Source organism: Streptomyces sp. NPDC086989, from assembly GCF_044745505.1.
In the GTDB taxonomy this organism is placed as follows: domain Bacteria; phylum Actinomycetota; class Actinomycetes; order Streptomycetales; family Streptomycetaceae; genus Streptomyces.
In genome coordinates, this window is the sequence record NZ_JBIVAL010000014.1 from 118,200 (window position 1) to 175,870 (window position 57,671).

Consider the following 57,671-nt stretch of genomic DNA (forward strand, 5'->3'; position numbering starts at 1 on the left):
CGAGCAGATCGCCGAGCACTACCGCGTCCACTTCAGGGCCGGCCGGGCCGCCGCGCGCAGGCGGGCCGTCGACATGCTCGGCGAGGTCGGCATCCCGGAACCCGCCCGCCGGGCCGGGGAGTACCCGCACCAGTTCTCCGGCGGCATGCGCCAGCGCGCGGTGATCGCCATGGCCCTGGCCTGCGAACCCGACCTGCTGATCGCCGACGAGCCCACCACGGCCCTCGACGTGACCGTGCAGGCGCAGATCCTGGAACTCATCGCCCGGCTCCAGCAGGAACGCGGTCTCGGCGTCGTGATGATCACCCACGACCTGGGCGTGGTCGCCCGCGTCGCCCACGAGGTCCTGGTCATGTACGGCGGCCGGGCCGCCGAACAGGCCGGCGCCGACGAGCTGTTCGCCGACCCCGCACACCCGTACACCAGGGGCCTGCTCGACTCGCTGCCCCGGCTGGACGACTCCGACGACGAGCCCCTGCGGGCCATCCCCGGCTCCCCGCCCTCCCTCCTCGCACCAGCGCCGGGCTGCGCGTTCGCCCCCCGCTGCGGGCTCGCGGCGGCGGCCACCGGCGAGCAGCGCCACCGCTGCGCCACCGAACGGCCCGAGCTGCGGCCCCACGGCGCCGCCCCGCGCACCGCCGCCTGTCATTTCGCGGGGGAGGGCCCCCGGCCCGGCGCCGCGCCCGACCCCGCCCCGGAGGCGATCCGATGACCGTAGAGGCCCGCCCCCCGGACACCACCACCCTGGCGGACCGGACCGGGGCGGACCCTGCCCCGCCCGGACCGCTGCTGTCCGTACGGGACCTGACCATGACGTTCCCCGGCCGGCGTTCCGCGTCCGGGCGCCGGGGGGCGCCCGTGCGCGCCGTCGACGGGATCTCCTTCGACCTCGCGGCGGGCGAAACCCTGGGCCTGGTGGGCGAGTCGGGCTGCGGGAAGTCCACCACCGGCCGGATGCTGGTGCGGCTGCTGGAACCCACTGCGGGCACCGTCACCTTCGACGGCCGGGACATCACACGGCTCCCGCAGGGCAGGCTCCGGCCGCTGCGCCGCCACCTCCAGATGGTCTTCCAGGACCCGCACTCCTCCCTCAACCCCCGCCAGACGGTGGCCCGGATCATCTCCGACCCGCTGCTCGTGCAGGGCTGGCCGGCAGCCGACGCACGCCGCCGGGCGGCCGAGCTGATGGACCTGGTCGGGCTGATCCCGGAGCACATCGACCGCTACCCGCACGAGTTCTCCGGCGGCCAGGCCCAGCGCATCGGGATCGCCCGCTCACTGGCCACCAGCCCCCGGCTGATCGTCGCGGACGAGCCGGTCTCCGCGCTCGACGTCTCCGTCCAGGCGCAGATCGTCAACCTGATGGAACGCCTGCGCCGCGAACTGGGCCTGGCCTACGTGTTCATCGCGCACGACCTGTCGGTGGTGAAGCGCGTCAGCGACCGGGTCGCCGTCATGTACCTCGGCCGGATCGTCGAGATCGGGGAGAAGCACGCCCTGTACGGGAACCCCCAGCACCCGTACACCCGGGCGCTGCTGTCCGCGGTACCGCTGCCGGACCCGGCGGCGGAGCGCCGGCGCGAGCGGATCGTGCTGCTCGGCGACCCGCCGAGCCCGGCCGCCCCGCCCCCGGGCTGTACGTTCCATCCGCGCTGCCCGAAGGCGCAGGAGCTCTGCCGCACGGAGCGCCCGCTGCTGCGGATCGCCGCCTCGCGCGAGGTGGCCTGCCACTTCCCCGGTGACTGACGGGGATCCAGGGGAAGAGGGAGGGCCCCGGAGCCGGCACGACCGGCCCGGGGCCCTCCCGCCGTCCGCGGCACGACGGGCCGATGACATGATCGCGGCGTGATCGACGAGAACGGCGGACCTCCCCGTCCCGCCCCGGTGCCGTACGTCCTCTTCGACGTGGACGGGACACTGATCGACGCGGTCGCCAACCAGCGCCGCGTCTGGGCGGCGTGGGCGGCGCGCCACGGGCTCGACCCCGCCGCCGTCCACCGGGTGGCGCTGCGGACGCGTCCCCTGGAGACCTTCGCGGAGGTGGCTCCCGAGCGGGACCCGCAGGCCTGCCTCGCCGCGTTGCACGAGCTGGAGGACGAGGACGTCCGGTCCGGTGTCTACGCCGCCTTCGACGGCGCGGTGGAGCTGCTGGCCGGCCTGCCCCCGGGCCGCTGGGCGCTGGTGACCTCGAACTACGGGCACCGGGTGCGCGGGCGGTTCGCCCGGACCGGGCTGCCGGTCCCGGACGTCGTCGTGGACGCCGCCTGCGTCGCCGAGGGAAAGCCGTCGCCGGTGCCCTACCTGCTGGCCGCGGAGCGCCTCGGCGCCGCGCCGCAGGACTGCCTGGTCATCGAGGACGCGCCGTCCGGCGTCGAGTCGGGGCTGCGGGCCGGGATGACGGTCTGGGGGGTCAACACGCTGGCCCCGGTGGACGGGGTGCACCGGCATTTCACCAGCCTGCACGAGGCCGTGCCGGCGATCCTCGCCTTCGCGCGGGGCGCGCACCGGGACGCCACCGGCTGAGCGACGTCACCGGCCGCGCCGCCGGTCAGGCCAGTTCGCGGCGGAAGAACTCCAGTTCCATCGCCATGAGCTTCTCCTTCGTGCCGTTCGGGGTCATGTGGGTGACACCGGGCAGGGCCAGGAGCTGGTGCGGGCGCCCCGCGTCCGTCAGGGCCTGCGAGAGCCGCAGGGTGTGGGAGGGGTGGACGTTGTCGTCGGCGAGGCCCGTGATCAGCAGCAGCGGCCGGGTCAGGTTCGGGGCGTCCGGGATCAGCGAGTCGCGTTCGTACACCTCGGGGTGTTCCTGCGGGAGCCCGAGGTAGCGCTCGGTGTAGGCCGTGTCGTAGTGCCGGAAGTCGGTCGGCGCGGCTCCGGCGGCCGCCGCGTGGAAGACGTCCGGGCGGCGCAGCACCGCCATCGCGGACAGGTAGCCGCCGTACGACCAGCCGCGCACCCCGACCCGGCCGAGGTCCAGGTCCGGGTGGCGTTCGGCGAGCGCGTGCAGCGCAGCGACCTGGTCGTCCAGGGTGACCTCGGAGAACCCGCGGTACATGGCGTGGGTGAAGGCGGGCGAGACGTACGGGGTTCCGCGGTTGTCGACGGTCACCACCGCGAAGCCCCGGTCGGCCCACCACTGGCGGTGCTGCCAGCGGCGCGGCTCGGCGGACACGTCCTGGAAGCCGGGGCCGCCGTAGCCGTCCACCAGGACGGGCAGCCGCCGGCCGGGGACGTGGCCGCGGGGGAACACGACCGCGGTGGGGATGCCGTGCTCGGTGACCCGCTCCAGCAGCGGGACCACCCGGTACGGCAGCGGCGCGGACAGGTCGGCGGGCTCGAACTCCCGCCCGTCGGCGGTGCGTACGGTGCGCCGGATCCCGTCGGCGTCGGCGGTGGTGAGCAGCAGCGTCCCGGAGGAGGCCTGGACGCTGTTCACCCCGGGTCCGTCGGCGAGCGGGGTCAGCTCCCCGGTGGCGGGGTCGAGGAGGAGCACCTGCTGTTCGGCGGGGTCGCGCCGCCCGGCCTCGACGAGCAGCCGGCCGCGGTGGGTGCCCGCGACCCGGCGGACCTGGATCCCGTCGCCGGTCAGCGGTTTCCCGTCGACGGCGAGGGCGCGGGCGGCGCCGCCCGCGCCGGCACCCCCGGCGGTGGCCGGGGGAGTGTCGCAGGCGGTGAGCATCCGGCCGTCGGCGAGCCGGGCTGGGGTGCCGGGCACCATCGGGTCGACCCAGTGGGGGTGGGTGGTGCGGGAGAGCTCCCGGGTCTGTCCGGTGGCCGGGTCGGCGGAGAGCAGCAGGACGCACTGCTGGAGCCGGTCCTGGACGGTCAGCAGGATCTCCCCGTCGCTCTCCCAGTCGGCGTCCGAGAGGTACGGGTACGCGGCGGCGTCCCAGTCGAGCCGTACGCGGGCGCCGTCCGGGCCGAACACCCACAGCTGGACCTCGGCGTTGGGCCCGCCCGCCTCCGGGTACGCGAAGTCCTCGGCCGGGAGCTCGGGGTGCGCGGGGTCGGCGAAGTACCGCCGCGGGAGGGCGGACTCGTCGACGCGGGCGGCCAGCAGGCTCTGCCCGTCGGGGGACCACCAGTGGCCGCGGTCGCGGCCCAGCTCCTCGGCGGCGGCGAACTCGGCGACGCCCCAGCGGGCCCCGTCGGCGGGGCTGACCCGGCCGCCGGGGGAGGTGTGGAGGGCGTCGCCGGTGACGTAGGCGGTGCGGGAGCCGTCGGCGTTGGGCCGGGGGTCGAAGACGGGCCCGGCGGCCGGGACCTCCTCGGGCCGCCCGTCCGGTTCGCAGCCGACCCGGAACAGCCGCCCGTACAGCGGGAACACCGCGCTGCGGCCGTCGCCGGAGAGCGCGTACGAGCCGATCCCGGCGGCGACGAGCCGGATGCGCTCCCGCAGCCGGCGCTCGGCGGCGGGGAGGGTGCCCGGCTCGGGGGACAGCTCGCGGGGGTCGGCGAGCCGGGTTTCGGTGCCGGTGGCGGTGTCCAGGACCCAGAGGCTGTCGAAGGCGTCGGTGGGGCCGGTGGAGCGGAGGAACCAGAGCAGCCGGCCGTCGTCCCCGAAGGAGAACGCGCGCGGGGCGCCGTACGTGAAGCGGCCGGTGCTCGCGGAGAGCCTGAGGAAGTCATCCATGATCCGTAGTGTGTCATGTGAAATGGCACACCGTATATGTCACGCAGCCTAGGCCATTCGAGTGGTGTACCCCCCTGACCAGGTTTAGCGTCGAAAGGGTGGACCGGAACACGACGCCGACCAGCAACGGGACCGACGGCAAGGTCCGAGGCAGCGGCAACGGGCTCGCACTGTTCGTCATCGCCTCGTGCCAGCTCATGGTCGTGCTCGACATCACCATCGTGAACATCGCGCTGCCGCACATCCAGACCGCCCTCGGCTTCTCCACCGAGAGCCTGTCCTGGGTCGTCAACGCCTACACCCTCACCTTCGGCGGACTCCTCCTCCTCGGCGGACGCACCGGCGACATCCTCGGCCGCAAACGCGTGTTCATCTCCGGCGTGCTGCTCTTCGGTCTGGCCTCCCTGCTCGGCGGGCTCGCACAGAACGAGGGCCAGCTGCTGGCGGCCCGTGCCCTCCAGGGCGTCGGCGGCGCCATCGCCTCCCCGACCGCACTGGCGCTGATCACCACCACCTTCCGCGAAGGCCCGGCACGCAACCGCGCGTTCGGGGTGTTCGCCGCCGTCTCGGCGGGCGGCGGCGCGATCGGGCTGCTGGCCGGCGGCGTCCTCGTCGAATGGCTCAACTGGCGCTGGGTGTTCTTCGTCAACGTGCCGATCGCCCTGGCCATCGCCGTGATGGCCCGCCGGGTCATCCGCGAGTCCGAACGCCACCCCGGCCACTTCGACCTCGCCGGCGCGCTGCTGTCCACCCTGGGCATGGTCGCGCTGGTCTACGGCTTCATCCGGGCCTCGCAGGACGGCTGGACCGACCCGATCACCCTCGGCTCCTTCGGGGCGGCCGTGGTCCTGCTGCTGCTGTTCTTCCTCAACGAGCGGAGCTCGCCGCAGCCGATCACACCGCTGCACATGTTCGCCGACCGCAACCGGGCCGGGTCCTACGGCATCATGCTCTTCCTCGCCTGCGCGATGTTCGGCATGTTCTTCTTCCTGACCCTGTTCGTGCAGAACGTCCTGGGCTTCAGCCCGCTCCAGGCCGGCCTCGCGTTCCTGCCGGTGAGCGTCGTCATCGCCGTCGGCGCCGGCATCACCTCCCAGCTCCTGCCGAAGCTCGGACCCAAACCCTTCATGGTGACGGGCGCGCTCTGCTCGGCCGCCGGCCTCGCCTGGCTGACGCAGACCGACATCGACTCGACGTACCTCGGCAGCATCCTGGGCCCGATGCTCGTCTTCAGCCTCGGCATGGGCATGCAGTTCGTCTCGCTGACCCTGATGGCCCTGTCCAACGTCGCCGACCGTGAGTCGGGCGCGGCCTCCGGACTGCTCAACACGACGCAGCAGGTGGGCGGATCACTGGGCCTGTCCATCCTGGTCACGGTGTTCGGCACGGCAAGCCGCAACGAGGCCCACACCCAGGTGCCGGCCTTCCTCGGTCAGGCCGACCCCGTCCAGAAGGCCCTGTTCCTGCGCACCGGCCGGCTCCCGGACCCCTGGGGCGATCAGGTGCTCACCTCGGGCGTGAGCGCCGCGTTCATCGTCGCCGCCTGCTTCGCCCTGGTCGCGGCGGGCATCGCGCTCTTCGCGATCCAGGTCCGCCCCTCTGACCTGGAACGCCTCAAGGGCCACCACGCCCCGGCGGCCGTCTAGCCGACGGCCCTCACCTCAGCCGTGCCCACCCATGCGCACCTGTGTCACCCGGGTCACCTGTGTCACCTGTGTCACCCGTGCGGCCGGATGCGGCAGCGGATCGGGCCGTCCGCCCGCAGGGTGATGCCGGCGCTGACCGGGACCTCGGTGTCCACGGCCTCGAACTCGTACGCCCGTAGGACCATCGCCAGCGCGATCACCGACTCCAGCATCGAGAAGTGCTGCCCGATGCAGGCGCGCGGGCCGCCGCCGAACGGGAACCACGCGTAGCGGGGGCGGCCGGCCTCGGCCTCCGGGGTGAAGCGGTCCGGGTCGAAGCGGTCCGGATCCGGCCAGTAGCGGGGGTGGCGGTGCGTCACCCACGGGGCCAGGATCACGTCCGAGCCCGCCGGGACGCGATGCCCCCCGACCTCGGTGGCCGCGACCGAACCGCGGCCGATGACCGGCGCCGCCGGATAGAGCCGCATCGCCTCCTTGAGGACCTGGGTGAGGTACGGGAGCCGGTCCAGGTCGGCGGCCTCCGGCGTACGGTCGCCCAGCACGCGGGAGACCTCCTCGCGGGCCCGCGCCTGCTGCTCGGGGTGGCGGGCCAGCAGGTGCAGGGAGAAGGCGAGCGAGGTGGCGGTCGTCTCGTGCCCGGCGAGCAGGAAGATCAGCACCTGGTCGCGCAGTTCGGCGGCGTCGAACTGCGCGTCGTCCGTGCTCGTCGCGGCGGCGAGCAGGCTCAGCAGGTCCTCGCCCTCGCCCTCTCCCTGGCCCCCGTGCCCGCCCCCGTCCCCGGCCGTGGCCCCGTCCCCGCCTCGCCGCTCGGCGATGATCTTGTCGCAGACCGCGTACAGCTCGTCCATCGCCGCGGCGGCCCGCTTGTTGCCGGGTGTGGGCCAGGTGCGGGGGATGTTGGCGGGGGAGTAGCCGCGGCGCAGCACGTACTCCGTGATGACCGGAAAACACCGGTCGACCACGTCGACGGTGGCCTCCACGTCGGTGCCGAACAGGATGCGGGCGACCGCGCGCAGGGCGAGCCGCATCATCTCCTCGCCGACGTCGATCACGGAGTCCGGGGCCCGCTCCCAGCTCTCGACGACGGCCCGGGTCTCGGCGGCGACGGCGCCCGCGTAGCCGTCCACCCGGCGCTTGGTGAAGAGCGGCTGCACCAGCCGCCGCTGGCGCAGGTAGTCCTCGTCCTGGCTGGTCAGCAGCCCGTTCCCGAAGGAGTCCCGGAGCTCCTGGTAGAAGGCGTTGTCCTTGCGGAAGTTGGCCGACTCCGCGGCCAGTACCTGCTGCGCGCCCTCGGCGGAGAAGACGCAGTAGAGCTCGGCCCGCAGCCCGGGCGGCCCGGCGGTGATCCGTACGACGTCGCCGTGCTGCTGCCGGGCGCGCAGATAGGTCCCGAGCGAGTCCGATTTCAGGTCGAACAGCGAACCGACCAACGGAATCCCCGCGAGTGCGGGAACCTCCGTACCGCCGGCTGCGCCGTCCGCCTTTGCTCCCACTGCCATGGCCGCCCCCTCGACACCGTACGTACGGCCCCGATTCTGCCCGGCGGTCGCCCGGGGCGCCGGGGATCACCCCGCCGACCGGCTGAAACCAGCCGGTCGGCCCGGTCGCCCAGGTCTGCGGGGGCCGCCTACGCCAGAGCCGCCCGCCAGTCGTTGCTCGCGTGCCAGTGGCCCGGCGGGTACTCGAACCGGGTCTCACCGAGCAGTACGAAACCCGCCGCGCGGCAGACCGCGTTGGACGCCCCGTGGTCGACGGACGGGAACGCGTGGAGGTGGCGGCGCGTACCGTGTTCCCGCGCATGGGCGACGAGCGCGCGGGCCGCCCGCGCGGCGAGACCGCGGCCCTGGAACTCGGGCAGGATGCCCCAGCCGGTCTCGTAGACCTCCTCGCCGTTCCAGACGCGCTCCCAGAAGCCGATGCTGCCCACGCTCTCGCCGTCCGCGACGACCCGGAACATCCGCCCGGCCGCCGGTTCGCGGGCGCTGAGCGCGAGGTACCGCGCATGCCGGTCCTGGAGCTTGGCGTCGCTCTCCGGGCCGCCGAGATGCGCGGTCATCACCGGCTCGTTCTTGCGCAGCAGCAGCCAGAAATCGCCTTCGGCCCAAGGCTCGAGGCTCAGGGAGTCATCCATCCCCCCACGGTAACCACGACCCGCCGCCCGCCCGGGCGCCGGGCGGCTGCCGCCGTGCTCCTAGATGTCCCGGGACTGTGCAGTGTGGTGTCTGACCTGCGGAAACGATGGTCTTTCGAGATCATCTTGCACAAACCCTGCACGACCGGGCCGACCTGCACATCAGGCGGTTCTCCCGTACATGCTCCGCACTGCCTGACGGACCTCCGCACCCGCTCCCGCGACTCGGTGGACGTAGTTACGCAAAGTGAATGCCGGATCGGCGTGTCCGAGGCGGTCCGCGAGGGTGTCGACTCCGCCGGCCGACATCATTGACGGGTAGAGATGCCGGAGCGCGTGCATCACCTTGTCGCGGGACTTCTCCCACCGCCGGCCCGGTTTCTTCGGGTCGAGGTACTTGGTGAGCCGGACGGCGGCCAGGGCGACCTTCCACACGTACGAGTTGAACCAATTGGACTGGATCGGCTCCTTCTCGCGGCCGAAGAAGAAGATCTTCTTCGTTACTGGCTCGCCGTCGCGCGTCCGCCAGGGGAGCGTCACCTCGATCGGCGGGTACTTCTCCATATGCTCCAGCAGGGCTTCGGCGACGGCATCGCCCAGCTCCACCCAGCGGTCGCGGGGATCGTCCTCGGTGCCGCCCTTGGGATTGTCGAAGACCAGCACGGGGCCGTCATGGGCAACCTGGTGCTGGATGTGGACCATGGGGCCGGTTGCCCTACAGGCTCACTCTCAGCCTCCGAGGTAGAGGAGCTTGCGGCCAGGGGTGGTGTTGGGGGTGTAAACGATCTGGCCGAAGGGGTCGACCTTCTTGCCGTCCTCGCGGATGCCGTAGAGGTTGGAGGGCAGGTGTCGGCGGGAGGCGGCGGTGTACTCGACCTGGCCGCCGCGCTCACGGACCCACTTCTTGGCGGAGCCGTCGGTCAGGCCCTCGTCGAGTTCTGCGGCCATGGACCGCTGCGGTGCGTGGTCATTTCTTCGGCCCCCTTCCTTCTTGCCCTCTTCGCTGCTGGTGCTGGCGGGTACGGGCATGGTCAGCTCCGATAGGGGTCCGGCTCCGGGGGGTCTTCGGGGCGGCGGGATTCGGCGTCGTTCTTGCCGCGAGCGAAGGTGGCGCCGAACTGTATGCCCGACAGGACGCGGGAGCCGGATCCTGCTGCGCTGCCCGCGGCTTCGCCGGCGGCGGGCGGCGGCGCGGGTGGCGGAGGAAGCGGCACCTCGCGCGAGGGCACTGCCTGCGACACGGCCGATGGCGCCGAGGATGACCGGCAGTATGTCTCAACCCTCCTTGCTCCGAGATGGGGCGATATATGGACTATTCTCCCGGTCGCGATGAATTTCTCGCGAGCAGAAGTAGCCAGCGCAGCCTCTCGCTCCCCACGGGCTCGGCCAGGTCTCGGGCGACGGTGGCCGAGGGCAGCGCTCGCCGATGTTGGGTGGAGGGGAGGTCATCGTGTTCGTAGTGACGCCCTCCCAAATCGGTGTCGGTGGGCGGAGCTAGAGTCCTGAGATGACGACTGCCGGGCATGGCCAGCCCAAGAAGAAGAAGCCCGAAGATGCCGCGTTCTGGTTGGCGTACGAGAAGCGGGTAGCTGCTCTCGTCAAGGCGATCGATGCGGACGCATCGATCACGCACAATGAGATGCACCTTGGCGAACTAAGTGGAGTGCCACGTCAGATCGACGCCCTCGCGGAAGGCCTCATTGCTGGGCAGAAGCTCCGGGTGGTCATCGAGGCCAAGTGCTACGGCCGGCGGGTCTCGATCGGCACCGTTGACGAGTTCATTGGCAAGCTTCTCGACCTGGGTGCAGAACGAGGCATTCTGTACGCAGCGGGAGGGTTTACGCAGGGTGCGGTAGCGCGGGCCGAGCGGGCGCTGAATCCACGTGTCGGACTGGAGCACTTGGCGCATCCCCTGCCGCCCGTTATCGCTACACGGAAGAAGGCGTGGCGCGTTCCGGCTAAGCGAAAAGATCAGGATGACCGATTGGCCCACGAGTACGGGACGCTCGGCAGGGAGCCGCGAACCAAGAACTTTCGGCGTTTCCCAGACATCAGCCTGAGCCTGGATATGCCGTATGAACCGACGGTGCCCACGACGACGAGCTACAGGCAGTTCTTGCGGGGCGAGGCGTTCTTCTACAAGCCGCTCTGAGGGTCGGACGCGCGAACTGGTGCGTCGGGCGTGCGCCGGTGCTCATGTCGGCGGCCTGATCGCCGGCCGATCTACCGCTGGCCGCGCATCCACGCACGCACCAGGCGCTCCAGCCTGCTCAGGGCGAGAGAAACCTCCAGCAAGGCCTGGTCCCGCTCCAGACGCCACGTGTCCCTGCTCGCCCCCCACTTCGCCCGCGCCTCGGGCGTGGCCAGCAGCCGGCGGGCCCATTCCGCCGATTCCACCTGCCAGGCCACCAGTTCTGCGACCAACGGCTCGGGATCCTCTTCAGGCTCGCCCTTCGCGTGAGCCTCGTCCTGGCGGGAGATGAAGCGATTCACGGCACTCAGGGCGTCGCGGTGCATGCTCCCGTAGCCCTGCCCCGCTTCGTCGGCGGCCTGCTCGTCTTCGACCCAGCGCTTGAGCTGCCGCATCTGGATCGAACCCGGGCGTGGACCGGGCGCGGTGGCAGGGCGGGCGTTTCGGGCGTCCTCAAGGCGTTCGACCGCGCCCTCGATCTCGCTCGTGGGGGCGTAGCGGGAGGCGCGGTAGTAGGCGGCTGTGGCGCGCTCGGGCTCGTTGCGGACCGCGTCCAGGTAGTTCCCGAGGGCGTCCAGCTGTTCCTTGGCGTGGGTGGCCTTCGCGGCCGCCTCCGCCGAGCGGACACTGGAGCGACGGGTGGCCGCGCCGTTGATCACGGCGCCGCCCAGGCCGCCCAGCAGCGTCGCCAAGGGCACGGCGATGGCGAGCAGAGTGGAGAGTTCCATGCCCTCAGGCTGGGCTCAACCGGGTTTCGCTGCACAGGATTTGAGGGGCAACTGAGGTGGGATCTGATGCCCGCGTTAGCGAGATCCGTGGTGCCGTCGCTCCCGCTTGCCGTGGGCCTGAAGAAGCCCCTGCCGGAGCGCTGGCAGGGGCTTCTAGTTGCGCGTGGACCTCGTGGCCCCAGGTCCGTCAGCAGCGCGGCAGTCGGCGGCTCGGCGGAGTCGGGTGAGGATTCGGTCTCCTCCGTGGCGGTGCCCAGCTGCTCGCGGCGAAGCGCAGCATCCTGCGGCGGATGCACGGGCTTCACGCCCGGCAGCCGATCAGCGGCGGTCTTCCTGCGTTCCGAGCGGTGTTCCATCAGCCGCGCGATCCCGACGATCCTGTACGCGACCCTCCCACTCCCGGATCCCGGCGATGACGGCCTCGACGCTCTTGTCGCCCTTGCGGGCCGTCAACTCGACGAGCCCCTCCATGATGTCGAGAAAGGCGTAGACCATCGCCTCCCCGTGGGCCCGGTTGCACATTCCCTGCACAAGGCGCCGGAAGATGCTGGAAAGTGTCGACAGCCAGTGGAAGGCATTTCCGCAGGTTAGGGCCTGTTTTCAAGGATTCGAGCTATGCCCTGATTGAACCCTGTTTATCTATTTTCTTAGATGTCGCGGAAGATCTCGATCTGGGCGCCCACCGAGTTGAGGCGTTCGGCCAGTTCCTCGTAGCCGCGGTTGATGACGTAGACGTTGCGCAGCACCGAGGTGCCCTCCGCCGCCATCATCGCCAGGAGGACGACCACCGCCGGGCGCAGGGCCGGCGGGCACATCATCTCCGCCGCGCGCCAGCGGGTGGGGCCCTCGACCAGGACGCGGTGGGGGTCCAGGAGCTGGAGGCGGCCGCCGAGGCGGTTCAGGTCCGTCAGGTAGATGGCCCGGTTGTCGTACACCCAGTCGTGGATCAGGGTCTGGCCCTGGGCGGTGGCCGCGATCGCCGCGAAGAACGGGACGTTGTCGATGTTCAGCCCGGGGAACGGCATCGGGTGGATCTTGTCGATCGGGGCTTCGAGCTTCGAGGGGCGGACCGTCAGGTCGACCAGGCGGGTGCGGCCGTTGTCGGCCGTGTACTCCGCCGAGCGGTCGTGGTCCAGGCCCATCTCCTCCAGCACGGCGAGCTCGATCTCCATGAACTCGATCGGGACCCGGCGGATCGTCAGCTCCGACTCCGTGACCACCGCGGCGGCGAGCAGGCTCATCGCCTCGACCGGGTCCTCGGAGGGGGAGTAGTCCACGTCGACGTCGATGTTCGGGACGCCGTGGACGGTGAGGGTGGTCGTGCCGACGCCCTCGACCTCGACGCCGAGCGCCTCCAGGAAGAAGCACAGGTCCTGGACCATGTAGTTGGAGGAGGCGTTGCGGATGACCGTGACGCCGTCGTGCCGGGCGGCGGCCAGCAGGGCGTTCTCGGTGACGGTGTCCCCGCGCTCGGTCAGCACGATCGGGCGGTCCGGCGAGACTCCCGCCTCGACCTTCGCGTGGTAGATGCCCTCGGTCGCGGTGATGTCCAGGCCGAAGCGGCGCAGGGCGATCATGTGCGGCTCGATGGTGCGGGTGCCGAGGTCGCACCCACCGGCGTACGGCAGGCGGAACTGGTCCATCCGGTGCAGCAGCGGGCCCAGGAACATGATGATGCTGCGGGTGCGGCGGGCCGCGTCCGCGTCCATGGCGTCCATGTCGAGGCGGGCCGGCGGGACGATCTCCAGGTCCACGCCGTCGTTGATCCAGCGGGTGCGGACGCCGATGGAGTTCAGCACTTCGAGGAGGCGGTAGACCTCCTCGATGCGGGCGACCCGGCGCAGTACCGTACGGCCCTTGTTGAGCAGCGTGGCACAGAGCAGGGCCACGCACGCGTTCTTGCTCGTCTTGACGTCGATGGCGCCGGACAGCCGGCGGCCACCGACGACGCGCAGGTGCATCGGGCCCGCGTAGCCCAGAGAGACGATCTCGCTGTCGAGAGCTTCACCGATCCGGGCGATCATCTCAAGGCTGATGTTCTGGTTTCCGCGCTCGATCCGGTTCACGGCGCTCTGGCTGGTGCCGAGCGCATCCGCGAGTTGACTCTGCGTCCAGCCCCGGTGCTGCCGGGCGTCACGGATGAGCTTGCCGATGCGTACGAGGTAGTCGTCTGCCATGGATGCACCGTATCTCAGATATGAGATGACTCCTGCTTCGGGTGTGGCGGACGGGTGTTACGGACCGTCAGCTCCACCCGGAGCTTCTCTGCATCTCGCTGATTACGGACATCTACCCCTTTATCTGCATCACCTAACCGATGTCACCCGTCAGTGGCCGCAGGCGTGGTGGCGGCCGCCGTGGACCGCCGTGTACGACGCCGGGCGCGCGGCCGCGGCGGCGCGGGTGAGGGCGGTCGCCGCCGCCCGGCCGGCCTCCGAGTCCGCGTCGTGCACGACCCGGCCGCCGACCAGGGTCATCCGGACGCCCGTCCCGCTGATGTCGGCCACCGGACAGCGGGTCACATCCCGGTCCAGCAGCACCAGGTCCGCCGCCTTGCCCGGCTCCACCGTCCCCGTCAGCCCCTCCTGCTTCAGCTGCCAGGCCGTCCCGGCCGTGTGCATCCGCAGGGCCGACGTGCGGCTCAGTCCCTCCAGTTCGCGGTACAGCTCGCCCGTGCCGTACGCGCCCTGCCGGTCGACCGCGGTCCGCAGCTGGTTCCACACCTGGAGCGCGTCCACCGGCCAGTCCGAGCCGCCGGTCAGCCGGGCCCCCGCCCGCTCCAGGCTGCGCGCCGGGTACATCCACCGGTGGCGCGCGGGGCCGATGTACGGGAGCAGGGCGTCCATCGTCCAGGTGTCCTGCGCCGCCCACTGGAGCTGCATGCACGCCGCGACGCCCAGCTGAGCGAAGCGCCGCAGGTCCGCCGGGTCCACCAGCTGCAGATGGGCGATGGTGTTGCGCGGGTCCCGCAGACCGGTCACCCGGCGGGCGTACGCGTAGCCGTCCAGGGCCGTGCGCACCGCCCGGTCGCCCAGCCCGTGGGCGTGCAGCTGCCAGCCGGCCCGGTTGAACGCCGCCGTCAGCCGGCCGTAGTCCGCCGCCGAGGTGTACAGCTCGCCGCTGTTCGCGGTCGGCCTGCCGTTCCCGTCCAGGTAGGGCTCCAGCAGCGCGGCGGTCTGCGCCGGGTACTCGATGACCCCGTCCAGGAACACCTTCACCGTCCCGAACCGCAGGCCGCGCACCCCCTCGAACTCCTTTCGCAGCCCGCCCGCGTACGCCAGGGCCCCCGCCGGGTCCTTGGTCTGCTCCGCGTCCAGCCGGATGGCCGGCACGATCCGCTGCGGCAGCCTCCCCGCCGCCGACAGGGCCTGGTAGAGCTCCAGCTCGTGCCGTCCCACCAGGGCGTCCATCATCGTGGTGACCCCGGACGCGGCCGCCAGCCCGAGCACCTTCGCGCAGGCTTCGACCAGTTCGGCCCGGGTTGGTTGCGGCACGTGCCGCTGCACGAGGTCCTGTGCGTCGTCCTTGAGGACGCCCGTCGGCTGCCCGTCCGCACCCCTCACGATCCGGCCGCCGACCGGGTCCGGGGTGGCCGCGGTGATCCCGGCGATCTCCAGGGCCCGCCGGTTCGCCCAGAGGTTGTGGCCGTCCCCGCCGACCAGCGCGACCGGTCTGCGGGTCTCCAGCGCGTCCAGCATCGAGTGGTGCGGCACGCTCCCGGCCGGCAGCAGCCCGACGGGGTTCCAGTCCTCCACCACCAGCCAGCGGTCCGGCTCGGCGCCCGCGCCGCCGGTGTCGGCGAGGAAGCCGGTCAGCAGCTCCCGGAGCTCGGGCAGGGTGGTCTCGGCCCCCTCCAGCGAGGGCCGCAGGGACCGGTCGCCGGCGCCCAGCGGGTGCACGTGCCCGTCGTGGACACCGCTCATCACCGTGTTGCCGCGCGCGTCGACGACCTCGGTGTCCCGCCCGACGTGCCGGCGCACCGCCGAACCGCTCCCGGTGGCCAGGATCTTGCCGTCCCGGCCGACCGCGAGCGCCTCGACGGGCGCCCCGCCGCCCGTGGTCCCGGTGAACACCCGGGCGTTGTGGATCACCAGGGCGGCCGAACCGCGCCCGCCGGAACCGGCCGCGGCCGCCGCCGGGCCCGCGCCCAGCAGGCCGGCAGCACCCGCCGCGCCGGCGGCCGCCAGCAGCCCCCGGCGGGAGAGGGGGGAGGGTGCGGGGGCGGCGGAGGGGGAGGAGGAACGGGAAGAAGAGGTCATGGCCACTCCAAACGTCGGTGTGGCCAGGACACTGTTTGATTAACCCCTTAACCAGAACCCGCCGCGGTCGACGAAATCCGCACCGCCGTCCGTACGATGACCCCGTGCCCGGGCCCGGACCGACCATCGCCGACATCGCGCGCGCCGCGGAGGTCTCCACCGCGACCGTCTCGCACGCCCTGGGCGGCACCGGCCGCGTCGGCGAGTCCACCCGCCGGCGGGTCCGCGAGGTCGCGGCCGCCCTCGGCTACAGCGCCCGCCGCGGCCCCCGGACCCGTACGCTCGGCCTCGCCGTCACCACGTACGTCGGCTCCGCCTGGAACTACGTCGAGATCGCCTACTTCTCCCGGCTGCTGACCGCCGCCACCGCGGCCGCCCACGCCCGCGGCTACGCCCTCACGGTGCTGCCCGCCGACCGGGGCGCCGAACCCCTGTGGCACACCCTCGCCGTCGACGGGATGCTGCTGCTCGACAGCCCGGCCGGCGACCCGGTGCTGCGCGCCCTGCGGGCCCGCGGCCTGCCGGTCGTCTTCGACGGCCGTCCCCCGGACCCCCGGCCGGGGGACGTGTGGGTGGACAACGACCACGAGGCCACCACCCGCGAGGTCCTCGACCACCTCGCCGCCTGCGGGGCCCGCCGGATCGCGCTGCACTCCGCGTACGGCCGGGAGCACTACACCGGGGCCGTCACCGCGGCCCACGCCCGCTGGTGCGCCGAGCGCGGGACGGCCCCGCTGGTGGTCCCCTTCCACCCCGACGACAGCGCCGGGCACGCGTTCGACGCGGTGTTCGCCGCGCCCGGCGGGCGCCCCGACGCCGTGTACTGCGTGTACGACCCCGGCGGCCGCCAGGTGCTGGCGGCCGCCGCCCGGCACGGGCTGCGGATACCCGCGCAGCTGCGGCTCGTCTGCGCGAGCGAGGACCCCTCCTACGCGGCGGGCGACCCGGCGGTGAGCACCGTGACCCTGCGTCCGGAGGTGATCGGGGAGAGCGCCGTCGACGCGCTGGTCGCCCTGCTGGAGTCCCCGCAGGGCGCGCCGCCGGGCCAGCTGACCGTGCCGGCCGCGCTGGCCGTGCGTACGTCTTCGCTGGCCGTGCCCCCGTCCGCACGGCGGGGGCCGGTGTGATGTGGCCCATGCCGTGCATGACCAGGGCGCGGCAATGCACTAGAGTTATCTCGACATCGAGATATCTGCCGAAGGCGTACCGCAGCCGCCCCTGCTGGTAAGGCTCACCTAACTTAGCCTTACCTTAGCGGACTGGCCCCAGGGCGTGGCGGCAGGATTGCGGTAAAACGCGCGAATTTCATGCATGAAGGAGACTGTCGTGTCGGCGAACAGCTTCGACGCCCGCAGCACGCTGCAGGTGGGCGACGAGTCGTACGAGATCTTCCGGCTGGACAAGGTTGAGGGCTCCGCCCGCCTTCCCTACAGCCTGAAGGTGCTGCTGGAGAACCTGCTCCGCACCGAGGACGGCGCGAACATCACCGCCGACCACATCCGGTCGCTCGGGAACTGGGACTCGCAGGCCCAGCCCAGCGAGGAGATCCAGTTCACGCCGGCCCGCGTGATCATGCAGGACTTCACCGGCGTCCCCTGCGTCGTGGACCTCGCCACCATGCGCGAGGCCGTGAAGGCGCTCGGCGGCGACCCGGCGAAGATCAACCCGCTCTCGCCCGCCGAGATGGTCATCGACCACTCGGTCATCGCCGACAAGTTCGGCACGAAGGACGCCTTCGCGCAGAACGTCGAGCTGGAGTACGGCCGTAACAAGGAGCGCTACCAGTTCCTGCGCTGGGGCCAGACCGCCTTCGACGACTTCAAGGTCGTCCCGCCGGGCACCGGCATCGTCCACCAGGTCAACATCGAGCACCTGGCCCGTACCGTCATGGTCCGTAACGGCCAGGCGTACCCCGACACCCTCGTCGGCACCGACTCGCACACCACCATGGTCAACGGCCTCGGCGTGCTCGGCTGGGGCGTCGGCGGCATCGAGGCCGAGGCCGCGATGCTCGGCCAGCCGGTCTCCATGCTGATCCCGCGCGTCGTCGGCTTCAAGCTGACCGGCGAGCTGCCGACCGGCACCACCGCGACCGACCTCGTGCTGACCATCACCGAGATGCTCCGCAAGCACGGCGTCGTCGGCAAGTTCGTCGAGTTCTACGGTGAGGGCGTCGCCGCCACCTCGCTGGCGAACCGCGCCACCATCGGCAACATGTCGCCGGAGTTCGGCTCCACCGCCGCGATCTTCCCGATCGACGGCGAGACCCTGAAGTACCTGCGCCTGACCGGCCGCGACGCCCAGCAGGTCGCGCTCGTCGAGGCGTACGCCAAGGAGCAGGGCCTGTGGCTTGACCCGGCCGCCGAGCCGGACTTCTCCGAGAAGCTGGAGCTCGACCTCTCCACGGTCGTCCCCTCCATCGCCGGTCCGAAGCGCCCGCAGGACCGCATCGTCCTGGCCAACGCCGCCGAGCAGTTCGCCGTCGACGTGCGCAACTACGTCTCCGACGACGAGGAGGCCGGCAAGGAGTCCTTCCCGGCGTCCGACGCCCCGGCCGCCGTCAACGGCGTACCGACCCGCCCGACCCAGGTCACCCTGGCCGACGGCACCTCGTTCGAGATCGACCACGGCGCCGTCACCGTCGCCGCGATCACCTCCTGCACCAACACCTCGAACCCCTACGTCATGGTCGCCGCGGCGCTCGTGGCCAAGAAGGCGGTCGAGAAGGGCCTGTCCCGCAAGCCGTGGGTCAAGACCACCCTGGCCCCGGGCTCGAAGGTCGTCACCGACTACTTCGACAAGGCCGGCCTGACCCCGTACCTCGACAAGATGGGCTTCAACCTCGTCGGGTACGGCTGCACCACCTGCATCGGCAACTCCGGTCCGCTGGACGAGGAGATCTCGAAGGCGATCAACGAGCACGACCTCGCGGTCACCTCGGTCCTCTCGGGCAACCGCAACTTCGAGGGCCGCATCAACCCCGACGTCAAGATGAACTACCTGGCCTCCCCGCCGCTGGTCGTCGCGTACGCCATCGCGGGCTCCATGAAGGTGGACATCACCAAGGACGCCATCGGCATCGACACCGAGGGCAAGCCGGTCTTCCTCCAGGACATCTGGCCCTCCGAGGCCGAGGTCAACGACGTCGTGGCGAACGCCATCGGCGAGGACATGTTCAGCAAGTCCTACCAGGACGTCTTCGCGGGCGACGCCCAGTGGCAGGCGCTGTCGATCCCGACCGGCAACACCTTCGAGTGGGACCCGCAGTCCACCTACGTCCGCAAGCCCCCCTACTTCGAGGGCATGACGATGGAGACCACCCCGGTCTCCGACATCGCCGGCGCGCGCGTGCTGGCGAAGCTGGGCGACTCGGTCACCACCGACCACATCTCCCCGGCCGGTGCGATCAAGGCCGACACCCCGGCCGGCAAGTACCTCACCGAGCACGGCGTCGAGCGCCGCGACTTCAACTCGTACGGTTCCCGCCGCGGCAACCACGAGGTCATGATCCGCGGTACGTTCGCCAACATCCGCCTGCGCAACCAGATCGCGCCGGGCACCGAGGGCGGCTTCACCCGCGACTTCACCGTCGAGGGCGCGCCGGTCGCGTTCATCTACGACGCCTCGCAGAACTACCAGGCCGCCGGCATCCCGCTGGTCATCCTGGCGGGCAAGGAGTACGGCTCCGGCTCGTCCCGCGACTGGGCGGCCAAGGGCACCGCGCTGCTCGGCGTCAAGGCCGTCATCGCCGAGTCCTACGAGCGCATCCACCGCTCGAACCTGATCGGCATGGGCGTGCTCCCGCTCCAGTTCCCGGAGGGCGCCTCGGCGGCCGCGCTGGGCCTCACCGGCGAGGAGACCTTCTCCTTCACCGGTGTGGAGGAGCTGAACAACGGCACCACCCCGCGCACCGTCAAGGTCACCACCGACACCGGTGTGGAGTTCGACGCGGTCGTCCGCATCGACACCCCGGGTGAGGCGGACTACTACCGCAACGGCGGCATCATGCAGTACGTGCTCCGCAACCTCATCCGAGGCTGAGGACCGTAGCGGCACCAAAGGGCCGTATCCCCGCTAAGGGGGTACGGCCCTTCCGCCTTTTCCGGCCGGGTCCAGGTTTCGGGGAGGTCTCAACTCGGAAAAGCTGACAGACAACCGTGTGCATGATCTTGCTCACACGAGCGGAAGTGGACTATACCTGTGCCCGTCCGGATCACCGCGGTACGAGCGGCACCGGACCGGGGGACGGCGGGGACCTGCGGCGATGTCCGTATGCGCGGTGACCACGTGCATTCGTCGAGTCCCGACCTCCTTCACACTTCTGACGAAGGCGAGGACATGAGCATGGGATCCACTGGTGAGGGCCTCGGCCGCCGTGACCTGATCAAGCGCTCCGCAGCGCTGGGACTGATCTCGGTGCCCACGATGAGCTTCCTGTCCGCCTGCGCCTCCGGCGGTGGGGACACCTCGACGAAGGGGCCGGACAAGGGGGCGGTGACCAAGGAGAACCCGTTCGGCGTCGCCAAGGGCGGCAAGCTCGACGTCGTCGTCTTCAAGGGCGGCTTCGGCGACGACTACGCGAAGGCCTGGGAGGCCGCCTTCGACAAGAAGTGGGGCACCACCAGCTCCCACCTGGGCACCCAGGAGATCGCCGCCAAGCTCCAGCCCCGCTTCAACGGCGGCAACCCGCCGGACGTCATCGACGACTCGGGCGCCCAGCAGATCAAGGTCGACGTCCTCGCCAAGGGCGGCCAGCTCGCCGATCTCACCGCCGTCCTCGACGCACCCTCGCTCGACGACCCGGCCAGGAAGGTCCGGGACATGCTCATTCCCGGCACCGTCGAACAGGGCACCCAGGGCGGCAAGTTCGTCGCCCTCTACTACGTCTACACCGTCTACGGCTTCTGGTACTCGGGCAAGCTCTTCAAGGAGAAGGGCTGGACCGAGCCGAAGACCTGGGACGAGTTCCTCGACATCTGCACCAAGGCCAAGGCCGCCGGCATCGGCGGACTCGCCCACCAGGGCAAGTACCCGTACTACATCAACGTCGTCATCATGGACCTGATCGCCAAGAAGGGCGGTCTGGAGGCCATGAAGGCGATCGACAACCTCGAACCGAACGCCTTCGAGGGCAACCCCGCCGCCCTCGCCGCCGTCGAGGCCGTCTACGAGGTCGTCGAGAAGGACCTGCTGATGGCCGGCACGAACGGCCTCACCCACACGGAGTCCCAGACCGCCTGGAACCAGTACAAGGCCGCCTTCATCCCCTCCGGCTCCTGGCTGGAGAACGAGCAGCTCAAGCAGACCCCGGAGGACTTCGACATGAAGTTCCTGCCGGTGCCGGCCCTCGCCGACAGCAAGCTGCCCTTCGAGGCCATCAGGGCCGGCGCGGGCGAGCCCTTCATCGTCCCCGAGAAGGCCGCCAACAAGGCCGGCGGACTGGAGTTCCTCCGGACGATGCTGTCCCGCGAATGGTCGACCCTCTTCGCCCAGCAGGCCAACTCCCTCACCGTGGTCAAGGACGGCGTCGACCCGAACGTCAAGCTGCGCCCGGGCACGGCCTCGGCGGTCGCGGCCGTCAAGACCGCCGGATCGAACACCTTCAACTACCTGTACCCCGACTGGTACAGCGAAATGGACACCGAGATCCAGAACGCGTCCAATGAGCTGATGGCCAAGCGGATCCAGCCAAAGGAATGGATCAAGCGGGCCCAGGCTGCGGTAGACAAGGCTGCCAAGGACCCGAACGCCAAGAACAACCACCGCAGCTGACACACGTCCAAGGGGCGGACACCATGAGCCAAGTAGCCCGGGGCACGGGACGGACCGGCTTCATCGCCGGCTTCCTGTTCCTGCCGCTCGCGCTGTACCTGACTTTCGTCATCTGGCCGTACATCCAGACGTTCGGCTACTCCTTCACCAACTGGTCGGGACAGTCGCCCACGTTCGATTTCGTCGGCCTGGACAACTATGCGGCGCTGATGAAGGACGAGGTCTTCCGCGGCGCCCTGTGGCACAACCTGCTGCTCCTGGTGTTCGTCCCGACCGTGACCATCCTGCTGGCCCTCTTCTTCGCCTTCATGGTGAACGCGGGAGGGCGCAGCGGGGCCGGGGGCGTCCGCGGCGTCCGCGGCTCCTCCGTCTACAAGATCGTCTACTTCTTCCCGCAGGTCCTCTCGCTCGCCATCCTCGCCGTGCTGTTCGGCGCGGTGTACCGCAGTGACGAGGGCGGCCTGCTCAACGGGTTCCTGACCAAGCTGGGCCTGGTGGACCCGGCCCACCCCGTCGAATGGCTCAATCAGCCGGACCTCGTGCTGTGGTGCCTGCTCCTGGTGGTGGTCTGGCACGGCGTCGGCTTCTACCTGGTGCTCTTCTCGGCGGCCATGCAGTCCGTACCCAAGGACATCTACGAGGCCGCCCTCCTCGACGGCGCCGGGCGCGCCCAGACCTTCCTCAAGGTCACGCTGCCCCTGCTGTGGGACTCCGTGCAGACCTCCGCGGTCTACCTCGGCATCGCCGCGATGGACATGTTCGTCCTGGTGTCGACCATGACTTCCGGCCAGTTCGGCGGCGGGCCCGACCACCACAGCGAGGTCATGGCGACGGTGCTGATGCGCAACTTCCTCTACTTCGGCAAGAGCGGCTACGCCTGTGCCATGGGCGTCGTCATGCTCGTCCTGACCATGATCCTCTCCATCGTCACGCTGCGCGCCACCCGCCGCGAGCGCATCGAGTTCTGAGAGGAGATCCCCCATGACTGCACAGTCCACAGTGATCAAGGCCCCGGGCGAGGACTCCGCCGAGCGGCCCGGCGGCAGCGGGCGCCCCGGGGACGGGGCGAAGCCCGCCTCCGACGGCACGGTGCTCAACGTCTTCTCGCACGGGTTCCTCGCCGTCTGGGCGGTACTGATCGTCCTGCCCCTGATCTGGCTGGCGCTCGGCTCGTTCAAGACCGACTCGCAGATCGGCGGCTCGGCCCTCAGCTGGCCCTCCAACTGGCACTTCGACGCCTTCTCCCGGGCCTGGGACAAGGGCATCGGCGACTATTTCGCCCACACGCTGATCGTGATGGTGTTCTCGGTCCCGCTGACCATGCTGCTCGGCTCGATGGCGGCGTACGTCCTGGCCCGCTACCCCTTCCCGGGGAACCGGGTCGTCTACTACTTCTTCGTCAGCGGGGCCATGTTCCCCGTCTTCCTCGCGCTCGTCCCGCTGTTCTTCATGGTCAAGCGCCTGGACATGCTCAACACGTACCAGGGTCTGATCCTGGTGTACGTGGCCTACTCGATGCCCTTCACCGTCTTCTTCATGCACTCGTTCTTCCGGACGCTGCCGACGGCCGTGTACGAGGCGGCGGTGATCGACGGGGCCTCCGACACCCGGATCTTCTTCCAGGTGATGCTGCCGATGGCCAAGCCCGGCCTGATCAGCGTCGGGATATTCAATGTCCTGGGCCAGTGGAACCAGTACATCCTGCCCTCCGTGCTGATGCAGCCGCAGACCGGATCGGACCCCGAGCGCTACATGCTCACGCAGGGCCTGATCCAGCTGCAGTACCAGATGGGGTACGAGACGGACCTGCCCGTGCTGTTCGCGGGCGTGACCATCGCGATGATCCCGATGCTGGTGGTCTACCTGTCCTTCCAGCGGCAGATCCAGGCCGGGCTGACCTCCGCCACCCTCAAGTAGCTCCCGCTCGACCGGAGGAAGCCGAGGGCTCGGGCGCGTCTCTACAGCCAGGTGCCGAACCTGCGGATGTACAAGGTCTTCAGGAGCTGCGTGAGCGTGCAGTACGCCAGCAGCACGCCGATCAGCCACGGGAAGTAGCTCGCCGGCAGCGCCGTGAAGCCCAGCGGGGCGGCCAGCGGCGAGAAGGGCAGGTACAGCCCGGTCAGCACCGCGAGGACCGTCATCACCATCACCGGCCAGGAGGCGCGGGACTGGATGAAGGGGATCTTCCGGGTACGGATCATGTGGACGACCAGGGTCTGCGAGAGCAGTCCCTCGATGAACCAGCCGGACTGGAACAGCGACTGCTCGGCCTCGCTGTCGGCGCCGAACAGGTTCCACATGATCACGAACATGGCGATGTCGAAGACCGAGCTGATCGGGCCGATGCAGACCATGAACCGGCCGATGCCCCGGGCGTCCCAGTTGCGGGGCCGTCGCAGGTACTCCTCGTCCATCCGGTCCCACGGCGTCGCCAGCTGCGCGATGTCGTAGACCAGGTTCTGCACCAGCAGCATGATCGCCAGCATCGGCTGGAAGGGGAGGAACGCGCTCGCCACGAGGACCGAGAAGACGTTGCCGAAGTTCGACGACGCCGTCATCTTGATGTACTTGATCGTGTTGCCGAAGGTGGTCCGGCCCTGGATCACGCCCTGCTCCAGGACGGTCAGGTCCTTCTCCAGCAGGATGACGTCCGCCGACTCCCTGGCGATGTCGACGGCGGTGTCGACGGAGATGCCGACGTCGGCGTCGCGCAGCGCGGCCGCGTCGTTGATGCCGTCCCCGAGGAAGCCGACGGTGTGGCCGTCGGCCTGCAGGGCCCGCACGATGCGGGCCTTCTGGACCGGGTTGACCTTGGCGAAGACCGTCGTACGGGCGGCCAGCGCGCGCAGCGCCGTCTGGTCGAGGGCGTCGGTCTCGGAGCCGAGCACCACGTGCCCGACGTCGAGCCCCACGGCCGTGCAGACCCTGGCGGCCACCAGGTCGTTGTCCCCGGTGACGACCTTGACCGCGACGCCCTTGCCGGCCAGCGCGCGCAGGGCGCGGGCGGCGTCGGCCTTCGGCGGGTCGAGGAAGGCGAGGAAGCCGACCAGGGTGAGGCGGTCCTCGTCCGCGACCGAGTACGTGTCGCGGGGGGCGTCGATCGTGCGGGTCGCGACGGCGAGGACGCGCAGCCCCCGGCGGTTGTCGTCCTCGGCGATGCGGGTGACGTACCGGCGCAGCCCGTCGGTGAGTGCGACCCTGCGGCCGCCGTCCGCCATGTGGGTGCAGAGGTCCAGGACCTCCTCCACCGCACCCTTGGTGATCATGATGTGTTCGGGGCGGCCGAGGTCCCCCAGGACGCTGTTGCGGCGCAGGACCACGGACATCCGGCGACGGGCGAAGTCGAAGGGGATCTCGTCGACCATCGAGAACCGTGCGTCGACGACAACCTCCTCGGCCTCGTCCACGCGGTCGATGACCGCCCGGTCCATCAGGCTCCGCAAGCCGGTCTGGAAGTGGGCGTTGAGGTAGCCGTACTCGAGGACCTCGCCGTCCTCGTCGCCGTGCACGTCCAGGTAGCGGTCCAGGACGATCCGGTCCTCGGTGAGGGTGCCGGTCTTGTCCGTGCAGAGCACGTCCATGGCGCCCAGGTTCTGGATCGCGTTGAGCCGCTTGACGACGACCTTCCGCCTGGACATGGCGACCGCGCCGCGCGCCAGGTTGGCGGAGACGACCATCGGCAGCATCTCCGGGGTCAGGCCGACCGCGACGGCGACGCCGAAGAGGAAGGCCTCGTCCCAGTCGCCCTTGGTGAGCCCGTTCACCGCGAACACGACCGGGACCATGACCAGCATGAAGCGGATCAGCAGGAAGCTGACCCTGCGCACGCCGTTGTCGAAGTTGGTCTGCGGGCGCTCGCCGGCCAGCGAGCCGGCCATCGAGCCGAACCAGGTCCCGGCGCCGGTGGCGACGACTACCCCGGTGGCGGTGCCGGAGGTGACCGACGTCCCCATCAGGACCAGGTTGTCGGCTTCGACCGGGTCGGCCGTCGCGCACCGGCCGAGGTCCTCGGCGCCGCGGGACCCCCCGCAGGAGCGCCGGGGGAGGTCGGCCTTGGCGACCGGCAGGGACTCGCCTGACAGCGCGGCCTGGCCGACCATCAGGTCCTTGGAGGTGATGAGCCGCAGGTCCGCCGGGACCAGGTCCCCGGCGGCCAGCTTCACCACGTCGCCCGGGACCACCTGGTCCACGGGCACCTCGAACGTGGTCGGGCCCGAGCCGCCGCCGGCCCGGCGCTGCACCGCGCAGGTGGTCGTGACGAGCCGCCTGAGCGCGTCGGCGGCCCGGCCCGAACGGAACTCCTGCCAGAACCGCAGCAGCCCGCTGACCGCCACCATCAGGGAGAGGATGACGACGCCGGGGTCGGCCGGGTCCTGCCACCACATGACGGCGGCGAGGAAGACCAGGACGGCGATGAACGGGTTCCAGAACGCCTTCACCAGCTGGAGCCACCAGCGCGGGGCGCGCTCGTGGGCGACGACGTTGGCACCGTGCCGCTCCAGGCGCAGCGCCGCCTCTGCGTGCGTGAGGCCGTCGCGGGTGGTGGAGAGCTCCTGGAGGACCTGGACGCCGGGGCGGGCGCTGAACCCGGCGAGCCGCTCGCCGGCGAGCCGGGTGCGGGTCTCCAGCTCGGCGGCCTTGCGCTCGCGGCGGCCCTGGCCCGGCGGTGCGAGCCTGGCCGGGGTACGGGGGGTGAGCATGGTCATGACGCATACCTCCCTCCACGGCGTCCGGGCAGCACGGAGCCGCGCGGTCACGTGGAGTGATCGTGGGTCGGCGCGGGGCGGCGCGGAGCGCCGTCGGGCACGCCGAGGGGCATGGATGACGCACGCCCGGGGAGCGGGCCGGGCATGCGGAGGGAAGGGGGAGTGAGAACGAGCGCAGGACCGCACGGGGCGGCGGAGAACCGCGGCCGAGCGGCGTATTGCCGCGGCCGTGCGCACTCAGGGGGAGACCGGCTGATCCGGATCAGCCGACGGGAGCGCTGCGAGGACTTCGGTCGGGACTCATCCCGAACACCTCCTCGCGCAGCGCTGTCATGACGGGGCGCCCGTCCGGCCGGAAAGGCCGCAGAGGACCGGCGCCTCAGCGACCGTAACACGATCACGAGGGATGTCTCTCATACTTATGACCGGAAGTGGCCGTTTCGTTCCGTGTCAGCCTCTTGACGTCTGGAAGGCCAAAGGCTCGACTTAAGGTTCACAAGTTGGAGAGACGCCGGGGTCTCGGAGCACCAGGCCGTGATGCCGGCTCGGGGGGCGACGGTCGGCCGTCGCTAATGGGCAGGAGTGGATGAGTCGTGCAGACTCCCGGATCGCAGTCTTCACTGCACCGCGCGAATCTCGAACGGGTCGTGCGGGCCGTGCGGCTCGCCGGTTCGCTGACCCAGGCGGAGATCGCCCGGTCCACCGGACTGTCGGCGGCCACGGTCTCCAACATCGTCCGCGAACTCAAGGAGGGGGGGACCGTCGAGGTCACGGACACCTCGGCGGGCGGCCGGCGGGCGCGCAGCGTCTCGCTCAGCGGTGACGCGGGCATCGTGATCGGCGTGGACTTCGGCCACACCCACCTGCGGGTGGCCGTCGGCAACCTCGCCCACCAGGTCCTGGCCGAGGAATCGGCCCCGCTGGACGTGGACGCCTCCTGGGCGGACGGCTTCGACCGGGCCGAGGCCCTGGTCGGAGAGCTGATCGCGGGCATCGGGGTGGGCCGGGAGAAGGTCATCGGCGTCGGGCTCGGCGTCCCCGGCCCCATCGACGTGGAGTCCGGCACCCTGGGCTCCACCGCGATCCTGCCGGGCTGGGCCGGCATCAACCCCCGCCAGGAGCTCTCGCAGCGCCTCGGCGTGCCCGTGTACGTGGACAACGACGCCAACCTCGGAGCGCTCGGGGAACTGGTGTGGGGCAGCGGCCGGGGGGTCAAGGACCTCGCTTACATCAAGGTCGCGAGCGGCGTGGGCGCCGGCCTGGTGATCAACGGCCAGATCTACCGGGGTCCGGGGGGAACCGCCGGCGAGATCGGGCACATCACCCTGGACGAGTCCGGCCCGGTCTGCCGCTGCGGCAACCGCGGCTGCCTGGAGACCTTCGCCGCGGCCCGGTACGTCCTGCCGCTGCTGCAGAGCACGCACGGGCCCGAGCTCACCATGGAGCGGGTCGTCGAACTGGCCCGGGAGGGCGACCCGGGGTGCCGCCGCGTCATCGCCGACGTCGGCCGCCATGTGGGTAGTGGTGTCGCGAACCTGTGCAACGTCCTCAACCCGAGCCGGGTGGTGCTCGGGGGCTCGCTGGCCGAGGCCGGTGAGCTGGTCCTGGCCCCCATACGCGAGTCCGTGAGCCGGTACGCGATCCCCAGTGCGGCACGTCAACTCTCGGTGCTCACGGGATCGTTGGGCGGTCGGGCGGAGGTGCTGGGCGCACTCGCGCTGGTGCTCAGTGAGATGGGTGATTCGACCCTTCTGACCGATTCTTCGAACCTCAAGCTTTTGCCTTCAGTTAGATAACGGATGGCACCGTTGTCATCTCGTTAAGGATTCACTCCTTGACGACAAACTGCGGCCGAGGTTGACTCACGTCCACCTCGGCCGCGCTGTTGCGGCCTCGTCAGGGAGGTTCAAGAAATGAACACGCGCATGCGTAGAGCCGCCGTAGCCGTCGCCGCCACCGCCATGGCCGCTTCCCTTGCCGCCTGTGGCAGCGCCAAGGAGGCCGGCGAGAAGCCGAAGGAGTCCGGCTCCGCCGCCGCGGGTGGCGCGATCAAGATCGGTCTGCTCCTGCCGGAGAACCAGACCGCGCGTTACGAGAAGTTCGACAAGCCGCTCTTCGAGAAGAAGGTCGCCGAACTCACGGGCGGCAAGGCCGAGGTGGTCTACGCCAACGCCAAGCAGGACGCGACCACGCAGAACTCGCAGGTCGACACGATGATCACCAACAAGGTGAACGTCCTGGTCGTCGACGCCGTGGACTCCAAGGCCATCGCCGGATCGGTGAAGAAGGCCAAGGAGAAGGGCATCCCGGTCGTGGCCTACGACCGCCTGGCCGAGGGCCCGATCGACGCCTACACCTCGTTCGACAACGAAGAGGTCGGCAAGGTCCAGGGCAAGGCCCTGCTGGAGGCCCTGGGCGACAAGGCCGGCTCCGGCCAGATCGTCATGATGAACGGGTCGGTCACCGACCCGAACGCCGCCCTCTTCAAGAAGGGTGCGCACTCCGTCCTCGATGGCAAGGTGACCATCGGCAAGGAGTACGACACCAAGGAGTGGAAGCCGGAGAACGCCAACACCAACATGGCGGGTGCGATCTCCGCGCTGGGCAAGGACAAGATCGTCGGCGTCTACTCCGCCAACGACGGCATGGCCGGCGGCATCATCACCGCCCTCAAGGCCGCCGGCATGGACCCGCTGCCCCCGGTCACCGGCCAGGACGCCGAACTCGCCGGTGTGCAGCGCATCGTCGCGGGCGAGCAGTTCATGAGCGTCTACAAGCCGTACGCCCCCGAGGCCGAGGCCGCCGCGAAGATGGCCGTCGCGCTCGCCAAGGGCGAGAAGCTCGACGGGGTCGCCACCTCCAAGGTCGACAGCCCCACGGACAAGGGCATCGCCTCGGTCCTGGTCCCCGTCGTCTCGCTGACCAAGAACAACATCAAGGACACTGTCATCAAGGACGGTGTCTACACGGCCGACGAGATCTGCACCGACAAGTACGCGGCCGCCTGCGCCACCGTCGGCCTGAAGTAGGCCCTCCGGGCCCCACACAGGCCCCGCAGGCCATCCCCGGCCCCGCACGGCCGGCCCCGGCCGCAGGCAGGCCCTCCCCGGACCTGCCGAGGCCCCAGCGTCCTGCCGGCCGGAGGCCCGCCCCCGCGGCCTCCGGTCCCCCAGGACCCCCGCGCCTGCCCGGCGCCCCGCCCACTCTTCCCCGCCACCCGCGGGGCGCCGGGCAGAAACGATTTCCCCACCCACCCCGCTCCTGCACTTACTGCACGACATCCCCGCCGGTCAGGCGGCGAAGGAGATGGTTCATGTGTCCGCTGCGCCCGTGCTGGCGTTGCGCGGGGTCTCGAAGCGATTCGGTGCCGTCCAGGCGCTCACCGATGTAGAGCTCGAGATCCACTCCGGCGAGGTGGTCGCCCTGGTCGGCGACAACGGCGCCGGCAAGTCCACGCTCGTCAAGACGATCGCCGGCGTCCACCCCATCGATGACGGAGTCATCGAGTGGGAGGGCAAGCCGGTCTCGATCAGCAAGCCCCACGACGCCCAGAACCTGGGCATCGCGACGGTCTACCAGGACCTCGCGCTGTGCGACAACATCGACGTCGTCGGCAACCTCTTCCTGGGTCGCGAGCTCAAGCGCCGCGGCGTCCTCGACGAGGTGGAGATGGAGCGCCGCGCGCGCGAGCTCCTGACCACCCTGTCGATCCGGATCCCCAGTGTCCGCATCCCCATCGCCTCGCTCTCCGGCGGACAGCGCCAGACCGTGGCGATCGCCCGCTCGATGCTCGGCGAGCCCAAGCTCGTCATCCTCGACGAGCCCACCGCCGCCCTCGGCGTCGAGCAGACCGCCCAGGTCCTCGACCTGGTGGAGCGGCTGCGCGAGCGCGGCCACGCCGTCATCCTCATCAGCCACAACATGGCCGATGTGAAGGCCGTCGCCGACAAGGTGGCGGTCCTGCGGCTGGGCCGCAACAACGGCGTCTTCAGCGTCAAGGACACGTCGCAGGAAGAGATCATCTCCGCCATCACGGGAGCCACGGACAACGCCGTGACGCGCCGGGCGGCCCGCACCGGGGAGGCTCGCAAGTGAGCACCGAACACCACACCTCGGCACACCACACCTCGGCGGAGGAGGTCGCCCAGCTGGCCAACCCGGCCGCCCCGGCCGACGCCATCCCCGTGGTGGACCCCCGGCTGCTCGTCCGCGAGCAGGGTCTGTCCGGCTACCTGAGCGAGTTCGGCCGCAAGATGAAGGCCGGTGACCTGGGCTCCCTCCCGGTCGTCGTCGGCCTGATCATCATCTGCGGCATCTTCCAGGGGCTGAACGCGAACTTCCTGTCCCCGGAGAACCTCACCAACATCGCGATCACCATGGTCGCCACCGGCATGATGGCCGTGGGCATCATCTTCGTGCTGCTGCTCGGCGAGATCGACCTCTCGGTCGGCTCGGTCAGCGGTGTCGCGGGTGCCCTCTTCGCCGTCCTGGCCGTCACCCACGGGGTCAACGAGTGGGTGGCGATCCTGGCCGCCGTCGCCGGCGGTGCCCTGATCGGCGCAATCCACGGCTTCTTCTTCGCCAAGATCGGTGCGCCGGCCTTCGCGGTCACCCTGTCGGGCCTGCTCTTCTGGTCCGGCGCCATGCTGCAGATCCTCGGCAGCAACGGCACGATCAACATCGACTCCGACGGTGTGGTGGGCCAGCTCACCACGTACTTCTTCACGGACGTGGCGGCCGGCTACGGCCTCGCCGCGGTCGCGGTGATCGGGTACTTCCTGGCGAGCTTCTTCGACAACCGCCGCCGCGAGGCCGCGGGCGTCCCGTCCCGGCCGATGAGCGAGATCGCCCTGCGCACGGGTCTGCTGGCGGTCTTCACCTTCGGTCCCGCCGCGGTGTTCAACCAGTACAAGGGCCTGCCGCTGGCGGTCGTGCTCTTCGTGGTGGTGCTGGCCGGCACGGACTTCCTGCTGCGCCGCACCACGTTCGGCCGGAACGTCTTCGCCCTCGGCGGCAGCGTCGAGGCGTCCCGCCGCGCGGGCATCAGCGTGGTCGGCATCCGTATCGCGGTGTTCACGATCTCGGGCACCTTCGCGGCCATCGGCGGCCTCTTCTGGGCCTCCAAGATCGCGGCGGCCAACCAGAGCGCCGGCGGCGGCGACCTGCTGATGAACGTGATCGCGGCGGCCGTGATCGGCGGCACCAGCCTCTTCGGTGGCCGGGGCCGGACCTGGAACGCCCTCCTCGGCGTCATGGTCATCACCTCGATCCAGTACGGTCTGGCTCTCCAGGGCATCGCCACACCGATCCAGTACATGATCACCGGTGCGGTGCTGCTGGCCACCGTGGTGATCGACTCGGTCACCCGCAAGACCCAGAAGACGGCCGGACGCGCCTGACACCGCGCCCGCTGCGGTAAGACCGGTCACAGTGCCCGGTGCCACCCCGTGTGGCACCGGGCACGCGTGCGTACGTCCGTGCGTACACCTGTGTGGGTATACGCCCGTATGTGGCGTGTGACATCGGGGTGATGTGTACAGGGATGTGTGCAGGTATGACAAAGCTGTGACCCGCCTGCGGCAGCCCGATGACCGCGGTCGCCGACGGAACATTAGACTCGACAGACCAGCAAGCAACTGCAAGGAGGCACGGGTGCTGCTGACCCGCATCAAGGGACCGCGCGATCTGGACCGGCTCAGCCAGGAGGAGCTCAACCAGCTCGCCGCCGAGATCAGGTCCTTCCTCGTCGACGCCGTCTCCAAGACCGGCGGGCACCTCGGCCCCAACCTCGGGGTGGTCGAACTGACGATCGCCCTGCACCGGGTCTTCGACTCGCCCAAGGACAAGGTCCTCTTCGACACCGGCCACCAGGCCTACGTCCACAAGCTGCTCACGGGCCGCCAGGACTTCGGCAACCTGCGTTCCAAGGGCGGCCTGTCCGGCTACCCCTCGCGGGCCGAGTCCGACCACGACGTGATCGAGAACTCGCACGCCTCCACCGTGCTGGGCTGGGCCGACGGCCTCGCCAAGGCCAACGAGGTGCTCGGCCGCGAGGACCACCACGTCGCCGCCGTCATCGGCGACGGCGCGCTCACCGGCGGCATGGCCTGGGAGGCGCTGAACAACATCGCCGCCGCCAAGGACCGCCCGCTGGTCATCGTCGTCAACGACAACGAGCGCTCGTACGGCCCCACCATCGGCGGCCTCGCGAACCACCTCGCCACCCTGCGCACCACGGACGGCTACGAGCGCTTCCTGGCCCGCGGCAAGGAACTCCTGGAGCGCACCCCGGTCGTCGGGAAGCCGCTCTTCGAGACGCTGCACGGCGCCAAGAAGGGCCTCAAGGACTTCATCGCCCCGCAGGGCATGTTCGAGGACCTGGGCCTGAAGTACATCGGCCCCATCGACGGCCACGACATCGAGGCCCTGGAGTCCGCACTGCAGCGCGCCAAGCGCTTCAGCGGCCCGGTCATCGTGCACTGCCTCACCCAGAAGGGCCGCGGCTACACGCCGGCCCTGGAGCACGAGGCGGACCGCTTCCACGCGGTCGGCGTGATCCACCCGGACACCGGCCTGCCGGTCAAGACCGCCGCCGCCAGCTGGACCTCCGTCTTCGCCGACGAGATGGTCAAGATCGGGCACGAGCGCGAGGACATCGTCGGCATCACCGCGGCCATGCTCCACCCGGTCGGCCTCAACAAGTTCGCCGAGGCCTTCCCGAACCGCATCTTCGACGTGGGCATCGCCGAGCAGCACGGCGCGACCTCCGCGGCCGGCCTCGCCACCGGCGGCGTCCACCCGGTCTTCGCGGTGTACGCGACCTTCCTCAACCGAGCCTTCGACCAGGTCCTGATGGACGTGGCCCTGCACAAGTGCGGGGTCACCTTCGTCCTGGACCGCGCCGGTGTCACCGGCGACGACGGCGCCTCCCACAACGGCATGTGGGACATGTCCATCCTCCAGGTCGTCCCCGGCCTGCGCCTCGCCGCGCCGCGCGACGCCGAGCAGCTGCGCGCCCAGCTCCGCGAGGCCGTCGAGGTCAAGGACGCGCCGACCGTGGTGCGCTTCTCCAAGGGCGTCGTCGGCCCGGCCGTCCCGGCCGTCGGCCGGATCGGCGGCATGGACCTGCTGCGCGCCCCCGCCGCCGACAGCGCCCTCCCCCTCGGCCCTTCGGGCCTGGGAGGTGCCCCCACGGACGTACTGCTCGTCTCGGTCGGGGCGCTCGCCCCGATGTGCCTGGAGATCGCCGACCTGCTCGACAAGCAGGGCATCTCCACGACCGTGGTCGACCCCCGATGGGTCAAGCCCGTGGACGAGGCCCTGGCCCCGCTCGCGGAACGGCACCGCGTGGTCGTCACCGTCGAGGACAACGGCCGCACCGGCGGTGTGGGCGCCGCCGTCTCGCAGGCGCTGCGCGACGCGGGCGTCGACGTACCGCTGCGCGACTTCGGCATTCCGCAGCGGTTCCTCGACCACGCCCTGCGCAAGGAGATCATGGCCGAGATCGGTCTGACCGCGCCGGACATCGCCCGTCAGGTCACGGGCCTGGTCGCCAAGCTGGACGGGCGCTACGACAACGAGCCCGCCGCCGCCGTCGACTGACACCGGTCACGGCCGGTCGCGCGGTTGCACGTCACGGGCCGGGAGATCACCCTTGAAGGGGTGGGCCTCCCGGCCCGTTCGCGTGCGTCGTCACCTGTCGGAGGTGCGTCGGTGAGCAAGGATCTGAACAGCGTCTTCCGCACCAAGACGGTGGAGCAGTCCATCCGCGACACGGAGGAGCCGGAACACGCGCTCCGGAAGTCGCTCTCCGCCTGGGACCTGACGGTCTTCGGTGTGGGTGTCATCATCGGCACCGGCATCTTCGTCCTGACGGGCATCGCCGCCCGCAACAACGCCGGACCCGCCACCGCCCTCGCCTTCGTCGCGGCGGGCATCGTCTGCGCCCTCGCGGCCCTGTGCTACGCCGAGTTCGCGTCCACCGTCCCGGTGGCCGGATCGGCGTACACGTTCTCGTACGCCTCGATCGGCGAACTGCCCGCCTGGATCATCGGCTGGGACCTGGTGCTCGAATTCGCGCTGGGCACCGCGGTCGTGGCGGTCGGCTGGTCCGGTTACGTGCGCCACCTCATGCACACCAACCTCGGCTGGGACCTGCCCAAGGCGCTGGAGGGGCCGGACGCGGGAGGCAGCTTCGACCTGCTGGCCTTCCTGCTGATCCTGGTGCTGACCGTGATCCTGGTCGTCGGGACGAAGCTCTCCGCGCGGATCACGGCGATCGTGGTCGCGATCAAGGTCTTCGTGGTCCTGCTGGTCATCGTCGCGGGCCTGTTCTTCATCAAGGCCGACAACTACTCGCCGTTCATCCCGCCGGCCCAGCCACAGGAGGCGGGCAACGGCCTCCACGCGCCCCTGGTCCAGCTGCTGTTCGGCTACGCGCCCACCAACTTCGGCGTCATGGGCATCTTCACGGCTGCCTCCCTCATCTTCTTCGCCTTCATCGGCTTCGACGTCGTGGCCACCGCGGCGGAGGAGACGAGGAACCCGCAGCGGGACATGCCGCGCGGCATCCTCGGCTCGCTCCTGATCTGCACCCTGCTCTACGTCGCCGTGACGCTGGTGGTCACCGGCATGCAGAAGTACTCGGAGATGTCGCCGACCGCGCCCCTGGCCGAAGCCTTCAAGTCGGTGAACCAGCCCTTCTTCTCCGGTGCCATCAGTCTCGGGGCGGCCGTCGGCCTGATCACCGTGTGCATGATCCTGCTGCTCGGCCAGACCCGCGTGTTCTTCGCGATGAGCCGTGACGGACTGCTGCCGCGGGTCTTCTCCGTCACCCACCCCAAGTACCGCACGCCCTACCGGGCGACCATCCTGCTCGGCGGGATCATCGCCGTCGTCGCGGGCTTCACCAGCCTGGAGAAGCTCGCGGAACTCGTGAACATCGGCACGCTGTTCGCCTTCGTGCTCGTCGCCCTCGGCGTGATCATCCTGCGCCGGACCCGCCCCGACCTGCACCGGGCGTTCCGCACCCCGTGGGTGCCGGTGATCCCGATCCTGTCCATCGCGGCCTCGCTCTGGCTGATGCTCAACCTGCCGGCCGAGACCTGGATCCGGTTCGGCGTCTGGATGGTCATCGGCTTCGTCGTGTACTTCCTGTACGGCCGCAGCCACAGCCGTCTCGGCAGGTCCGGCCAGGACGCGGAGTACTAGGGCGCTCCCGCGGTGTCGATGTGGCCCGCGGCAAGGAAAAGCGGCCGTACGGGGAGCGCCTCCCCGTACGGCCGCTTCTGCCTGCAGTGTCGCGTCAGCCCTTGGCGGGGGACTTCTTCGCCTCCGCCGGGATCTTCTGGTCCGAGCGCAGGGCCTCCCACACCATGCCGGCCTGCGGCTCCGCAACGACCACGCGGTTGGGGTCCACCTTGTCGTAGGCCACCGGGAGCATGATCGTCTCCATGGTGTCCGGGTCCACGCCCTTCATGCTCTGGGCGAAGTCGGCCAGGGAGGTGAGGGAGGCGAGGTCGGAGTCGGTGGTGAGCGACTTCGTACCGGCGTCGGCGAGCTTGTACAGGCGCGCCGGGTTGCCGAGCGCGTCCTGCTTCTTGATCTCCGACAGCATCGCCATCATGAACTGCTGCTGGAGGCCTATGCGTCCGAGGTCGCTGCCGTCGCCGTAGCCGTAGCGGGTACGGACGAACTTGAGCGAGTCGGTGCCGTTGAGCCGGTGCGTGCCGGCATCGAGCTTGAGGCCGCCCTTGGCCCCGCTCATCGGCTTGTCCAGGGTGACGGTGACCCCGCCGAGCGCGTCCACCAGGCCCTTGAACCCGGCGAAGTCGACCTCGACGAAGTGGTCCACGCGGATCCCGGACATCTGCTCCACGGTCTTGACCACGCAGGCCGGACCGGCGAGCGAGTACACCGAGTTGAACATGACCCGGTTCGCAGCCTTGACGGTCTCGCCGTCGGCGCCCTTGCACTCGGGCCGGCTGATCAGGGTGTCGCGGGGGATGCTCACCGCGGTGGCCTTGGACCGGCCCTCGGGTATGTGCACCAGCATGGCGGTGTCCGAGCGGGCGCCGCTCACATCGCCGTGGTCGAGGTCCGCGTTGGCCCCGGCGCGCGAATCGGAGCCGAGGACGAGGACGTTCTGCGCCCCCGCGACGACCTTCTTCGGGCGGTTGTCGCCGAGCGCCTGGTCGAGGTCCACGCTGTCGATGTTGCCGTTGAGATGGCTGTAGGCCCACCAGCCCGCGCCGCCGGCCGCGAGGATGAGCACGGCCACCGTCAGGAGCACGATCCGCAGGGCGCGTCGCCTGCCGCCGCGCCGCGGTCTGCGCCGCGTGGGGGGAGTGGCCGAGGGCCGGTCGGTCATGGAGGCAGAGCCCTTCTATTATCGATGGGGTGCATCATAAGACACACTTTCGAGTGGCTGGTTCTTTCCGGTGAAGAGCTCTGCCGCTTGAGCAGGACATTCTCGGCAGATGGGTGGACAGCGGCGTGATCCGAGGCAAAGGCGGTGCCCGTACCGCCTCGTCCGCCCGCGGGGCGCAACCGGCGCCCCCGGGTGAACCGGGTTCCCGCCGCTCCTCGCCGCCGGCCGGAAACTGGCTGTTCAGGGGGAGTGACGGCCGGCTGACGGCCTACGCCTGCACCCCGCACGGCCTGCTGCGCTGGACCGAGGCCGCGGCGCCGCGCACGGGCTGGACCGGCCCCGACGTCTTCGAGGTGCCGGGCTGGATGGGTACCGTCTCGATGGCGCAGAGCCGCGAGGGGTACGTGCACTTCGTCGCGCTCCGGGCCGCCCAGGACGGTTCCGGGCGGCCGGAAGTCATCGTCTCCACCCAGTTCCAGCCGGGCCGCGCAATGATGGACTGGCACGGTTTGGGCACCCCCGGGCTGCGCGGCGGCCCCGCCGACGACCGGCCGGCCGGCCCGCCGCGCATCGCCGTCAACCAGCGCTCCGGCTCCACGCACGTCCTCGTCTCGATGCGCCGCGGCGGTGTCCTGCGCCGCAGCCGCAACGCCGAGGGCGCGTGGGGCGGCTGGAAGCAGGTGGCCCCGGAGCCGTACGAGAGCGGTGTGACCCCGCTGATGCCCGCCGGCGGCCAGCTGGAGATGCTCGTCCTCGGGCCGGCCGGCGCCGACCGCTGGGCCGGCGTCGGCCAGGGCCGCTTCGCGCTCGCGCACCGCATCCCCACCGCGGTCGTCCCCGGCACTCCGGCCGTCTGCGAGACGGGCCCGCGCCGGGTCACCTACTTCTGGCGCTACCCCGGCGACGGCTCGCTCGTCGCGTGGCGGGCCGGCCAGCAGGGCGTCCAGGGCGGCCTGATGGGCCTCGGCGGTGCGGGCGGCCGCGGGGCCCCGGGTGTCGCACGGGCCGATCTCGGGGGCTACGACTGCACGGTCCTCGCACAGACCGGCGCCGGGGGCGACATCGAAGTCACCGCCTATGTCACCGAGAACGAGGGCTATGGCACCTGGTGGGCCTCCCTCGGCGGGCACGGCGCGTACGCACCGCAGGTGGCGGTGGACCGCTCGGGCCGGATCGTCGTCGCCGCGTTCGACGCGGACGGCTCGCTGGTCTGCACCCGCCAGGACACCACGCAGCAGGGGCTGGTGTTCGGCCCCTGGGAAGCGGCCTGAGCCGGACTCGGGCCGCCGGTGCCGGGCGTCAGGCCTGCCGCGGCAGCGGCGTCCGCTGGAACACCTCGATGCTGAGCCCGCCCGTCTCCGTGTAGTACGCCGCGGCGGCCAGCTCCATGCCCCGCGCACCGGGCGCCGCCCCGAGCGGCACCGGCCTGCGGGCGGTCGTGTCCAGGTCCGCGGAGCGCTTCGGCCCGAGCCGCACCTCCTGGGTCACGCCCTCGAACCCGACCGCGAGGTACGCGTCCCAGGTGCCCGGCGGCAGCGGCCAGCCGCTGGAGGTCTGCGCCAGGTTGACCCGGGCCGAGAACCGGCCCATCGCCCGGGGCTTGCCCTTGGCGTTGGTGAGCGCGTCGTCCCGGCGGGCCGTCACCGCGTAGCTCTCCTGCGCGCCGCTCGTCCGCTCCCGCAGCACCACCCGTGTGGTGCGGTCCTTCGTGGACAGCTGCTCGTAGAACGCGAAGCCGTCCAGTGTCAGCATCGGCCCCTCCCACCGCGCCTTCTGGAGCTGGTGGGTGACCGTCATGTCGTCCGTGATGTCGAACAGTTGGTCCGGCAGCCCCACCTGCGGATCGCGGAAGAACGGCAGCGTCGTGTACACCCGGCCGTTCTCCACCGTCTTGCGTACCGCCGGCCGGTCCTTGTCCGCCTCGAACGCGGCCATCCGCTGTGCCTCGGCGAACCGCCCCTGCGCGAGCAGGGCGAACCGTACGGCCACCATGCGCGGCAGCAGCGCCAGCGCGCCCGGGGAGGCCTGGGTGCGCAGCACCTCGGCCGCGGCCCACAGCGCCTGGTCCCGCTCCGCCGGGTCCGTGCCGGCCAGCAGCGCGGCCGCGGTCGGCTTGCCGAGCTCCACCTCCAGGTGCCGCGACTGGAGCTTGTCCCGGCGCGGCCCCTCGGGCAGCTGCGCGGCGACCAGCGACAGCATCCGGGAGGCCAGGGCGACCCGGTCCGGCAGGGTGGCGCGGGAGGCCGGGGAGGGGCCCTTGACCACGCAGGTCGCGTCCCCGACCACCGAGACGTTGTCCGCGCCGATGAACGCGCCGGCGGTGAACGCCTGGTCGTCGCCGATCGTCATGTCGGTGGGGAAGGCCAGCCCGCGGCGCTGGAGCAGGCTGGTGCGGAACAGCTTGTCCGGCGTCAGCGACCAGTACAGGCGCGAGGCGTACAGATCGGCATAGGCCTGGTTCTTGCGGAACATCGACGTCGCCACCGTGTGGCGGCCGGAGCTCTCCAGCTTGCCCAGCACGACGTCGGCCTCGTTCGCGTCGGCCGCCGCGACCATCCGCTCCAGCGCGTCGGGCGCCAGCCGGTCCGTGGCCTCCAGGAAGATGACGTACCGTCCGCGGACCTGGCTCAGCGCCCAGTTGCGCGCCCCGGCCGGACTCAGCCCCTGCGAGACCTGCCCGACGCGTACGAACGCAGGGTACTGGTGGGCCGCGCGGGCCAGGACGGACCCGCTCTCGTCGGTCGACCCGTCGTCGACGCCGATGACCTCCAGCCGGTCCGTGCCGATGGTCTGCACGAAGACGGAGGCCAGGCAGGCGTCGAGCGCGGCGGCCTGGTTGCGGACGCGGACCGCGACGGTCACGTCCTTGACGTCGGTGGGGCGCACGGCGGCGGTGTTCATGGTCCTGTGTTCCTCATCGGTTCCGCGCGGTCTGGCCGGGCCGGGGCCACGGCATCTCCCCGCTGAGCTCGGGCCACTGCCAGGGCCGGAAGGCGACGTCCGCGGGCTGCGCCGGGAACACGCCGGGGGTGTGCTCCAGGGAGCCCACGAACACGTTCACGTGGGAGGTCTGCTTCTCTCCGGCCGGCGTCGCCACCGTGTACTCGAAGCGGTCGTAGCCGGTGAAGGAGGGGGCGGGGGTGTACGTCACCCAGCCGTCGTACGACAGCTGCGCATCCCCGCCGCGCGGCTGCGTCACGGAGACGGCGGTGCTCCCCGCCGGGGCGGCGGACAGCACGTTGACCGTGCCCGGCCCGCCCGGTCCGGCCGTGATGCGCAGGCTCCGGGCCGTCGCCGGCCGCAACGGCAGGGCGTCGGCGTCGAGCTTGGCCGTACGGACGAGCTTGCGGCCGGTCGCGTCCGGGACGGCGACCACGATCTGGGGCCGGATCCGGGGTGCGGTGACCGTGTCGTGGACGCGCAGGTGCAGGACGGCGGTGCCGGTCTCGCCGGCTTCGGCGCGGAGCCGGAACCAACGCTGCCGCGGGAAGTACTCCAGCCCCTGGAAGGCGACGACGTCGGCGGAGTCGGCCAGCGGCGCCTCCAGCAGGTAGGCGCAGCCGCGCGAGGCACCCTGGTCGGGCGCCACGGACAGGCCGAGCTGGACGGTCTCGCCGGGGGCCAGGCCGCGGCGCGGGTCGGCCGAGCTGTACAGGGCCGCGTAGACGGCGCCCAGGGACGGTTCGTCCCCCAGGGCCCGGCCCCGGCACAGGAGGTGGTTCACGTGCGGGACTCCTTAGGCGCCTGGGAACTGGGACACACGGGATGCGGTGCGGTGCTTGAACGTCTCCTCGTCCAGCCAGCCCATCTCGTCGTACGAGAAGCGCGTGCGGTCGAGGTCGCGGCCCCAGTGGGACGGGATGACGCCCTGTTCGAGCATGCTGCGGACGGCGAACCGGGCGCACTCGATGGCGCCCTCGGCCCGCAGGTGCACGTTGTCCCCGTCCAGGACGTCCTGGAGCAGGGGCTCGCCGCGGCGCAGGTAGGTGAACACGGACTTGGTCGCCTCCGGCCCGAGCTCCTCCCACCACTGCAGGCTCTGCCCGTACATGTCCACGACCGGGACGTGCTCCTCCTCGGCCAGCCGGCGCGCGGCGACCGGGTAGTCGCCGAGGAACCGGGCCACGTTGCCGTGCCGGTCGATCCGCCGCCGCTCGTACGGGAGATAGATCACCGGGTGCCCCTGCCGCTCCCGCGCGCCGTCCACGTACGCCCGCATGTGTTCGAGGAACGTGGTGAACGGGTCGGTGTGCAGGCCGGGGTCGGGCTTCCAGTCGGTCTGGCCGAAGCCGAACAGCAGGTAGTCGCCGGGCTCCATCGTGTCGAGGATCCACTGGAGCCGGCCGCGTTCACGGAAGCTCTTGGAGCTCGCCCGCGCCCGGGCGCAGGCGACCACCTCCACCTCGTCCGTGAGGAAGAGCGGCAGGACCTGCGCCCACCCGGCCATGGGCAGGTAGCTGTACGGGCGGCTGACCGCGTTGGAGCCGCCCACCACGAAGATCCTCGAGCGTCGGCCGTGCTGCTGCTGTCCGGGTGCGTACGTCACGCCTAGACCCCCTGGTCCTCCGTGGTCGCGATCAGTACGGACGCCAGCGCGGCCTCGAAGCCCGAGCGCTGCGCCGGCGTCGTGGTCGGGTCCTGCTTGCGCACGTCGATGACGTGCCCGGTCATCTCGGACAGCAAGACGTCCAGCGAGGTCAGGGCGACCGACTCGGAGGTGAGCAGCGATCCCGAGGGCTCCTGGCCGAACGCCTTGGTGCGCATCGGGGTGGCGGTGCGCTCCGGGTTCACGCAGTTGACGCGGATGCCGTCCTCGGCCCACTCGTCGGCGAGGGCCTGGGTCAGGTTGACCATGGCGGCCTTGGTCGAGGAGTACAGGCTGTACTCGGCGCGGCCGCGGGTGTAGCTGCTGGAGGTGAAGAGCAGCAGCTGGCCCTGGGTCTCGCTGAGGTACTTGTACGAGGTCCGGGCGATGTTGACGGGGGCGAGGTAGTTGACCTCCAGCGCCTCCCGGATCGTGTCGTCGTCGGCCTCGTCGAGGCGGCCGACGCGCAGCACGCCCGCCGTGTTGACGACGTAGTCGATGCGGCCGGTCTCGGCGTAGGCGTGGGCCAGGGCCTCCTCGACGTGGGCGAGGTTCTCGACGTGCGTGCCGGTGGTGGAGCGGCCCAGGGCGAAGACGCGGGCGCCGAAGCCCTCCGCGATGCGGGAGATGTCGGCGCCGATGCCGTACGAGCCGCCGAAGACCACCATCGTCTTGCCGGCCAGCTGCTCGCGGTACGCGGCCTCGCCGGCCTGGGCGGGCGCGGCGTGGGAGGCGAGCTGGAACAGCTTGTCGGCGATGAAGACGTCGACGGGCTGGGTGACCTTCATGTTGTAGTCGTCGCCGGTGACGATGTGCACCGGGACGTGGGGCAGGTACTTGACGACGACGGAGCAGTCGTCGGTGGCCTGGAAGAACGGGTCCGCGGCGGCCCGCTCGTACGCGGCGCGGATCGTGGAGAGGTGGAAGCCCTGCGGGGTCTGGCCGCGGCGCAGCCGCGAGCGGTCCGGGACCTCGGTGATGAACTCGCCGTCGTTGCCGTGGGTGCGGGTCACGATGACGGTGTCGGAGGAGGGGATGGCGACGTCGACGGCCTGGTAGCGCTCCAGGGACTCGACGCATTCGCGCACCACGCGCTGCGAGAGCAGCGGGCGGACCGCGTCGTGGAAGAGGAGGTTGCAGTCCTCGCCCTCGCCGAGCCCGGTGGCCGCGGCCTCGATGGCGATCCGGGTGGTCTCGCTGCGGGTCGAGCCGCCGGCCAGTACCTGCGTGACCTTGCCCAGCTTCGCCCGTTCGACGATGCGGCGGGCGTCCTCCACGTACGCGGGCGTCATCAGGAGGATCACCTCGTCGACGTCCGGGGCGTTCTCGAAGACGTGGAGGGTGTGCTCCAGGATCGGCTTTCCGGCGATCTTGAGCAGCTGCTTCGGTATTTCGAGTCCGATGCGCTGGCCGGTGCCACCCGCAAGAACGACGGCGACGGTGCGGTGGGGGGCAGGTCTGGAGGACAAGGCTCCTTCTTCCTGAGTGAGGGTGCGGCACGGCGGTGGTGCGGGGCGGCGGTCGGTGGACGGGCGGTGCGACGCGGATGCCCGGGGGAGGATCCGTCTACACGGGGTAGGGGACCTGCTCCGGGTATTCGATGGGGAAGTCGCGCAGCCCCCGCCGGTAGAGGTTGTTGGCGGCCGCGTTGAAGCGGACGATGCTGGGCGGGTACTCCTCGCCCAGGAGGTACTCCTTGAGCTGCTCGCGGTAGGGCGCCATGACGTCCTCGCGCGGGTTCAGCGTCGCCTCGATGGCCTCCGCCAGACCGTTGCAGTCACCGTCGAGCAGGTACGAGGCGTAGGCCGTGCGCTGCTCGTTGCGGAACTGGTCGTCGGGCAGGCCGTCCAGGTTGAAGATCGCGTACGGCTTCAGGGTCGCGACGAAGTCGGAGACGACGCTGGACATGTCGCCGATGAGCAGGTCGGACTGGTTGAAGCAGTCGTACAGGGCGGGGATCCGCTCGGTCACCACGTGGTGCGCGCCGTCGGGGACGGCGTTCCAGTACAGGGCCCCCGCCTGGTTGCGGCTGCGCCGGATGCGCGCGGTCCGCTCCTCCTCGGTGAGGTCCGGGTACTTGGACCGGACGCCGCGCTCGGAGAGGTCGGCGATGCGCTGGTCGATCCGGGCGAGCTTCTTGGCGGCGGCCTTGGAGTCGGTGAGGTTGCGGCCGAAGCGCCGGGCGTTGTCCTCTTCGAGGAGGGCGATGACGCGGCGGTGCGCGGCGCCGGCCTCGGCGGAGCGCGAGCCGGTCAGCGGGTGCGGCTTGTAGATGATGCGGATGTCGCGGTCGTAGTCGAGCAGCGCCTTGATCAGCTTCTCGCCGGCCGGGATGACCGAGGTGTAGCAGGCGTCGTCGGTCCAGCCCTCCCAGGTGGGGGCGTAGATGACGGTGGGGACGGGGTTCGCCACCTTGCCGGTCCAGCGGTGCAGGGGCATCAGCTGGGGGCGTCCGACCTCGACGATCTGGTGGTGTGACACGGCGTGCTTGATGCGTTCGTAGCGGTCGCGGCCGGCCCGGCCGGCCACCCAGATCTCGTCGAAGACCTTGCTGACCCGGTTGCTGCTCGCGAGCTTGTCGCTGTCGCCGTGACCGATGAAGACGTGCTTGACCTCGGCGCGCTGCAGCATGTGCACGTTCTTGCCCGCGTTGCCGGGGTAGAGCGCGACACGGAGTTCGTTCATCTCGATACGTGCGAGATTGTCCGCTTTCGGAATGCAGATGACGGGGACCGAGGTGGCGTCCAGGTAGCGCAGGGTGGCCCGCTCGCGGAGCACGATGATGGGCCGCAGCTCCAGTGCCTCCAGCGACTCCAGCCACATGTTCACCTGGTACATGAAGTCTTTGGAGACGGCGGCGAACGTGAAGTAGAGGGCGACCTGGGGGCGGTATTCGGCCAGCTGGTGGTTGAGCTCCTCGATGGCCTCGTCGGTGGTGGGCAGCTTGAGCGCGTTGCGCGCGTCGGGCACCAGCACCAGCAGGGAGAAGTAGGCGAGGAAGACCGTGGTGATCATGCCGTACGTGACGAAGCGCCAGTCGTCCGTCGCGATGGTGGCGAGTGCGCCGGCCACCAGCGGGATGTCCAGGTGCAGCGTCTTGCGGACGTGCTTGTTCATCAGGAACGGGTGCGGCATGCGGCGGATGCCGAGCGCCTCCAGGTCCAGTCCCCGCGTGGTGAACGGAAGCTCGTTGCGCATCTTGCGGACGTGCTTGAGGAGCGCGCCGTACGCGAGCTGGAGGATGAACAGCAGGAGCAGGCCGATGGTGGTCATCTGCGCCACGAACGACTCGATGTCGGAGATGGCCCCGCACAGGCCCAGCAGCAGGAACTGCCTGATGAGGAAGCGCATCGTCAGGCCGAAGCGCGAGTCGCGCAGCTTTTCCAGTGTCGGCGACTCGGTGTTGTGGAGCATCAGGTCGGCGACGTAGCTCAGCGCGGCGCAGCCGGCGAACAGGGGGAGGGAGACGAACGCGACGGCGACCAGCATGCCGATGAAGCTGAGGATGAGCCCAGAGGTGATCAGAACGCCGAGTGCGCCGCGCAGCCGCTTGGAGCCCATTGGTGCGGTGCCTCCCCCGTGGAGGTATAAGGATGCTGTGAAGTGTCGCAGTAGTATAAGCAGCCGTATGGATGGCCGAAAAACGCCGGGTTAACTGACGGCCAACGTTCTCAGGCGGTGAAGCGATACAGCGCCAGCTCGCGCCGGTCCTTCGTCTTCACGGAAAATCCGATGACCAATGCCGGCCGTCCGCCGGCCATGGAGATCGCGATTCCCTCGGGCTCCCGGTACACCAGATCCCGGGCCACCGTCACGTGGTGACGCCGCTGTGCCTTGCCCGTGCGCACGTCAATTGCGGAGACGTAAGTATTTCCGCCGGACTTCCGCGGATTGTCACCCTTGTCGCCGGTGTACGGGCCGCCGGTCAGCACGTACACGTAGTTCCCGTACAGGGCGCAGCCCTGGAACCACTCCTCCTGCCTGACCTGCACCCCGGCCTTGATGACCTGCGCGGCGTCGACGCGCCCGGCCAGGAAATCCGCCATCCCGTACACCGAGAACCGGTGCACGCCCTCCTCCTCGTGGCTCACCAGCACCCGCTCGCCGGGCAGGTCGAGCGCGGGGCAGACGTCGGTGGAGCCGGGAACCGGATCGAAATGGTGGACGGAGTCATCGGCGCTGTCGAGGACCGAGCCGTCCTTGAACGGCACGCGGACCACGGTGCGCCCGTAGCCGCGCTCCGCTTCGGCGCGGCCCTCCACCCATATGTACGTGCGCGGGCCCGTCGGCTCGACACCGCAGGAAATTCCGTGGCCGAAGCCGCGCAGATACATATGCCCGAGCGTTTTCCCCGAACTGCTCAGCCGGGTGAGGCACATATCGCCGGAAGACTTGCGGTCCGCCGAGTCGACCGGCTCCTCCTCGTCGTCGAGCCGGATGCCGTCCTGAACGGTCTGCAGTGTGTAGACCTGGCCGTTCGTGTCGTCGAACGCGAACGACTGTGGTCCCGTTGTATTGAACAGCGGGGTCGGGGCGAGCAGTTGGCTGCCGGTCCGCATGTCGAACTCGCCGGCCAGCGGCGGTACGTCGGCGTCCTGCTCGCCGGTCCCGGTGCGCAGTGCCCAGGACAGACCGCCCGTGGTGAGGCCGGCGGCCGCCGCACCACCTGCGAACAGCAGGCTCCGGCGGCTGAAAGGTGTCTTGCCATCCGCCATGGACCGTATTCTGCCAGCCCGTACGGGCGGCCCCGCCGCCGGGTCCGGCTGCCGGGGCCGCCCGCGCAACGGCGGACGCCCGCCCCCGTGAAGGGGACGGGCGTCCGGGGCGTTCAGCCTCAGGCCGGGACGCTGGCCAGGCCGGGGGCGAGGAACCGCTTGCCGTTCACGCGCTCCGAGACGCCTTCGCGGTCCAGGTACGGCGTGATGCCGCCCAGGTGGAAGGGCCAGCCGGCGCCCGTGATGAGGCAGAGGTCGATGTCCTGGGCCTCGGCCACGACACCCTCCTCCAGCATCAGGCCGATCTCCTGCGCGACCGCATCCAGGACGCGGTCGCGGACCTGCTCCTCGGTCAGGACCGAGTCGCCCTGGACCAGGAGCGCGGCGACCTCGGGGTCCAGCTCCGGCTTGAAGCCGTTCTCGGCGGAGTAGACGTAGAAGCCGCGCTTGCCGGCCTTGACGACCGCCGCCAGGTTGGGGGAGACGGTGAAGCGCTCCGGGAAGGCGCGGTTCAGGGTCTCGGAGACGTGCAGACCGATCGCCGGGCCCACGAGCTCCAGCAGCACCAGCGGGGACATCGGCAGGCCGAGCGGCTCGATGGCCTTCTCCGCCGTGACGACCGGGGTGCCCTCGTCGATGACGTTCTGGATCTCGCCCATGAAGCGGGTCAGGATGCGGTTCACGACGAACGCCGGGGCGTCCTTCGTCAGAACGGCGGTCTTCTTCAGCTTCTTGGCGACACCGAAGGCCGTGGCCAGCGACGCGTCGTCGGTCTGCTCACCGCGGACGATCTCCAGCAGCGGGAGGATCGCGACCGGGTTGAAGAAGTGGAAGCCGACCACGCGCTCCGGGTGCTGGAGCTTCGAGGCCATCTCCGACACCGACAGCGAGGAGGTGTTGGTGGCGAGGATCGCGTGCGCCGGGGCGACCGCCTCGACCTCCGCGAACACCTTCTGCTTGACGGACATCTCCTCGAACACGGCCTCGATGATGAAGTCCGCGTCCGCGAAGCCCTCGGCCTTGTCCAGGACACCGCTCACCAGGGCGGTCAGGCGGTTCGCCTTGTCCTGGTTGATGCGGCCCTTGCCGAGCAGCTTCTGGATCTCGGCGTGGACGTAGCCCACACCCTTGTCCACGCGCTCCTGGTCGATGTCGGTGAGGACCACCGGCACCTCCAGGCGGCGCAGGAAGAGCAGCGCCAGCTGCGAGGCCATCAGGCCCGCGCCGACGACGCCGACCTTGGTGACCGGACGGGCCAGCGACTTGTCCGGGGCGCCGGCCGGGCGCTTGGCGCGCTTCTGGACCAGGTTGAAGGCGTAGATGCCCGAGCGCAGCTCGCCGCCCATGATGAGGTCGGCCAGGGCCTTGTCCTCGGCGTCGAAGCCGGCCTGGAGGTCGCCGTCCTTGGCCGCGGCGATGATGTCCAGCGCGCGGTAGGCGGCCGGAGCGGCGCCGTGCACCTTGGAGTCCGCGATGGCGCGGCCCTTGGCGACGGCCGCGTCCCAGGCCTCGCCGCGGTCGACCTCGGCGCGTACGACCTCGGTCTCGCCCGTGAGGACCCGGGCGGTCCACAGGAGCGACTGCTCCAGGAAGTCCGCGCCCTCGAAGATCGCGTCGGCGATGCCGAGCTCGAAGACCTGCTTGCCCTTGAGCTGACGGTTCTGGTTCAGCGAGTTCTCGATGATCACCGAGACCGCGCGCTCCGCGCCGATCAGGTTCGGGAGGATGGCGCAGCCGCCCCAGCCCGGTACCAGACCGAGGAAGACCTCGGGCAGCGAGAAGGCCGGGATGGCCTTCGAGACGGTGCGGTAGCTGCAGTGCAGACCGACCTCGACACCGCCGCCCATCGCCGCGCCGTTGTAGTACGCGAAGGTGGGGACGGCCAGCGCCGAGAGGCGCTTGAAGACGTCGTGGCCGCCCTTGCCGATGGCGAGCGCCTCGTCGTGCTGCTTGAGCAGCTCGACACCCTTGAGGTCGGCGCCGACCGCGAAGATGAACGGCTTGCCGGTGATGCCCGCGCCGACGATGGAGCCCGCGAGGGCCTCCTGCTCGACCTGGTCGATCGCGGCGTTCAGGTTGGCCAGCGACTGCGGGCCGAAGGTGGTCGGCTTGGTGTGGTCGAAGCCGTTGTCCAGCGTGATGAGCGCGAAGCGCCCGGCGCCGAACGGCAGGTCCAGGTGACGGACGTGCGCGGACGTGACGACCTCGTCGGGGAACAGCTCGGCCGCACCCTTCAGGAGCTCGGCGGTGGTGCTCACTTGGAGTCTCCCTCGGCGTTGAAGTGCGGGTTCTCCCAGATGACCGTGGCGCCCATGCCGAAGCCGACGCACATGGTGGTCAGGCCGTAGCGGACGTGTGGCTGCTCCTCGAACTGGCGGGCCAGCTGAGTCATCAGGCGGACGCCGGAGGAGGCCAGCGGGTGACCGAACGCGATCGCGCCGCCGTACTGGTTGACGCGGGCGTCGTCGTCGGCGATGCCGTAGTGCTCCAGGAAGGCGAGGACCTGGACCGCGAACGCCTCGTTGATCTCGAACAGGCCTATGTCCTCGATGGACAGGCCGGCCTGGGCGAGGGCCTTCTCGGTGGCCGGGATCGGGCCGTAGCCCATGACCTCCGGCTCGACACCCGCGAAGGAGTACGAGACGAGGCGCATCTTGACCGGGAGGTTGTTCTCGCGGGCGAAGTCCTCGGACGCGATGATCGCGGCGGTGGCACCGTCGTTGAGACCGGCGGCGTTGCCCGCGGTGACCCGGCCGTGCGTACGGAACGGGGTCTTCAGGCCGGCCAGGTTCTCCAGCGTGGTGCCCGGGCGCATCGGCTCGTCGGTGGTGACCAGGCCCCAGCCCGTCTCACCGGCCGCCTCGTTGGTGTTGCGCACCGAGATCGGGACCAGGTCCTGCTGGATCTTGCCGTCGGCGTACGCCTTGGCGGCCTTCTCCTGCGAGCGCACGGCGTACTCGTCGGCGCGGAGCTTGGTGATCGTCGGGTACCGGTCGTGCAGGTTCTCGGCGGTCATGCCCATGAACAGGGCGGACTCGTCGACCAGCTTCTCGGAGACGAAGCGCGGGTTCGGGTCGACGCCCTCGCCCATGGGGTGGCGGCCCATGTGCTCGACACCGCCGGCGAGGGCGACGTCGTACGCACCGAAGGCCACACCGCCCGCGACGGCGGTCACGGCGGTCAGCGCGCCGGCGCACATGCGGTCGATGGAGTAGCCCGGGACGGACTGCGGGAGGCCCGCGAGGATGCCGGCGGTACGGCCCAGCGTCAGGCCCTGGTCACCGATCTGCGTGGTCGCGGCGATGGCGACCTCGTCGATCTTCTTGGGGTCCAGGTCCGGGTTGCGGCGCAGCAGCTCCCGGATCGCCTTCACGACGAGGTCGTCGGCGCGGGTCTCGTGGTAGATGCCCTTCGGGCCCGCCTTGCCGAACGGGGTGCGGACGCCGTCGACGAAGACGACGTCCCTGACGGTACGAGGCACGTTGGCTCTCCTCCAGGTGCGGGTGTGCACTGCTGCGCGGGGGCGGCCCATCGCTGAGCGCCCGCTCACCCGGCCATGCTACTTGCCGGTAACCGGAGTGGACACCCCCTCCGGGAGGAGCGGCGAACGTCACACTCCGCCCGGGGGCCCACCGCGCGGGCCGGGGGCGGGCCGGGACGGGAAGAGCCCCCGGCCTGTGGCCGGGGGCTCTTCGGGACGGGGTTCGTCAGGCGGTCGCGGCCAGGGCCGTCACCAGCACCGGCGTCACCTGCTCGATCTGCCACGGGCGGGCGCCGTAACCCGCGAGGGCCTGCGCCACCGTGTCGGGTTCGAGCCGCTGCGGCGGCTCCCAGCACAGCCGGCGGACCGTGTCCGGGGTGATCAGGTTCTCCTGGGGCAGGTTCAGCCCCTCCGCGAGGGCCGAGACGGCGGTCCGCGCCGCCGCCAGCCGCGCCGCGGCCACCGGGTCCTTGTCCGCCCAGGAGCGCGGCGGCGGCGGACCGGCCGCGGTCGCCCCCGGCTGCGGCAGTGCGCTCTCGGGCAGCGCCTTCGCCCGGTCCACGGCGGCCATCCACTGCTCCAGCTGGCGCCGTCCCATCCGCTGCCCGTACCCGGGCAGCGCCTGGAGCGCGTGCACGTTCGCCGGGAGCGCGAGCGCCGCCTCGACGATCGCGGCGTCCCCGAGCACCTTGCCGGGCGACACGTCACGCCGCTGGGCGATCCGGTCGCGGGACTCCCACAGCTCCCGTACGACGGCCATCTGCCGGCGCCGGCGCACCTTGTGCATGCCGGACGTACGGCGCCAGGGGTCCTTGCGCGGCGGCGCGGGCGGGGCGGCGGCGATGGCGTCGAACTCCTGCCGGGCCCATTCCAGCTTGCCCTGCCGGTCCAGTTCCTTCTCCAGCGCGTCCCGCAGGTCCACCAGCAGCTCCACGTCGAGCGCGGCATAGCGCAGCCACGGCTCGGGCAGGGGCCGGGTGGACCAGTCGACTGCGGAGTGACCCTTCTCCAGCGCGTAGCCGAGCACGCTCTCGACCATCGCGCCGAGTCCGACCCGCGGGAAGCCGGCGAGGCGGCCGGCCAGCTCGGTGTCGAACAGGGAGGTGGGCACCATGCCTATTTCGCGCAGGCACGGCAGGTCCTGGGTGGCGGCGTGCAGGATCCACTCGGCGGAGGACAGGGCCTCGCCCAGTGCGGACAGGTCGGGGCAGCCGACCGGGTCGATCAGCGCGGATCCTGCGCCCTCGCGGCGCAGCTGCACCAGATAGGCGCGCTGGCCGTAGCGGTATCCGGAGGCGCGCTCGGCGTCGACGGCCACGGGCCCGGTGCCCGCGGCGAAGGCCGCGACCACCCGGGCGAGTGCGTCCTCGTCGGCGACCACCGGAGGGATCCCCTCACGGGGTTCGAGCAACGGAATCGGCGCCTTTTCGACGTCGTCCGGGGGGCCGCCCCCGGTGGTGGTGCGCAGGTCTGCTGCGGTCTCTTGGGCGTCGGTCACCGCTCAAGGGTATCCGTGGATGTGCCGCGCCCGTCGCCGGAACGTTCCGTCGACGGGCGCGAGGCGCAGGAGGGCCGCATCACCGGCTTTCCCCTGGGGTCCCTCCCGGCGGTGGCCGGGGGTGGGGGCCCCTCCCGGTGGTAGCCGGGGGAGTCTGCCGGGGAGCCGCCGGGTGGTGTCAGTGGATGATTCCGGTGCGCAGTGCGACGGCGACCATCCCGGCCCGGTCGCCGGTGCCCAGCTTGCGGGCGATCCGGGCGAGGTGGGACTTGACGGTCAGGGCGGACAGGCCCATCGAGACGCCGATGGCCTTGTTGGACTGGCCCTCCGCGACGAGGCGCAGGACCTCGACCTCGCGGCCGGAGAGCTCGCGGTAGCCGCCCGGGTGGCTCGGGGCACCCGGGGGGCGGCGGTGCATACGGGCGGCGGCGGCACCGATGGGGGCGGCGCCGGGCCGGGTGGGGAGCCCGATGTTGGTCCGCGTGCCGGTGACGACGTAGCCCTTCACGCCGCCCGCGAGGGCGTTGCGCACGGCGCCGATGTCGTCGGCGGCGGACAGGGCCAGGCCGTTCGGCCAGCCGGCGGCCCGCGTCTCGGAGAGCAGGGTGAGACCGGAGCCGTCGGGCAGGTGTACGTCGGCCACGCAGATGTCGCGCGGGCTGCCGACGCGGGGGCGGGCCTCCGCGATGGACGACGCCTCGATCACGTCACGTACTCCGAGGGCCCACAGATGACGGGTCACGGTGGAACGCACGCGCGGGTCGGCCACGACGACCATGGCCGTCGGCTTGTTCGGGCGGTAGGCGACCAGGCTTGCGGGCTGCTCGAGAAGAACGGACACCTAGGCCTCCTGGGGGAGTGGCGGGACGGGCCGGCTCGGGGAAGGAAGCCGGTGCGAACCGTGCGGATGGTCACCCACTCCTTCGGCACGTCACTCGCCCGGCTTTAGGGAATGATCACGATTTGGTGAGTAACAATTCGGGCAATTCGGACGCACGATCGATCATCGGGTGATCAGAAGCCCACAACGGGCGCCCGGTTCCGACACTCCGCCGCCGGCCCTCGATCGACCGTTCTACGGGGCCCGGTGCATTCGGACGCGACGGCGGACGCCTCGCGGGGCGGCTACGGGTGGTGCGGACCGCGCCGCTGTGGCAGGGAGACCACGCCGGTCCCCGAATCCGTCGGCCCCACCGGCGGCAGCCCCGCGATCTGGCACAGCAGCTCGCACCACGCCGACAGGTGCGCCGAGGTGTCCGGCACCCCGCCCACGCCCTCCCGAGGCGTCCACGAGGCCCTGATCTCGATCTGCGTGGCCGGCCGCCGCTCCGCGAGTCCGCCGAAATAGTGCGAGCTCGCCATGGTCACGGTCCCGCTCGCCTCCCCGTACCCCAGTCCGCGCGCCTCCAGCGCCCCCGTCAGCCACGACCAGCACACCTCGGGCAGGAGGGGATCGGCGGCCATCTCGGGCTCCAGCTCGGCCCGTACGAGCGTCACCAGGCGGAACGTCCCGTGCCAGGCGTCGTGCCCGGCCGGGTCGTGCAGCAGGATGAGCCGGCCGTCGGCCAGATCGTCCTCTCCGTCCACGACCGCGGCCTCAAGGGCGTACGCGTGCGGGGCCAGGCGCTGTGGCGGTCTGGCGGGGTCGATCTCGATCCCCGGACGCAGCCGCGCCTTCCTCAAGCCGTCGACCGCCCGCCGGAACGGGAGCGGGACGGAGCTCTCCTTCGCGCTGTCCGTACCCTCGGCGCCATCTGAAAATCGTCCCTGAGCCGCAGCCATGCGGGGAAGACTAGGCGGAACGAGGGTCCGTGCGCCGCAGGGACACCCGCGCCGGGCCGCGCACTTCTTCATACGTGCGAAGATTTGCGGCGTGAGCGCCAATGACCGCCCCACGGGCCAGCCGAGTCAGACGTACGATTCCGCCTTCCTGAAGGCGTGCCGGCGGGAGCCGGTGCCGCACACCCCGGTGTGGTTCATGCGGCAGGCCGGGCGCTCGCTCCCCGAGTACCGCAAGGTGCGCGAGGGGACCCAGATGCTGGAGTCGTGCATGCGGCCCGACCTGGTCACGGAGATCACGCTCCAGCCCGTCCGCCGCCACAACGTGGACGCGGCGATCTTCTTCTCCGACATCGTCGTCCCGCTGAAGGCCATCGGCGTCGACCTGGACATCAAGCCCGGCATCGGCCCGGTCGTAGCCCAGCCGATCCGTCGCCGCGAGGACCTCGCACAGCTGCGCGACCTCACTCCCGAGGACGTCTCGTACGTCACCGAGGCGATCGGCATGCTCACGGGTGAACTGGGCGCCACGCCGTTGATCGGTTTCGCCGGCGCGCCTTTCACCCTCGCGAGCTACCTGGTCGAGGGCGGCCCGTCGAAGAACCACGAGCACACCAAGGCCCTGATGTACGGCGACCCGCAGCTCTGGGCCGACCTGCTGGACCGCCTCGCGGAGATCACCTCCGCCTTCCTGAAGGTCCAGATCGAGGCCGGCGCCTCCGCGGTCCAGCTCTTCGACTCCTGGGTGGGCGCGCTCCCCCCGGCGGACTACCGGCGCTCGGTCATGCCCGCCTCGGCGAAGGTCTTCGAGTCGGTCGCCTCGTACGGGGTCCCGCGGATCCACTTCGGCGTCGGCACCGGTGAGCTGCTCGGCCTGATGGGCGAGGCCGGCGCGGACGTCATGGGCGTCGACTACCGGGTCTCGCTGGACGAGGCCGTCAAGCGGGTCGGCCCCGGCAAGGCGCTCCAGGGGAACCTGGACCCGGCCGTGCTCTTCTCCACCGAGGAGGCCGTGCGCACGAAGGCGGACGAGGTCCTGGCGGCGGCGGCCGGCCTGGAGGGCCACGTCTTCAACCTGGGTCACGGCGTCCTCCCGACGACGGACCCGGACGCCCTGACCCGCCTGGTGGACTACGTCCACACCAAGACCGCCCGCTGATCCGGACGGTCTTCGACCCGGACTTCGACTCGGACTTCGACTCGATCGGAACGCCGGTCCGGGCCCTGCACGACAGCGCGCGGACCGGCGTTGCGCATGTCCGACGGAGAACACGTCGACCGGACCCGGTGCCTCGTGCGGCGCACGTACCAGCCGGGGCCGCCGGTGCGTGACCGTGGCGGTCCCGTCAGGCGGCGGTGCTGCGCAGCGCCGAGACCGCCTTGCGGGCCGCCACCAGGACCGGGTCCCAGACCGGGGAGAACGGCGGGGCGTACCCCAGGTCCAGGGAGACGACCTGGTCCACCGTCATCCCCGCCGTCAGGGCGACCGCCGCGATGTCCACCCGTTTCGCGGAACCCGCTCCGCCGACGATCTGGACGCCCAGCAGCCGGCCCGTACGGCGTTCCGCGAGCATCTTGACCGTCATGTCCGCGGCCGTGGGGTAGTAGCCCGCCGTCGTCGTCGACCTGATCGTCGCCGTCACGAAGCGCAGGCCGGCCGCCAGCGCGTCCTTCTCGCGCAGGCCCGTACGCGCGATCTCCAGGTCACAGACCTTGCTGACCGCCGTCCCCACCACCCCGGGGAAGGTCGCGTAGCCGCCGCCCACGCCCGAACCGATCACCTGGCCGTGCTTGTTGGCGTGCGTGCCGAGCGGGATGTGCCGCATCCGGCCCGCCACCAGGTCCAGCACCTCCACGCAGTCGCCGCCCGACCAGACGTTCTCATGCCCCCGGACCCGCATGGACAGGTCCGTGAGGATGCCGCCGGACTCGCCGAGCGGCAGCCCCGCATCGCGGGCCAGCGCCGTGCGCGGCTCCACGCCGATGCCGAGGACGACCACGTCCGCCGGGTACTCGTCCCCCGACGCCGTGGCCACCGAGCGGACCGCGCCCCGATCGTCCGTGAGGATCTTCGTGACCTCCGCGCCGGAGACCGTGCGGATCCCCATCCGGTTCATGGCGGTGTGCACGAGGGCGCCCATGTCCGGGTCGAGCGTGGCCATCGGCTGCGGTCCGCGGTGCAGCACGGTGACCTCGTACCCGCGCGCGACCAGCGCCTCCGCCATCTCCACGCCGATGTAGCCCGCGCCGACGACGACCGCCCTGCGGCCCTCGGTGCCCTCCGTCCGCTCCAGGCTGTCCATGAGGCGCTGGCCGTCGTCCAGGGTCTGCACCCCGTGCACCCCGTGCGCACCGATCCCGGGCAGCCGGGGGCGGACCGGGCGGGCGCCCGTGGCGACGACGAGCTTGTCGTAGCCCGTCCAGGACTCGGCCCCGGAATCCAGATCACGGGCGCGGACCCGGCCCCCGGCGAGATCGAGTTCCACCACCTCCGTGCGCATCCGCAGGTCGATGTCCCGGGCGCGGTGCTCCTCGGGGGTACGGGCGATCAGCTCGTCCCGGCCGGCGACCCGGCCACCGATCCAGTACGGGATCCCGCACGCGGAGTACGAGGTGAAGTGCCCCCGCTCGAACGCCACGATCTCCAGCTCCGCCGGGCCCTTGAGCCGCCGGGCCTGTGACGCGGCGGACATCCCCGCCGCGTCACCTCCGACCACCACCAGTCGTTCCACCGCCATCGTCCGCCCCGTCCTGTGCACCGCCGTCTGGTGGGGAACACGCTACGGGCGAATGCGTGTTCAGTCCGGAAGGTGACCCGTTTCCGTCGGGCCGACGGGCCGTGCGGCCGGCACCGCGGGTGCGGCCGGGACCTGCTTCGGCGCCGGGACCTGCTTCGGCGCAGGGCCCTCCTTGGGCGACGGGGCCTCGTTCGGGGACAGGCCCGCCGTCGCCTTCGCCGGGCGCAGCCGCCGGTACAGCCGCAGGCACAGCAGGACCAGCGCGGCCGTCACCGCGAACGGCAGCAGGGCGGCGATGACCAGGGTCAGGTACCGCACGATCGTCGTGAAGACCTTCCAGCCGCCGCCCAGGGCGGCCGTGAACGACGGCGCCCCGTCCTCCTTCTTCTCCACGGGCTCGGGCGCCGGCTCCGAGACCTCCATCGTGATCGTGCCCATCGAGGTCTGGTCCTTCAGCGCCGTCTGCTGCGCCAGCAGCGACTCCAGGTCCGACTGGCGCTTGCTCAGCTCGCTCTCCAGCATCACCACGTCGGCGAGCGCCGTGGCCCTGTCCATCATGTCCCGCACCCGGGCCACGCTCGCCTGCTGCGATTTCACCCGGCTGTCGACGTCCGCGACCTTCTCGGTCACGTCCTGCGCCTCGACCTTGCGGCTGCGCAGCTTCCCGTTGCCCTCCATGGCGCCGAGCACCGCGTCGAAGCGGTCGCCCGGCACGCGCAGGGTCAGCGTCGAGGTCATCCGGCCGTCCTCGCGCCGGGTGGACTCGTTGCCCACGTACCCGCCCGCGCCCTCGGCCGCGGTACGGGCCGCGGCCAGTGCCCTCTGCACGTCGGGCGTCTCCAGGGCGAGCGTGGCCGTACGGATGACGTGCGGGCGCACCGCAGCAGGCTGCTGTCCGTTCTTGGCCGCGTCGGTCCCGGCGGCCGCCGGGGGAGCCGCCGCCCCGGCTCCCGGCTTGCCCCGGGCGGCGCCCTCCGGGGCGCCGACCGCGGCCTTGTCGGCGGAGGACGGGCCGGCGGTGTTCCCGTCGGCCCCGCACCCGGTGAGCGCGAGCGCCCCGGCCAGGGACAGGGCGGCCACGGCGGCCGCCCCGCGGTGTCGCACGGCGGTGGCTCTGCTGGTGGTGCGCATCGGTGGTACCCCCCGGGGTTCGGCTGATGTCGCCGGTGTGACGTCCAGGGTCGCGCCGCCGGTTTCGCCCCCGCGGTCCCGAGCCGATCCCGATGCGGTCACGGTCCGGCCTCGGTGATCGGCAGGTGAGCGGTCTGAGACGATGTGTCCATGCACGAAGCGGACATGCGTACGGACGGCGCGACCGGTACGGGCGCCGGCGGCGGTACGGGCGGCCGGCCGGGCCCGGCAGCCGGCCGCTGCGCCGTCGTCATCGGCGGCGGCATCGCGGGCCTCGCCGCGGCCCGCCGGCTGCTCGCCGACGGCCTGCGCGTCACGCTCCTGGAGGCCGGGCCGCGCCTGGGCGGCAAGCTGCTCGCGGGCGAGCTCGCCGGCGCCCCCGTCGACCTCGGCGCCGAATCCATGCTCGCCCGCCGCCCCGAAGCCCTGGAACTGGCCCGGGCCGTGGGCCTCGGCGAGGCCCTCCAGCCGCCCGCCACCGCCACCGCGCAGCTGTGGACCCGCGGCGCGCTGCGCCCCATGCCGCGCGGCCACGTCATGGGCGTGCCCGGCGACGTGGCCCCGCTCGCCGCCTCCGGGGTGCTGTCCGCCGAGGGCCTGGCCCGGATCGAGGCCGAACGCACGCTGGCGCCCACCGAGATCGGCGAGGACGTCGCCGTCGGCGAGTACGTCGCCGCCCGTTTCGGCCACGAGGTCGTCGACCGCCTGGTGGAGCCCCTCCTCGGCGGGGTCTACGCCGGCGACGCGTACCGCATCTCCATGCGTGCCGCCGTCCCCGCCCTCTTCGACGCCGTCCGCGCCCACCCCACGCTGACCGAGAGCGTCCGCGCCCTCCAGGACGGTGCCGCGGCCCGCGCCGCCGCCGAACGCACCACCGTCACCGGCGCGGCCGCCTCCGGGGCCTTCTTCGCGGGGATCTCCGGCGGCATCGGGCGTCTGCCGCTCGCCGTCGCCGACGCCTGCCGGGCCGCCGGGGCGCGGATCGAAACCGGTACCGAAGTGCGCGAGGTCCGGCGGACCGCCGGAGGCTGGAGGGTCGTCACCGACACCGAGGTGATCGACGCGGACGCCGTGGTCCTGGCCGTCCCGGCCGGGCCCGCCGCCCGGCTGCTGGACGGGCTCGCCCCGGTCGCGGCCACCGAGCTGCGGACCGTCGAGTACGCCTCGATGGCCCTGGTGACGATGGCCTTCCGGCGCTCCGGACTGCCCGCCGCGATCACCGACGGCGGCGCCAGCGGCTTCCTCGTCCCGCCCGTCGACGGGCGAACCATCAAGGCCTCCACCTTCTCCAGCAACAAGTGGGCCTGGG

The 57,671-nt window shown here is 71.1% G+C and carries 43 protein-coding genes (1 of these 43 only partly in view); 19 read left to right on the plus strand and 24 right to left on the minus strand.

What is annotated here, in order from left to right:
* The 3 genes from ACIPK4_RS30025 to ACIPK4_RS30035 all read left to right on the plus strand — a co-directional run.
* Positions 1-712: ABC transporter ATP-binding protein (locus ACIPK4_RS30025; RefSeq protein ID WP_402318298.1), on the plus strand; the 712-nt coding region annotated here is incomplete at its 5' end.
* Positions 709-1,746 carry an ABC transporter ATP-binding protein gene (locus ACIPK4_RS30030; RefSeq protein ID WP_402318301.1) on the plus strand — a complete coding sequence of 346 codons (1,038 nt, stop codon included), beginning with the start codon at positions 709-711 and terminating at the stop codon, positions 1,744-1,746. The genes ACIPK4_RS30025 and ACIPK4_RS30030, both read left to right, overlap by 4 nt.
* A gap of 99 nt (positions 1,747-1,845) precedes the next feature.
* Positions 1,846-2,523, plus strand: coding sequence for an HAD family hydrolase (locus tag ACIPK4_RS30035; RefSeq protein WP_402318304.1), 678 nt, complete (start codon positions 1,846-1,848; stop codon positions 2,521-2,523).
* A gap of 25 nt (positions 2,524-2,548) precedes the next feature.
* Here the strand turns inward: ACIPK4_RS30035 and ACIPK4_RS30040 are convergent, their stop codons facing one another.
* On the minus strand, positions 2,549-4,633 hold the full coding sequence (locus ACIPK4_RS30040) for a prolyl oligopeptidase family serine peptidase (RefSeq protein WP_402318307.1): 2,085 nt from the start codon (positions 4,631-4,633) through the stop codon (positions 2,549-2,551).
* 98 nt (positions 4,634-4,731) lie between these two features.
* Here ACIPK4_RS30040 and ACIPK4_RS30045 point away from each other — a divergent pair, with 98 nt between their 5' ends.
* A complete protein-coding gene (locus tag ACIPK4_RS30045) occupies positions 4,732-6,279 on the plus strand; it encodes an MFS transporter (RefSeq protein WP_402318310.1) in 1,548 nt (515 codons plus the stop codon).
* A gap of 71 nt (positions 6,280-6,350) precedes the next feature.
* Here ACIPK4_RS30045 and ACIPK4_RS30050 read toward each other — a convergent pair whose 3' ends face one another.
* The 4 genes from ACIPK4_RS30050 to ACIPK4_RS30065 form a co-directional block, all read right to left on the minus strand.
* Positions 6,351-7,778 (minus strand): cytochrome P450, encoded by a 1,428-nt coding sequence (locus ACIPK4_RS30050; protein ID WP_402318313.1) that lies wholly within the window; start codon positions 7,776-7,778, stop codon positions 6,351-6,353.
* Between the two features lie 128 nt (positions 7,779-7,906).
* Positions 7,907-8,410 carry a GNAT family N-acetyltransferase gene (locus tag ACIPK4_RS30055; RefSeq protein WP_402318316.1) on the minus strand — a complete coding sequence of 168 codons (504 nt, stop codon included), beginning with the start codon at positions 8,408-8,410 and terminating at the stop codon, positions 7,907-7,909.
* A 162-nt stretch (positions 8,411-8,572) separates the two neighbouring features.
* Complete coding sequence (locus tag ACIPK4_RS30060; RefSeq protein ID WP_402318319.1) at positions 8,573-9,112, minus strand: hypothetical protein; 540 nt, start codon at positions 9,110-9,112, stop codon at positions 8,573-8,575.
* Positions 9,113-9,139: 27 nt separating this feature from the next.
* Complete coding sequence (locus tag ACIPK4_RS30065) at positions 9,140-9,439, minus strand: hypothetical protein (protein ID WP_402318322.1); 300 nt, start codon at positions 9,437-9,439, stop codon at positions 9,140-9,142.
* A 478-nt stretch (positions 9,440-9,917) separates the two neighbouring features.
* On the opposite strand from ACIPK4_RS30065, the gene ACIPK4_RS30070 reads away from it, so the two are divergent.
* Positions 9,918-10,562: a restriction endonuclease gene (locus ACIPK4_RS30070; protein WP_402318325.1), complete on the plus strand. Its 645-nt coding sequence runs from the start codon at positions 9,918-9,920 to the stop codon at positions 10,560-10,562.
* A 71-nt stretch (positions 10,563-10,633) separates the two neighbouring features.
* Here the strand turns inward: ACIPK4_RS30070 and ACIPK4_RS30075 are convergent, their stop codons facing one another.
* The 4 genes from ACIPK4_RS30075 to ACIPK4_RS30090 all read right to left on the minus strand — a co-directional run bounded on the left by ACIPK4_RS30075 (position 10,634) and on the right by ACIPK4_RS30090 (position 15,588).
* Positions 10,634-11,329, minus strand: a complete 696-nt coding sequence (locus ACIPK4_RS30075) for a hypothetical protein (protein ID WP_402318328.1) — start codon at positions 11,327-11,329, stop codon at positions 10,634-10,636.
* 318 nt (positions 11,330-11,647) lie between these two features.
* The gene (locus ACIPK4_RS30080; RefSeq protein ID WP_402318331.1) at positions 11,648-11,824 is read right to left on the minus strand and encodes a hypothetical protein; all 177 of its coding nucleotides are present in this window, start codon (positions 11,822-11,824) and stop codon (positions 11,648-11,650) included.
* A 152-nt stretch (positions 11,825-11,976) separates the two neighbouring features.
* Complete coding sequence (locus ACIPK4_RS30085; protein WP_402318333.1) at positions 11,977-13,506, minus strand: helix-turn-helix domain-containing protein; 1,530 nt, start codon at positions 13,504-13,506, stop codon at positions 11,977-11,979.
* A 150-nt stretch (positions 13,507-13,656) separates the two neighbouring features.
* On the minus strand, positions 13,657-15,588 hold the full coding sequence (locus ACIPK4_RS30090; RefSeq protein ID WP_402318336.1) for an amidohydrolase: 1,932 nt from the start codon (positions 15,586-15,588) through the stop codon (positions 13,657-13,659).
* Between the two features lie 104 nt (positions 15,589-15,692).
* Between ACIPK4_RS30090 and ACIPK4_RS30095 the strand changes: the two genes are divergently transcribed.
* The 5 genes from ACIPK4_RS30095 to ACIPK4_RS30115 all read left to right on the plus strand — a co-directional run bounded on the left by ACIPK4_RS30095 (position 15,693) and on the right by ACIPK4_RS30115 (position 23,277).
* Positions 15,693-16,715 carry a LacI family DNA-binding transcriptional regulator gene (locus ACIPK4_RS30095; RefSeq protein ID WP_402318339.1) on the plus strand — a complete coding sequence of 341 codons (1,023 nt, stop codon included), beginning with the start codon at positions 15,693-15,695 and terminating at the stop codon, positions 16,713-16,715.
* Positions 16,716-16,914: 199 nt separating this feature from the next.
* Positions 16,915-19,629 (plus strand): aconitate hydratase AcnA, encoded by a 2,715-nt coding sequence (gene acnA, locus ACIPK4_RS30100; protein ID WP_376199408.1) that lies wholly within the window; start codon positions 16,915-16,917, stop codon positions 19,627-19,629.
* Positions 19,630-19,932: 303 nt separating this feature from the next.
* Positions 19,933-21,360, plus strand: a complete 1,428-nt coding sequence (gene ngcE, locus ACIPK4_RS30105) for an N-acetylglucosamine/diacetylchitobiose ABC transporter substrate-binding protein (RefSeq protein ID WP_054225821.1) — start codon at positions 19,933-19,935, stop codon at positions 21,358-21,360.
* 23 nt (positions 21,361-21,383) lie between these two features.
* Positions 21,384-22,328: a carbohydrate ABC transporter permease gene (locus ACIPK4_RS30110; RefSeq protein ID WP_376199395.1), complete on the plus strand. Its 945-nt coding sequence runs from the start codon at positions 21,384-21,386 to the stop codon at positions 22,326-22,328.
* Positions 22,329-22,341: 13 nt separating this feature from the next.
* Positions 22,342-23,277 carry a carbohydrate ABC transporter permease gene (locus ACIPK4_RS30115; RefSeq protein ID WP_402318347.1) on the plus strand — a complete coding sequence of 312 codons (936 nt, stop codon included), beginning with the start codon at positions 22,342-22,344 and terminating at the stop codon, positions 23,275-23,277.
* Between the two features lie 41 nt (positions 23,278-23,318).
* Here ACIPK4_RS30115 and mgtA read toward each other — a convergent pair whose 3' ends face one another.
* Positions 23,319-26,066, minus strand: a complete 2,748-nt coding sequence (gene mgtA / locus ACIPK4_RS30120) for a magnesium-translocating P-type ATPase (RefSeq protein WP_402318350.1) — start codon at positions 26,064-26,066, stop codon at positions 23,319-23,321.
* 593 nt (positions 26,067-26,659) lie between these two features.
* Between mgtA and ACIPK4_RS30125 the strand changes: the two genes are divergently transcribed.
* From ACIPK4_RS30125 to ACIPK4_RS30150, 6 genes are all read left to right on the plus strand, one after another.
* Positions 26,660-27,862: an ROK family transcriptional regulator gene (locus ACIPK4_RS30125; RefSeq protein ID WP_054225818.1), complete on the plus strand. Its 1,203-nt coding sequence runs from the start codon at positions 26,660-26,662 to the stop codon at positions 27,860-27,862.
* A gap of 117 nt (positions 27,863-27,979) precedes the next feature.
* The gene (locus ACIPK4_RS30130; protein WP_054225817.1) at positions 27,980-29,095 is read left to right on the plus strand and encodes a substrate-binding domain-containing protein; all 1,116 of its coding nucleotides are present in this window, start codon (positions 27,980-27,982) and stop codon (positions 29,093-29,095) included.
* A 277-nt stretch (positions 29,096-29,372) separates the two neighbouring features.
* Positions 29,373-30,161, plus strand: coding sequence for an ATP-binding cassette domain-containing protein (locus ACIPK4_RS30135; protein ID WP_054225816.1), 789 nt, complete (start codon positions 29,373-29,375; stop codon positions 30,159-30,161).
* A 53-nt stretch (positions 30,162-30,214) separates the two neighbouring features.
* Positions 30,215-31,465, plus strand: a complete 1,251-nt coding sequence (locus ACIPK4_RS30140) for an ABC transporter permease subunit (protein WP_054225825.1) — start codon at positions 30,215-30,217, stop codon at positions 31,463-31,465.
* Positions 31,466-31,718: 253 nt separating this feature from the next.
* Positions 31,719-33,668 (plus strand): 1-deoxy-D-xylulose-5-phosphate synthase, encoded by a 1,950-nt coding sequence (gene dxs, locus ACIPK4_RS30145; protein ID WP_402318355.1) that lies wholly within the window; start codon positions 31,719-31,721, stop codon positions 33,666-33,668.
* 111 nt (positions 33,669-33,779) lie between these two features.
* Positions 33,780-35,276 (plus strand): amino acid permease, encoded by a 1,497-nt coding sequence (locus tag ACIPK4_RS30150; protein ID WP_402318357.1) that lies wholly within the window; start codon positions 33,780-33,782, stop codon positions 35,274-35,276.
* A 94-nt stretch (positions 35,277-35,370) separates the two neighbouring features.
* Here the strand turns inward: ACIPK4_RS30150 and ACIPK4_RS30155 are convergent, their stop codons facing one another.
* Complete coding sequence (locus ACIPK4_RS30155) at positions 35,371-36,435, minus strand: LCP family protein (RefSeq protein ID WP_376203567.1); 1,065 nt, start codon at positions 36,433-36,435, stop codon at positions 35,371-35,373.
* Positions 36,436-36,560: 125 nt separating this feature from the next.
* Between ACIPK4_RS30155 and ACIPK4_RS30160 the strand changes: the two genes are divergently transcribed.
* Positions 36,561-37,706 carry a hypothetical protein gene (locus tag ACIPK4_RS30160; protein WP_402318360.1) on the plus strand — a complete coding sequence of 382 codons (1,146 nt, stop codon included), beginning with the start codon at positions 36,561-36,563 and terminating at the stop codon, positions 37,704-37,706.
* A gap of 28 nt (positions 37,707-37,734) precedes the next feature.
* Here the strand turns inward: ACIPK4_RS30160 and ACIPK4_RS30165 are convergent, their stop codons facing one another.
* From ACIPK4_RS30165 to ACIPK4_RS30215, 11 genes are all read right to left on the minus strand, one after another.
* A complete protein-coding gene (locus ACIPK4_RS30165) occupies positions 37,735-39,336 on the minus strand; it encodes a glycosyltransferase family 2 protein (RefSeq protein ID WP_402318363.1) in 1,602 nt (533 codons plus the stop codon).
* 13 nt (positions 39,337-39,349) lie between these two features.
* Positions 39,350-40,159 (minus strand): Ig-like domain-containing protein, encoded by an 810-nt coding sequence (locus ACIPK4_RS30170; RefSeq protein WP_402318366.1) that lies wholly within the window; start codon positions 40,157-40,159, stop codon positions 39,350-39,352.
* A 12-nt stretch (positions 40,160-40,171) separates the two neighbouring features.
* Positions 40,172-40,981 carry a rhamnogalacturonan acetylesterase gene (locus ACIPK4_RS30175; RefSeq protein ID WP_402318369.1) on the minus strand — a complete coding sequence of 270 codons (810 nt, stop codon included), beginning with the start codon at positions 40,979-40,981 and terminating at the stop codon, positions 40,172-40,174.
* 2 nt (positions 40,982-40,983) lie between these two features.
* The gene (locus ACIPK4_RS30180; RefSeq protein WP_376203552.1) at positions 40,984-42,489 is read right to left on the minus strand and encodes an SDR family NAD(P)-dependent oxidoreductase; all 1,506 of its coding nucleotides are present in this window, start codon (positions 42,487-42,489) and stop codon (positions 40,984-40,986) included.
* 97 nt (positions 42,490-42,586) lie between these two features.
* Complete coding sequence (locus tag ACIPK4_RS30185; RefSeq protein ID WP_402318372.1) at positions 42,587-44,581, minus strand: hypothetical protein; 1,995 nt, start codon at positions 44,579-44,581, stop codon at positions 42,587-42,589.
* 110 nt (positions 44,582-44,691) lie between these two features.
* A complete protein-coding gene (locus tag ACIPK4_RS30190; RefSeq protein WP_402318375.1) occupies positions 44,692-45,735 on the minus strand; it encodes a signaling protein in 1,044 nt (347 codons plus the stop codon).
* Between the two features lie 119 nt (positions 45,736-45,854).
* Positions 45,855-47,993, minus strand: a complete 2,139-nt coding sequence (locus tag ACIPK4_RS30195; protein ID WP_402318378.1) for a 3-hydroxyacyl-CoA dehydrogenase NAD-binding domain-containing protein — start codon at positions 47,991-47,993, stop codon at positions 45,855-45,857.
* Positions 47,990-49,216, minus strand: a complete 1,227-nt coding sequence (locus ACIPK4_RS30200) for a thiolase family protein (RefSeq protein ID WP_376008462.1) — start codon at positions 49,214-49,216, stop codon at positions 47,990-47,992. The genes ACIPK4_RS30195 and ACIPK4_RS30200 overlap by 4 nt, the downstream gene beginning before the upstream one ends.
* A 226-nt stretch (positions 49,217-49,442) precedes the next feature.
* Positions 49,443-50,714: an HRDC domain-containing protein gene (locus ACIPK4_RS30205; protein ID WP_402318382.1), complete on the minus strand. Its 1,272-nt coding sequence runs from the start codon at positions 50,712-50,714 to the stop codon at positions 49,443-49,445.
* Between the two features lie 178 nt (positions 50,715-50,892).
* Positions 50,893-51,555, minus strand: a complete 663-nt coding sequence (locus tag ACIPK4_RS30210) for a response regulator transcription factor (RefSeq protein WP_007267191.1) — start codon at positions 51,553-51,555, stop codon at positions 50,893-50,895.
* 284 nt (positions 51,556-51,839) lie between these two features.
* The gene (locus ACIPK4_RS30215; protein ID WP_402318386.1) at positions 51,840-52,496 is read right to left on the minus strand and encodes a DUF3000 domain-containing protein; all 657 of its coding nucleotides are present in this window, start codon (positions 52,494-52,496) and stop codon (positions 51,840-51,842) included.
* A 91-nt stretch (positions 52,497-52,587) separates the two neighbouring features.
* On the opposite strand from ACIPK4_RS30215, the gene hemE reads away from it, so the two are divergent.
* A complete protein-coding gene (gene hemE / locus ACIPK4_RS30220) occupies positions 52,588-53,652 on the plus strand; it encodes a uroporphyrinogen decarboxylase (RefSeq protein WP_402318389.1) in 1,065 nt (354 codons plus the stop codon).
* Between the two features lie 187 nt (positions 53,653-53,839).
* Here hemE and ACIPK4_RS30225 read toward each other — a convergent pair whose 3' ends face one another.
* Both ACIPK4_RS30225 and ACIPK4_RS30230 read right to left on the minus strand, forming a co-directional pair.
* A complete protein-coding gene (locus ACIPK4_RS30225; protein ID WP_402318392.1) occupies positions 53,840-55,231 on the minus strand; it encodes an FAD-dependent oxidoreductase in 1,392 nt (463 codons plus the stop codon).
* A 60-nt stretch (positions 55,232-55,291) separates the two neighbouring features.
* The gene (locus ACIPK4_RS30230; protein WP_402318394.1) at positions 55,292-56,362 is read right to left on the minus strand and encodes a DUF4349 domain-containing protein; all 1,071 of its coding nucleotides are present in this window, start codon (positions 56,360-56,362) and stop codon (positions 55,292-55,294) included.
* A 150-nt stretch (positions 56,363-56,512) separates the two neighbouring features.
* Here ACIPK4_RS30230 and hemG point away from each other — a divergent pair, with 150 nt between their 5' ends.
* Positions 56,513-57,671, plus strand: partial view of a protoporphyrinogen oxidase gene (gene hemG / locus ACIPK4_RS30235; protein WP_402318397.1) — the 5' portion only. It continues 365 nt past the right edge of the window; only the first 1,159 of its 1,524 coding nucleotides appear in the window; its start codon is at positions 56,513-56,515; its stop codon lies beyond the right edge, outside the window.

Coding starts and splice junctions, on each gene's coding strand:
- ACIPK4_RS30030 (WP_402318301.1), top strand. CDS start 709: ATGACCGTAGAGGCCCGCCCCCCGGACACCACCACCCTGGCGGACCGG.
- ACIPK4_RS30040 (WP_402318307.1), bottom strand. CDS start 4,633: ATGGATGACTTCCTCAGGCTCTCCGCGAGCACCGGCCGCTTCACGTAC.
- ACIPK4_RS30050 (WP_402318313.1), bottom strand. CDS start 7,778: ATGGCAGTGGGAGCAAAGGCGGACGGCGCAGCCGGCGGTACGGAGGTT.
- ACIPK4_RS30055 (WP_402318316.1), bottom strand. CDS start 8,410: ATGGATGACTCCCTGAGCCTCGAGCCTTGGGCCGAAGGCGATTTCTGG.
- ACIPK4_RS30060 (WP_402318319.1), bottom strand. CDS start 9,112: ATGGTCCACATCCAGCACCAGGTTGCCCATGACGGCCCCGTGCTGGTC.
- ACIPK4_RS30065 (WP_402318322.1), bottom strand. CDS start 9,439: ATGCCCGTACCCGCCAGCACCAGCAGCGAAGAGGGCAAGAAGGAAGGG.
- ACIPK4_RS30070 (WP_402318325.1), top strand. CDS start 9,918: ATGACGACTGCCGGGCATGGCCAGCCCAAGAAGAAGAAGCCCGAAGAT.
- ACIPK4_RS30075 (WP_402318328.1), bottom strand. CDS start 11,329: ATGGAACTCTCCACTCTGCTCGCCATCGCCGTGCCCTTGGCGACGCTG.
- ACIPK4_RS30080 (WP_402318331.1), bottom strand. CDS start 11,824: ATGGTCTACGCCTTTCTCGACATCATGGAGGGGCTCGTCGAGTTGACG.
- ACIPK4_RS30085 (WP_402318333.1), bottom strand. CDS start 13,506: ATGGCAGACGACTACCTCGTACGCATCGGCAAGCTCATCCGTGACGCC.
- ACIPK4_RS30090 (WP_402318336.1), bottom strand. CDS start 15,588: ATGACCTCTTCTTCCCGTTCCTCCTCCCCCTCCGCCGCCCCCGCACCC.
- ngcE (WP_054225821.1), top strand. CDS start 19,933: ATGGGATCCACTGGTGAGGGCCTCGGCCGCCGTGACCTGATCAAGCGC.
- ACIPK4_RS30110 (WP_376199395.1), top strand. CDS start 21,384: ATGAGCCAAGTAGCCCGGGGCACGGGACGGACCGGCTTCATCGCCGGC.
- ACIPK4_RS30115 (WP_402318347.1), top strand. CDS start 22,342: ATGACTGCACAGTCCACAGTGATCAAGGCCCCGGGCGAGGACTCCGCC.
- mgtA (WP_402318350.1), bottom strand. CDS start 26,066: ATGACCATGCTCACCCCCCGTACCCCGGCCAGGCTCGCACCGCCGGGC.
- ACIPK4_RS30130 (WP_054225817.1), top strand. CDS start 27,980: ATGAACACGCGCATGCGTAGAGCCGCCGTAGCCGTCGCCGCCACCGCC.
- ACIPK4_RS30135 (WP_054225816.1), top strand. CDS start 29,373: ATGGTTCATGTGTCCGCTGCGCCCGTGCTGGCGTTGCGCGGGGTCTCG.
- ACIPK4_RS30155 (WP_376203567.1), bottom strand. CDS start 36,435: ATGACCGACCGGCCCTCGGCCACTCCCCCCACGCGGCGCAGACCGCGG.
- ACIPK4_RS30165 (WP_402318363.1), bottom strand. CDS start 39,336: ATGAACACCGCCGCCGTGCGCCCCACCGACGTCAAGGACGTGACCGTC.
- ACIPK4_RS30185 (WP_402318372.1), bottom strand. CDS start 44,581: ATGGGCTCCAAGCGGCTGCGCGGCGCACTCGGCGTTCTGATCACCTCT.
- ACIPK4_RS30190 (WP_402318375.1), bottom strand. CDS start 45,735: ATGGCGGATGGCAAGACACCTTTCAGCCGCCGGAGCCTGCTGTTCGCA.
- ACIPK4_RS30215 (WP_402318386.1), bottom strand. CDS start 52,496: ATGGCTGCGGCTCAGGGACGATTTTCAGATGGCGCCGAGGGTACGGAC.
- ACIPK4_RS30225 (WP_402318392.1), bottom strand. CDS start 55,231: ATGGCGGTGGAACGACTGGTGGTGGTCGGAGGTGACGCGGCGGGGATG.
- ACIPK4_RS30230 (WP_402318394.1), bottom strand. CDS start 56,362: ATGCGCACCACCAGCAGAGCCACCGCCGTGCGACACCGCGGGGCGGCC.